50 protein-coding genes and 2 tRNA genes are annotated in these 48,329 nt (G+C 36.2%); 1 reads left to right on the top strand and 51 read right to left on the bottom strand.

Going from position 1 to position 48,329, the window contains the following annotated elements; all coding sequences use genetic code 11:
* Positions 1-317: 317 nt before the first annotated feature.
* The 42 genes from lysS to metG form a co-directional block, all read right to left on the bottom strand.
* The gene (gene lysS / locus COE49_RS15540; protein ID WP_088233048.1) at positions 318-1,817 is read right to left on the bottom strand and encodes a lysine--tRNA ligase; all 1,500 of its coding nucleotides are present in this window, start codon (positions 1,815-1,817) and stop codon (positions 318-320) included.
* A 159-nt stretch (positions 1,818-1,976) separates the two neighbouring features.
* Positions 1,977-2,975: a tRNA dihydrouridine synthase DusB gene (dusB, locus tag COE49_RS15535; protein WP_088233047.1), complete on the bottom strand. Its 999-nt coding sequence runs from the start codon at positions 2,973-2,975 to the stop codon at positions 1,977-1,979.
* 23 nt (positions 2,976-2,998) lie between these two features.
* The gene (locus COE49_RS15530; RefSeq protein WP_000387027.1) at positions 2,999-3,202 is read right to left on the bottom strand and encodes a helix-turn-helix domain-containing protein; all 204 of its coding nucleotides are present in this window, start codon (positions 3,200-3,202) and stop codon (positions 2,999-3,001) included.
* Positions 3,154-3,669 carry a 2-amino-4-hydroxy-6-hydroxymethyldihydropteridine diphosphokinase gene (folK, locus tag COE49_RS15525; protein WP_088233046.1) on the bottom strand — a complete coding sequence of 172 codons (516 nt, stop codon included), beginning with the start codon at positions 3,667-3,669 and terminating at the stop codon, positions 3,154-3,156. The genes COE49_RS15530 and folK overlap by 49 nt, the downstream gene beginning before the upstream one ends.
* Positions 3,666-4,028 carry a dihydroneopterin aldolase gene (gene folB / locus COE49_RS15520; RefSeq protein ID WP_088233045.1) on the bottom strand — a complete coding sequence of 121 codons (363 nt, stop codon included), beginning with the start codon at positions 4,026-4,028 and terminating at the stop codon, positions 3,666-3,668. The genes folK and folB overlap by 4 nt, the downstream gene beginning before the upstream one ends.
* Positions 4,029-4,889, bottom strand: a complete 861-nt coding sequence (gene folP, locus COE49_RS15515; protein WP_140417519.1) for a dihydropteroate synthase — start codon at positions 4,887-4,889, stop codon at positions 4,029-4,031. It abuts the gene before it with no gap.
* Positions 4,864-5,736 carry an aminodeoxychorismate lyase gene (gene pabC, locus COE49_RS15510; protein WP_088233043.1) on the bottom strand — a complete coding sequence of 291 codons (873 nt, stop codon included), beginning with the start codon at positions 5,734-5,736 and terminating at the stop codon, positions 4,864-4,866. Before pabC ends, folP begins: the two co-directional genes overlap by 26 nt.
* The gene (gene pabA / locus COE49_RS15505) at positions 5,730-6,317 is read right to left on the bottom strand and encodes an aminodeoxychorismate/anthranilate synthase component II (RefSeq protein ID WP_088233042.1); all 588 of its coding nucleotides are present in this window, start codon (positions 6,315-6,317) and stop codon (positions 5,730-5,732) included. Before pabA ends, pabC begins: the two co-directional genes overlap by 7 nt.
* 5 nt (positions 6,318-6,322) lie before the next feature.
* The gene (pabB, locus tag COE49_RS15500; protein ID WP_098356786.1) at positions 6,323-7,720 is read right to left on the bottom strand and encodes an aminodeoxychorismate synthase component I; all 1,398 of its coding nucleotides are present in this window, start codon (positions 7,718-7,720) and stop codon (positions 6,323-6,325) included.
* A 223-nt stretch (positions 7,721-7,943) separates the two neighbouring features.
* Positions 7,944-8,867, bottom strand: coding sequence for a cysteine synthase A (gene cysK, locus COE49_RS15495; RefSeq protein WP_098945955.1), 924 nt, complete (start codon positions 8,865-8,867; stop codon positions 7,944-7,946).
* 111 nt (positions 8,868-8,978) lie between these two features.
* On the bottom strand, positions 8,979-9,854 hold the full coding sequence (gene hslO, locus COE49_RS15490; protein WP_087931145.1) for a redox-regulated molecular chaperone HslO: 876 nt from the start codon (positions 9,852-9,854) through the stop codon (positions 8,979-8,981).
* 6 nt (positions 9,855-9,860) lie between these two features.
* Positions 9,861-10,649 carry a type III pantothenate kinase gene (locus tag COE49_RS15485; protein ID WP_088233038.1) on the bottom strand — a complete coding sequence of 263 codons (789 nt, stop codon included), beginning with the start codon at positions 10,647-10,649 and terminating at the stop codon, positions 9,861-9,863.
* A gap of 244 nt (positions 10,650-10,893) precedes the next feature.
* Positions 10,894-12,795: an ATP-dependent zinc metalloprotease FtsH gene (ftsH, locus tag COE49_RS15480; RefSeq protein ID WP_088233037.1), complete on the bottom strand. Its 1,902-nt coding sequence runs from the start codon at positions 12,793-12,795 to the stop codon at positions 10,894-10,896.
* 85 nt (positions 12,796-12,880) lie between these two features.
* Entirely contained in the window at positions 12,881-13,423 is a 543-nt protein-coding gene (gene hpt, locus COE49_RS15475; protein WP_000981842.1) for a hypoxanthine phosphoribosyltransferase, read from the bottom strand.
* Entirely contained in the window at positions 13,420-14,850 is a 1,431-nt protein-coding gene (tilS, locus tag COE49_RS15470; RefSeq protein ID WP_088233036.1) for a tRNA lysidine(34) synthetase TilS, read from the bottom strand. Before tilS ends, hpt begins: the two co-directional genes overlap by 4 nt.
* A 254-nt stretch (positions 14,851-15,104) precedes the next feature.
* Entirely contained in the window at positions 15,105-17,576 is a 2,472-nt protein-coding gene (spoIIE, locus tag COE49_RS15465) for a stage II sporulation protein E (protein WP_140417518.1), read from the bottom strand.
* Between the two features lie 259 nt (positions 17,577-17,835).
* Positions 17,836-17,907 (bottom strand) — tRNA-Glu (locus tag COE49_RS15460).
* A 13-nt stretch (positions 17,908-17,920) separates the two neighbouring features.
* Positions 17,921-17,994, bottom strand: a tRNA-Met gene (locus COE49_RS15455).
* Positions 17,995-18,154: 160 nt separating this feature from the next.
* Complete coding sequence (locus COE49_RS15450) at positions 18,155-18,640, bottom strand: S1 domain-containing RNA-binding protein (RefSeq protein WP_000021451.1); 486 nt, start codon at positions 18,638-18,640, stop codon at positions 18,155-18,157.
* A gap of 87 nt (positions 18,641-18,727) precedes the next feature.
* Positions 18,728-19,087 carry a cell division protein DivIC gene (gene divIC, locus COE49_RS15445; RefSeq protein WP_001208736.1) on the bottom strand — a complete coding sequence of 120 codons (360 nt, stop codon included), beginning with the start codon at positions 19,085-19,087 and terminating at the stop codon, positions 18,728-18,730.
* Complete coding sequence (gene yabQ / locus COE49_RS15440; RefSeq protein WP_088233035.1) at positions 19,084-19,737, bottom strand: spore cortex biosynthesis protein YabQ; 654 nt, start codon at positions 19,735-19,737, stop codon at positions 19,084-19,086. Before yabQ ends, divIC begins: the two co-directional genes overlap by 4 nt.
* A complete protein-coding gene (gene yabP / locus COE49_RS15435; protein WP_001059102.1) occupies positions 19,734-20,042 on the bottom strand; it encodes a sporulation protein YabP in 309 nt (102 codons plus the stop codon). The genes yabQ and yabP overlap by 4 nt, the downstream gene beginning before the upstream one ends.
* A 58-nt stretch (positions 20,043-20,100) precedes the next feature.
* Positions 20,101-20,376 carry an RNA-binding S4 domain-containing protein gene (locus tag COE49_RS15430; RefSeq protein WP_088233034.1) on the bottom strand — a complete coding sequence of 92 codons (276 nt, stop codon included), beginning with the start codon at positions 20,374-20,376 and terminating at the stop codon, positions 20,101-20,103.
* A 14-nt stretch (positions 20,377-20,390) separates the two neighbouring features.
* The gene (yabN, locus tag COE49_RS15425; protein ID WP_088233033.1) at positions 20,391-21,851 is read right to left on the bottom strand and encodes a bifunctional methyltransferase/pyrophosphohydrolase YabN; all 1,461 of its coding nucleotides are present in this window, start codon (positions 21,849-21,851) and stop codon (positions 20,391-20,393) included.
* Between the two features lie 12 nt (positions 21,852-21,863).
* Entirely contained in the window at positions 21,864-23,465 is a 1,602-nt protein-coding gene (locus tag COE49_RS15420) for a putative polysaccharide biosynthesis protein (protein WP_088233032.1), read from the bottom strand.
* Between the two features lie 231 nt (positions 23,466-23,696).
* Positions 23,697-24,233, bottom strand: a complete 537-nt coding sequence (spoVT, locus tag COE49_RS15415) for a stage V sporulation protein T (protein ID WP_000648302.1) — start codon at positions 24,231-24,233, stop codon at positions 23,697-23,699.
* 135 nt (positions 24,234-24,368) lie between these two features.
* Complete coding sequence (gene mfd, locus COE49_RS15410) at positions 24,369-27,899, bottom strand: transcription-repair coupling factor (protein ID WP_088233031.1); 3,531 nt, start codon at positions 27,897-27,899, stop codon at positions 24,369-24,371.
* 105 nt (positions 27,900-28,004) lie between these two features.
* Positions 28,005-28,229 (bottom strand): anti-sigma-F factor Fin family protein, encoded by a 225-nt coding sequence (locus COE49_RS15405; protein ID WP_000399441.1) that lies wholly within the window; start codon positions 28,227-28,229, stop codon positions 28,005-28,007.
* Positions 28,230-28,299: 70 nt separating this feature from the next.
* Complete coding sequence (gene pth, locus COE49_RS15400) at positions 28,300-28,860, bottom strand: aminoacyl-tRNA hydrolase (RefSeq protein WP_088233030.1); 561 nt, start codon at positions 28,858-28,860, stop codon at positions 28,300-28,302.
* Between the two features lie 73 nt (positions 28,861-28,933).
* Positions 28,934-29,887 carry a ribose-phosphate diphosphokinase gene (locus COE49_RS15395; protein ID WP_000107420.1) on the bottom strand — a complete coding sequence of 318 codons (954 nt, stop codon included), beginning with the start codon at positions 29,885-29,887 and terminating at the stop codon, positions 28,934-28,936.
* A gap of 18 nt (positions 29,888-29,905) precedes the next feature.
* Positions 29,906-31,285, bottom strand: a complete 1,380-nt coding sequence (gene glmU / locus COE49_RS15390) for a bifunctional UDP-N-acetylglucosamine diphosphorylase/glucosamine-1-phosphate N-acetyltransferase GlmU (protein ID WP_088233029.1) — start codon at positions 31,283-31,285, stop codon at positions 29,906-29,908.
* A 321-nt stretch (positions 31,286-31,606) separates the two neighbouring features.
* A complete protein-coding gene (gene spoVG, locus COE49_RS15385) occupies positions 31,607-31,900 on the bottom strand; it encodes a septation regulator SpoVG (RefSeq protein WP_000454042.1) in 294 nt (97 codons plus the stop codon).
* A 152-nt stretch (positions 31,901-32,052) separates the two neighbouring features.
* Positions 32,053-32,427 carry a RidA family protein gene (locus COE49_RS15380; protein ID WP_088233028.1) on the bottom strand — a complete coding sequence of 125 codons (375 nt, stop codon included), beginning with the start codon at positions 32,425-32,427 and terminating at the stop codon, positions 32,053-32,055.
* A gap of 123 nt (positions 32,428-32,550) precedes the next feature.
* Positions 32,551-33,399 carry a pur operon repressor gene (purR, locus tag COE49_RS15370; protein WP_088233027.1) on the bottom strand — a complete coding sequence of 283 codons (849 nt, stop codon included), beginning with the start codon at positions 33,397-33,399 and terminating at the stop codon, positions 32,551-32,553.
* Between the two features lie 54 nt (positions 33,400-33,453).
* Positions 33,454-34,323 carry a 4-(cytidine 5'-diphospho)-2-C-methyl-D-erythritol kinase gene (gene ispE, locus COE49_RS15365; RefSeq protein WP_140417517.1) on the bottom strand — a complete coding sequence of 290 codons (870 nt, stop codon included), beginning with the start codon at positions 34,321-34,323 and terminating at the stop codon, positions 33,454-33,456.
* A gap of 196 nt (positions 34,324-34,519) precedes the next feature.
* Positions 34,520-34,699: an acid-soluble spore protein SspF gene (gene sspF, locus COE49_RS15360; RefSeq protein WP_001985066.1), complete on the bottom strand. Its 180-nt coding sequence runs from the start codon at positions 34,697-34,699 to the stop codon at positions 34,520-34,522.
* A gap of 91 nt (positions 34,700-34,790) precedes the next feature.
* Positions 34,791-35,054, bottom strand: a complete 264-nt coding sequence (gene veg / locus COE49_RS15355) for a biofilm formation stimulator Veg (RefSeq protein ID WP_088233025.1) — start codon at positions 35,052-35,054, stop codon at positions 34,791-34,793.
* 236 nt (positions 35,055-35,290) lie between these two features.
* Entirely contained in the window at positions 35,291-36,154 is an 864-nt protein-coding gene (gene yabG / locus COE49_RS15350; protein ID WP_088233024.1) for a sporulation peptidase YabG, read from the bottom strand.
* A gap of 110 nt (positions 36,155-36,264) precedes the next feature.
* Positions 36,265-37,143, bottom strand: a complete 879-nt coding sequence (gene rsmA, locus COE49_RS15345; protein ID WP_088233023.1) for a 16S rRNA (adenine(1518)-N(6)/adenine(1519)-N(6))-dimethyltransferase RsmA — start codon at positions 37,141-37,143, stop codon at positions 36,265-36,267.
* Positions 37,140-37,697, bottom strand: a complete 558-nt coding sequence (gene rnmV, locus COE49_RS15340) for a ribonuclease M5 (protein ID WP_000692829.1) — start codon at positions 37,695-37,697, stop codon at positions 37,140-37,142. Before rnmV ends, rsmA begins: the two co-directional genes overlap by 4 nt.
* Before the next feature lie 209 nt (positions 37,698-37,906).
* Entirely contained in the window at positions 37,907-38,674 is a 768-nt protein-coding gene (locus COE49_RS15335) for a TatD family hydrolase (RefSeq protein WP_088233022.1), read from the bottom strand.
* A 166-nt stretch (positions 38,675-38,840) separates the two neighbouring features.
* Complete coding sequence (metG, locus tag COE49_RS15330) at positions 38,841-40,850, bottom strand: methionine--tRNA ligase (RefSeq protein WP_098356789.1); 2,010 nt, start codon at positions 40,848-40,850, stop codon at positions 38,841-38,843.
* A gap of 493 nt (positions 40,851-41,343) precedes the next feature.
* On the opposite strand from metG, the gene COE49_RS15325 reads away from it, so the two are divergent.
* Positions 41,344-41,628 (top strand): transition state genes transcriptional regulator AbrB, encoded by a 285-nt coding sequence (locus COE49_RS15325; RefSeq protein WP_000843036.1) that lies wholly within the window; start codon positions 41,344-41,346, stop codon positions 41,626-41,628.
* 20 nt (positions 41,629-41,648) lie between these two features.
* Here the strand turns inward: COE49_RS15325 and rsmI are convergent, their stop codons facing one another.
* From rsmI to COE49_RS15280, 9 genes are all read right to left on the bottom strand, one after another.
* Positions 41,649-42,524, bottom strand: a complete 876-nt coding sequence (rsmI, locus tag COE49_RS15320; protein WP_088233020.1) for a 16S rRNA (cytidine(1402)-2'-O)-methyltransferase — start codon at positions 42,522-42,524, stop codon at positions 41,649-41,651.
* Positions 42,493-42,783 (bottom strand): GIY-YIG nuclease family protein, encoded by a 291-nt coding sequence (locus tag COE49_RS15315; RefSeq protein ID WP_088233019.1) that lies wholly within the window; start codon positions 42,781-42,783, stop codon positions 42,493-42,495. The genes rsmI and COE49_RS15315 overlap by 32 nt, the downstream gene beginning before the upstream one ends.
* Positions 42,770-43,510, bottom strand: a complete 741-nt coding sequence (locus COE49_RS15310) for a tRNA1(Val) (adenine(37)-N6)-methyltransferase (RefSeq protein WP_088233018.1) — start codon at positions 43,508-43,510, stop codon at positions 42,770-42,772. Before COE49_RS15310 ends, COE49_RS15315 begins: the two co-directional genes overlap by 14 nt.
* Positions 43,511-43,630: 120 nt before the next feature.
* Positions 43,631-43,981 carry a DNA replication initiation control protein YabA gene (gene yabA / locus COE49_RS15305; protein WP_000412056.1) on the bottom strand — a complete coding sequence of 117 codons (351 nt, stop codon included), beginning with the start codon at positions 43,979-43,981 and terminating at the stop codon, positions 43,631-43,633.
* 14 nt (positions 43,982-43,995) lie between these two features.
* The gene (locus tag COE49_RS15300) at positions 43,996-44,823 is read right to left on the bottom strand and encodes a PSP1 domain-containing protein (protein ID WP_000272429.1); all 828 of its coding nucleotides are present in this window, start codon (positions 44,821-44,823) and stop codon (positions 43,996-43,998) included.
* A gap of 5 nt (positions 44,824-44,828) precedes the next feature.
* Positions 44,829-45,812 carry a DNA polymerase III subunit delta' gene (gene holB / locus COE49_RS15295; protein WP_088233017.1) on the bottom strand — a complete coding sequence of 328 codons (984 nt, stop codon included), beginning with the start codon at positions 45,810-45,812 and terminating at the stop codon, positions 44,829-44,831.
* A gap of 35 nt (positions 45,813-45,847) precedes the next feature.
* Positions 45,848-46,474, bottom strand: a complete 627-nt coding sequence (gene tmk, locus COE49_RS15290) for a dTMP kinase (protein ID WP_088233016.1) — start codon at positions 46,472-46,474, stop codon at positions 45,848-45,850.
* Position 46,475: 1 nt separating this feature from the next.
* The gene (locus COE49_RS15285) at positions 46,476-47,897 is read right to left on the bottom strand and encodes an aminotransferase class I/II-fold pyridoxal phosphate-dependent enzyme (protein ID WP_088233015.1); all 1,422 of its coding nucleotides are present in this window, start codon (positions 47,895-47,897) and stop codon (positions 46,476-46,478) included.
* 78 nt (positions 47,898-47,975) lie between these two features.
* The gene (locus COE49_RS15280) at positions 47,976-48,155 is read right to left on the bottom strand and encodes a sigma factor G inhibitor Gin (protein WP_088233014.1); all 180 of its coding nucleotides are present in this window, start codon (positions 48,153-48,155) and stop codon (positions 47,976-47,978) included.
* Positions 48,156-48,329 lie beyond the last annotated feature (174 nt).

Raw genomic sequence — 48,329 nt, 5'->3', positions numbered from 1 at the left:
GTTCAGTTTTCAAAGAACTTCTCCGTCGCTCAGAAGCGACTTTATTAATATAACATTTCGTTATATTTTCGTCAACAACTTTTTTCAATAAGTTGTTTTTCGTTTGTTTTGTTTGTTACCTTTCGTGGCAACGAATATAAATATACCAGTTTGATTATTAAAATGCAATAGTTTTTCTAATAAAATTTTTAACTTAGTAAAAAAGTATAAAAACAGTACATTTCTTCTATATAAATATAACTTTCTACACTATCAAGACCTACTATCTCAATTAACTCACACTCAAATAAAAAAAGCTTTGGAGAAATCTCCAAAGCTTAGTCTTGTTTATGGCGCATAGCCGGGAATAATAATACATCACGAATAGATGGTGCATTCGTTAATAGCATAACAAGACGATCAATACCAATTCCTAGTCCACCTGTAGGAGGCATACCATACTCAAGAGCTTCGATATAATCGTCATCCATCATATGAGCTTCATCATTACCTTGCTCGCGTTCTTTTAATTGAGCTTCAAAACGTTCTTTTTGATCAATCGGATCATTTAACTCAGTGAATGCATTTGCATGCTCACGTGCAACGATGAATAATTCGAAACGATCTGTGAATCGTGGATCTTCATCATTCTTTTTCGCAAGTGGCGAAATTTCTACCGGATGACCGTAAATAAATGTTGGTTGAATTAATTTATCTTCTACTTTTTGTTCGAAGAACTCATTAATAATATGACCAACTTCCATTGTATCTTTAATTTCTACATTATGTTCTTTTGCAAGTTCACGCGCTTCTTCTACACTCATTGGATTCCAGAAATCAGCTCCAGAGTATTGCTTGATCGCATCTACCATATGAAGACGTGTCCATTCTGGTTCTAGATTAATTTCATAATCACCGTATTGGATTGTTGTTGTGCCCAATACTTTTTTCGCGATATGAGCAACCATATCTTCTGTTAACTTCATAATATCTTTATAATCAGCATACGCTTCATATAATTCAATCATCGTAAACTCAGGGTTATGACGAGTTGATACACCCTCATTACGGAATACACGTCCGATTTCATAAACTTTTTCTAATCCACCCACAATAAGGCGTTTTAAATGAAGTTCAATCGCGATACGCATATATAATTCCATATCTAACGCATTATGGTGTGTAGTGAAAGGACGGGCAGATGCTCCACCTGCAATCGCGTGCATCATAGGTGTTTCTACTTCAAGATAACCATTGTCATCTAAATATCTTCTCATTTCACGAATGATCTTACTACGAGTAACGAACGTTTCACGACTTTCCATACTTGTAATTAAGTCTAAATAACGTTGACGATAGCGTTGTTCAACATCTTTTAATCCATGGTATTTATCCGGTAATGGACGAAGAGATTTTGTTAATAGTGTAAAACCTGTTGCTTTTACTGAAAGTTCTCCAACATTTGTTTTGAACACTTTACCTTCAATACCTACTAAATCACCTAAATCTGCTGTTTTAAATAATTCGTACTCTTCATCTCCAACAGCATCTTTACGAACATAAATTTGAACTTGTCCATGTAAATCTTGAATGTGTGCAAATCCAGCTTTCCCTTTACCGCGTTTTGTCATAATACGACCAGCGATAGAAACAGAGATTTCTTTCTCTTCTAGTTCTTCCTTAGAGAACTCTCCATATAAGCTTAATAAATCATTTGTTGCATTTGTGCGTTCAAATCGTTTACCGAACGGATCGATTCCTTGTTCACGTAAGTTATGTAACTTTTCACGACGAACAAGCAATTGATCGTTTAATTCTTCGTGGTTCATGTTATCCATGATATTGATATCACTCCAGCTCTATTTAATTTTATAATATATACAGTATAGCATTTTCTACCCAACTAGAAAAACTGCCAGCTACTAACTGGCAGTTCTTCTTTCTTTCACGTAATTATAGGAAGTGAATAGAAGAATGTCAATCTTCTCTATCTAGTATTAACCAACGTGAATTGTTTGTTGTTTTGCTTCAACTTCTTCTACAAATGCACCTAATACATTCGCAAGGTCTTCACGTGTATTACAAGCATTGATACCATTACGCACACTCGCATTACCACGAACACCTTTTAAATACCAAGCTGCATGCTTTCTCATCTCTCTTACAGCGACATTTTCATTCTTTAAGCCGATAAGACGATCTAGATGCAACATACATACATCAATTTTTTCGCGCACTGTAGGTTCTGGCATTAATTCACCGGTCTCCAAATACTTTACCGTACGATAAATCATCCACGGATCCCCAAGAGCAGCGCGACCAATCATAACGCCATCTACGCCAATTTCATCAAGCATACGCTTTGCATCTTGCGGTGTTTCGACATCACCATTTCCGATAACTGGAATATTTACAGCTTGCTTTACTTGTTTAATAATATCCCAGTCTGCTTTACCTTCATACATCTGCACTCGTGTACGTCCATGAACCGCTACTGCTTGTCCACCAGCACGCTCAACAGCTCTAGCATTTTCTATTGCGAAAATATGATCTTCATCCCAACCAATACGCATTTTAACTGTTACAGGTTTTTCAACAGCATCTACAACTGCTGCTACCATTTCATATATTTTATTTGGATCTAAAAGCCACTTCGCTCCCGCATCACATTTAGTGATTTTCGGCACTGGGCAACCCATATTAATATCAATAATGTCTGCTGTTGTATATTTATCTACGTATTTCGCAGCATCTACAAGAGTTTCTTTCTCACCACCAAAGATTTGTAAACTTAACGGCTTTTCTCTCTCATCGATATATAACATATCCAATGTTCTTTTATTATTAAGTAATATCGCCTTATCACTTACCATTTCAGCACAAACTAAACCTGCGCCAAATTCTTTTACTGTCAAACGGAATGCAGAGTTACACACTCCCGCCATCGGTGCTAATACAACCGGATTTTTCATCTCAATATTTGCAATCTTTAACAACCGACTTACTCCTTCCTTTACAGTTACTTCGGCATTAATTCATCTATTGAAACCTTTAATGCCTTCGCAACTTCTACTACAAAGTCTTGAGAAGGCGATCGATTTCCCCTCTCGACCTCTCCTAAAACAGATACAGATACCCCTAATTCTTTAGCAAAACCTTCTTGCGTATAACCTTTTAGCTTTCGAAAAGCACGAATGCGTCTTCCCCATTTTTCTGCTTCCATACCGTTACTCCCTCTCGCCTTTTCATTTCTTCTACTTGTGAACGTGAAATGTCTTGTTTAATATCTGGATTAATCTCTAACAACGGAACGATAACAAAAGCTCTTTCAAACATCCGAGGATGTGGAACAATAAGATTCTCTGCTTCAATATTTTCTTGATTATAGAGCAAAATGTCAAGGTCGATGGTTCTCGGCCCCCACCTTATTTCCCTTTTTCTTCCTAAATCATTTTCTACTTTTTGTGTTACTTTCAATAATTCTTGCGGTGATAAATTGGTAGAAATTTTTATAACTAAATTTAAAAAACAACTTTGATCAGTATAGCCAACCGGCTCAGTTTCATATATAGATGACATATCATCAACTTGGATATATGGGATTTTGTTTAGAAATCGAATCGCTTCGGTTAAATACGTATAACGCTCTCCAATATTTGACCCCAATGCAATGTACGCTATATTATTCATGATCGTTCTCTCGTAATTTCTACTGCCACAGCACGATAATGCCCCGGTATCGGTGGATCTGGTTTAATTACCTTAATTGTACACCGTGCAATACCCTCATATTGTTTCAATATATCTGCAGCAATATTTTCAGCGATACTCTCTACAAGCTTATATGTTCTATCCTCAACAACTTTTCTACATAGTTCAAAAAGCTCTCCATAATTGACCGAATGCTCTAAGTCGTCGCTTTCTCCCGCGCGTTTTAAATCCAATTCCACTGTTAAGTCGACTTTGAATCTCTGACCTAATTTATTTTCCTCTGGGAATACACCATGATAACCGTAAAACTCCATATCATGGATATAAATTTTATCCAATTACTTTGCCCCCTTACCAATCATCGCATCCATCATCTTAGCCATGCGCGCCATTTCTTTCACATCATGAACGCGAACAAACTCACAACCCTTTTCAATACCAAGACAAACAGTAGCTCCCGTTCCTTCAAGACGTTCCTCTACTGGTAAATCTAGTACATGCCCAATAAAGGATTTCCTTGAAGTGCCTAAGAGAACTGGATACCCTAGCACATTTAACTGCTCTAAATTACGCATCGCTTCTAAGTTTTGTTCAGGTGTTTTCGCAAAGCCGATGCCCGGGTCTAAAATAATATTTTTATCTCTCACACCAGCATCTTTCGCAATTTTAATGCTGTCATACAAATCAGCAATCATATCCGCCATTAGATTACGATAATTCATATTATCGCGGTTATGCATCAAAATGATAGGCACATCATAATGAGCTGCAACTTCAGCAATTTTCGGTTCCGCCTTCGCTCCCCAAATATCATTAATAATATGAGCACCAGCCTCTATTGCTTGCTTTGCAACTTCAGCTTTATATGTATCAATAGATATAGGCAATTTTACTTCTTTTGAAACTGCCTGAATCATCGGAACAACTCGCTTGATTTCTTCTTCTACTGATACTTTAGCAAAACCTGGGCGAGTAGATTCACCACCAATATCGATAATATGAGCACCTTCATCTCGCATTTCTTTTGCATGGCGCACTGCGGCCTCTACCTCATTGTAACTCCCACCATCCGAAAATGAATCTGGCGTTACATTTAAAATCCCCATAATTAATGTCTTTTCATTTAAATTCAATGTATATTCACCGCAGCGCAAATCATAATCCCACTTCAAACTACACATCTCCTCTTCGCAATTCATTTCTGCTCCACAATTTCTCTCTCTGCATTTCATAAAGATTCGTCAATCTTTTTGTAACCACTCCCACTTTACCCGGGAAATCTCGCCCTTCTATATGATAAAGTGGAACAACTTCTTGAATGGAGTTTGTTACGAAGACTTCATCTGCTGAAAGTAATTCACCTTTCGTAAAGAAACCTTCTTTCACCTCTACACTAAGTTCCTCTGCAACCTTTATAATAAACGCACGAGTGATACCATTTAAAATTCCTGTTTTTAGTGAAGGTGTATACAAAACATTATCTTTCACAAAAAAGAGATTCGAAACAATACCCTCTGCGACATAACCTGCTTCAGTAAGGAAAATACCTTCCTTATTCACAACATTTCCAATTTCGCGCTTCCCTAAAATGTTATTTAAATAGTGATGAGATTTCAAGCGCAACGTCCCTTCCGGCGTATTGCGCACTTGTTTTAAAATAACCCCTTCTTTTTCCACTATATCCCCTGGGGCTGCTAAAGGTTTTATAAAAACAATAACAGACGGTTCTTCATACATTTCGGTTTGCAATCCTATTTCATCTATACCCGCCGAAACATTAAAGCGTACATATGCATGCTCCAATTCATTCTTAGCGAGCAAATTTTTCAAAATAAACATTACATCCTCTTTTGTCATTGTCCATTTAATTTGCAATGTATCCAACGCATCTATTAAACGGTCATAATGGTCATCCAACAAAAAGGGATGACCATTATAAATACGAAACGTCTCAAAAACTCCAAGCCCATATAAATAACCATGGTCATAAGGAGAAATTTTCGCTTCACTCGTTTTTACGTACTCACCATTTACGTAAATTAACATGATGCCACACTTGGACTATATTTACGAATGAAATTCTGCAGTAACTCTTTTCCATGGGAAGTCATAATAGATTCTGGGTGGAACTGTACACCTTCAATCGGCAATGTCGTATGACGAAGCGCCATAATTTCCCCTTCCTCTGTCCAAGATGTTACCTCTAAACAATCCGGTAACGTCTCTTTCTTAACAATAAGGGAATGGTAACGCGTTGCAGTAAATGGATTAGGAATATCCGAAAAAATCGTCTTTCCGTCATGATGCATAGGCGACGTTTTCCCATGCATTAACCGCTCCGCACGAACAACCTCTCCACCAAACACCTGTGCAATAGATTGATGCCCAAGACAAACTCCAAAAATCGGAATCTTTCCAGCAAAGTATTGAATGGCTTCCATACTAATCCCTGCTTCATTCGGACTACACGGACCTGGCGAAATCATTAAAAAGTCTGGCTTCATATCCTCAATATCTGAAATAGTCACTTCATCATTACGCTTAACAACAAGATCTTGTCCAAGTTCTCCAAGAAACTGCACTAAATTAAATGTAAAAGAATCATAATTATCAATCATTAATATCATTTCTCTCACCTAACCGTTTCTTCGCTACGTTCTTTTGCACGCCATAAAGCAATCGCCTTTTTTAACGACTCTTTATATTCATTTTCTGGATTCGAATCAATTACAATTCCCGCTCCTGCTTGTACATGCGCTTTTCCATCTTTAGCAAGAAGTGTCCTAATTACAATATTCAATTCTGTATCTCCAGAATAACCAATCCAACCGATTGAACCTGTATAAATCCCTCGGCGAACAGGTTCTAATTCTTCAATAATTTCCATCGTACGTATTTTCGGGGCACCAGTAATTGTCCCCCCCGGGAATACAGCCTTCACTAAATCAAAAGCATCTTTATCTTCTTCCACCTCACCACGCACATTAGAAACAATATGCATAACATGTGAGTATTTCTCAATTACCATAAATTCATCTACTTCTACAGTGCCATATTTACAAACACGTCCTAAATCATTTCGTTCTAAATCCACAAGCATGACGTGCTCTGCTCTTTCTTTTTCGTTCTCAATTAATTCTCTCGCTAATTCTTCATCCTCTTGCTCGTTCGCCCCTCTAGATCTCGTTCCAGCAATTGGTCTTGTGCTTACTTCGGTTCCTTGTTTCTTAATTAGCAACTCTGGCGATCCACTAACAATTTGAAAATCTCCAAGCTCCAAGTAACCCATATATGGAGATGGATTAATTTCACGAAGACTCGTATAAATTTCTAGCGGGTGTGTTTGTAACGTTCTTTCTTGTCTTGTCGACAAGTTTACTTGGAACACATCACCAGCACCAATATATTCTTGAATACATTCAACCGCCTTCATAAAGCTTTCTTCAGTAAATGCAACTGCTTCACTTTTCTTTTCAGGGCACACAAACGGTATAGTCACTTCCGGCGCTTCTGTCGCCCAAAGAACCTTCCATTCATTTAATCGCTCTTTTGCCTCTTCATGCTTATCTACATAATGCGTAATAATCCATAATACTTTTTCTTCTTGATCATATACAAACACATCATCAAATAACAAAAAGAATATATCAGGTATATTAATGTCATCCTCCGCAAGAGAAGAAAGTTTTTCGATGTAACGGATACAATCATAACTAAAGTAACCAATCGCTCCACCTTGGAAAGGCGGGTACTCCGGATTATAGTCTGTTTTCCATTTCTCCATATATTCTTGCATTAAATCTAATGGATTCCCTCGCTTTATTGTTTCCTTACCACTTTCGCTTATATGTAACGTTTCATCCTTCCCTCGGATTACCGCTACCGGATTCAGCCCCACAATGTTATAACGGCCGCCACGTCCACTTTCTAACAAAATATGCTGCGGCTTATCCTGAGAAAGAAATTTATATTGTTTAAAAAAGTCTAACTGATATGGAATAGAAAGCGCTAAAGATTTTCTTCGTTGCATATCAACACCCCGTCTTCTTTTATCCCACCCTCTTAGATTAATCATTCCAAACTACATATGTTATGTATATGGAGAATAACTATACTCGAGGGCTAGTGAAAATAAATTAATTATACTACCTCTTATTTTACATGAAGTTTTCTAGTCATTCACTCTTTTCCTATTTCCAATCCAAAAAGAAAAAAGCATCCTTTTTCAAGGATGCTTTTTCAATCACATTTAATTAGGATTCAAATTGATAAAGTGGTGTACTTAAATACCGTTCACCATTACTCGGGATAATAACAAGTACCTTTTTCCCTTTACCTAACTTTTTGGCAACTTCTGTCGCTGCATAAATAACTGCCCCTGAAGAGATACCAACTAAAATACCTTCCTCTTTAGCCACTCTTCTCGCATATTCGAACGCTTGCTCTGCCTTTACTTGAATGATTTCATCATATATCTCTACATCCAATGTCTCCGGTACAAATCCCGCTCCAATTCCTTGGATTTTATGTGGACCCGGTTTTCCACCAGATAACACTGGCGAATCCGCAGGTTCTACTGCATAAATTTTAATATCTTTATACGCTTCCTTCAGCACTTCACCAGCACCAGTAATCGTCCCACCTGTACCAATACCCGCAATAAACGCATCTAGTTGATCACCCATTTGTTCAACAATTTCTGGACCCGTTGTTAAACGATGCATTTCTGGATTCGATTGATTTTTGAACTGTTGTGGTATAAAGTAACCATGCTCTTTCGCTAATTCAGTCGCTTGACGAATTGCTCCGCCCATTCCTTCAGGTCCTGGAGTCAATACTAATTCAGCACCGTAAGCACGTAATAAATTACGACGCTCCACACTCATTGTTTCTGGCATTACTAAAATTGCCTTATATCCTTTAGCAGCTGCTACCATCGCTAAGCCAATTCCTGTGTTACCACTTGTTGGCTCAATGATTGTATCGCCTTCTTTTAACAATCCTTTTTTTTCAGCATCTTCAATCATAGCTAATGCAATACGATCTTTAACACTGCTCCCCGGATTCATAAATTCTAATTTCAAATATATATCTGCGCTGTCTGATTCTACGATGCGGTTCAACTTAACGATCGGCGTTTTCCCGATTAATTCTGAAACTGATTGTGCCACTCGCATTCCTGTCACTCCTAACACCGAGTATTTTTATTGGTTTTATCTATATTTAGATTTTGTCAGAAAATTCCCTGTTTGTCAATCAATTTGAAAGAGCGCTCCCTTTAATCCTTATTACAGATTCTCAATTAGATTTGTAATATCTTCTTTAGAGAACTTGTATCGCTCATTACAGAAATGACAATGAACTTCTGTCTCTTCCTCTTCTTCACGAACTTGCTCTAACTCTGTTTTACCTAAACTAATTAACACACTCTCAATACGTTCGCGTGAGCATGTGCAATTAAATTGAACATCCATCGTTTCTAATACTTTTACTTTATCTTCCCCAAGAACTGCATATAGTAACTCCTCTGGAGAAAGACCTTGTTCGATCAACGTTGATACAGGAGGGATTTTTTGCAAACGATCTTCAATGAATGAAATTGTTTCTTCCTGTGCACCCGGCATAATTTGAAGAATAAATCCACCTGCAGCTAATATGCTGTCATCTCCATTTACAAGAACACCAACACCTACAGAAGAAGGCGTCTGTTCAGAAACTGCGAAATAATACGTGAAGTCTTCCCCTAATTCTCCGGAAACGATTGGGGATTGACCGATAAACGGCTCACGCATACCAATATCTTTGATTACTGTTACAAACCCTTCTGTACCTACCGCTTGATATACACGTAATTTCCCTTGTTCTGTTCCTTCAAAATCAACATGCGGATTTGTTACATAACCACGTACATCTCCATTTGCATGAGCATCCACTAAGATAGGGCCGATTGGACCGTTACCTTCCACCTTAATCGTTAACTTTTGGTCACCTTTTAACATTGCGCCCATCATTGTACCTGCAGTCAAAGAACGACCAAGCGCCGCTGAAGCTGTTCTCCATGTATCATGACGTCTTTGCGCCTCACTTACTGTGTTTGTTGTACGTACACTATACGCACGCACTTCCCCATCAAAAGCTAACGCTTTTACTAAATAATCTTTCATACGTATTTATTCACCTTTCTCATGTTGTAAATTTGCATTACGCTCATATAACATATATAAACCTTTTAACGTTAAAAATGGATCTACAACATCAATTACATTCGATTCTTCTGAAATTAATTTCGCCAATCCACCTGTTGCAATAACTTTCGGTTCTTGTTTAGCTTCCTCTTTCATACGCTTAACAATACCTTCCACTTGTCCAACGTATCCATAAAGGATTCCGGATTGCATTGCACTTACTGTATTCTTTCCAACAACACTACTTGGTTTTGTAATTTCAATTCGAGGAAGTTTTGCAGCCCTACTATATAAAGCCTCTGCTGAAATCATAATTCCTGGCGTAATAACTCCACCCATATAATGCTTTTCTTCGTTAATATAACAATATGTAGTAGCCGTACCAAAATCAACAATGATAAGCGGACTTCCATACAAATGGATTCCTGCTACTGCATTTACAATTCGGTCTGCACCTACTTCACGTGGATTTTCATATTTAATATTTAGTCCCGTTTTTATTCCAGGCCCTACTACAAGCGGTTTAATTTTAAAATATTTTTCACACATGCGTTCTAAAGCGAACATAATTGGCGGTACAACTGAAGACACAATAATACCTTTCACATCTCCAAACGAAAGACCCTCATGCTCAAGTAACTGTTTCACAAGCATCCCATACTCATCTTCTGTTTTATGACGATCTGTTTCCATGCGCCAATGCTGACGAAGTTCCCCCTCTTCAAACACACCTAACACCGCATTTGTGTTCCCTACATCCAATACAAAAATCATATTCTCACCACTTATCTTATTTAATCTATATTTGTGCAGTATGTATAAAACTTATAAAAACATCATATCACACATACTTATATAATCAGTTTTTCTATACTCATCATTTTACAAAAAGATTGCTCTCTATTTCAATTTTTAATACTAGTTTTACTAAAATTACTTTATTCCATAAACTCTCAATAGTAATCAGAAAAAAATTTAACAAACAAAAAAGGAGTGACTATCGTCACTCCTTCAGCTCTTACTTATCTTCTTTATCTTCATCGTCTTTCTTCATGTTGATGTTTACTTTCACATCAGCTGAAGATGTTGGACGTTCTGGCAATCTGCCATAGTCACATAAATGATTGATTTGCTCTGCATCTAATGTTTCTACTTCAAGTAACGTTTTCGCAATAAGATCTAGTTTATCACGATTTTCAGTAAGAATTTGTTTTGCACGAGCATAACATTCTTTCATAATCGTTTGCATTTCCACATCGATTTCATGCGCAATCGCATCACTATAGTTTTGTTCTGAATGGAAGTCTCTTCCTAAGAACACTTGACCACCTTGTGAGCTACCAAATTGCATCGGTCCAAGCTTATCACTCATACCAAATTCTGTAACCATGCGTCTTGCAATACCAGTCGCACGTTGGAAGTCATTATGAGCACCTGTACTTACTTCACCAAATACAATCTCTTCAGCTACTCGACCACCAAGTAAACCAGTGATTTTATCAAGTAACTCTGGTTTTGTCATGAAGTAACGATCTTCTTTCGGAAGCATTACTGCATATCCACCAGCTTGACCACGAGGGACAATTGTTACTTTATGAACGACATCAGCTTCATCAAGAACAACACCAATTACAGTGTGGCCCGCTTCATGGAAAGCAACGATATTACGTTCTTTTTCAGAGATAACACGACTTTTCTTAGCTGGACCTGCAATAACGCGATCCGTAGCTTCATCAATGTCACTCATGTCAATTTTTTTCTTATCTTGACGCGCAGCTACTAAAGCAGCTTCGTTTAATAAGTTTTCAAGATCGGCACCAGAGAATCCTGGTGTACGAGTTGCAATTGCTCTTAAATTGATATTCTCATCAAGCGGTTTATTACGAGCATGTACTTTAAGTACAGCTTCACGGCCATTTACATCTGGACGATCTACTGTAATTTGACGGTCAAAACGACCTGGACGTAATAACGCTGGATCAAGAATATCAGGACGGTTTGTCGCAGCGATGATAATAATACCTTCGTTTGCACCGAACCCATCCATTTCAACAAGTAATTGGTTCAACGTTTGCTCACGCTCATCATGGCCACCACCAAGACCTGCGCCACGTTGACGTCCTACTGCATCAATTTCATCAATGAAAATGATACAAGGAGCATTTTTCTTTGCATTTTCGAATAAATCACGTACACGGGATGCACCGACACCGACGAACATCTCTACGAAGTCAGAACCACTGATAGAGAAGAACGGAACGCCTGCTTCACCTGCAACAGCACGTGCTAGTAAAGTTTTACCTGTACCTGGAGGTCCTACTAATAGAACACCCTTCGGAATACGGGCACCAACTTCAGCGAACTTACGAGGATCTTTCAAGAATTCAACTACCTCAACAAGTTCTTGTTTCTCCTCATCCGCTCCAGCAACATCTCTGAAACGAACTTTTTTCTTTTCGTCATTATATAGCTTCGCCTTACTTTTCCCGAAGTTCATAACACGGCTACCGCCACCCTGAGCTTGGTTTAATAAGAAGAAGAATAAAATGAAGATAATGACAAACGGAATAATCGAAGTAAAGAATGTTACCCAAGCACTTGTTTCTTCTGCTGGTTGATACTTAACTTCAGCACCTTGCGCTTTATCATTAATTTTCTTTTGTAATTCCTCAGTATTTGGTGCATAAGTAACAAATTGTTCTCCCTGGCTAGAGTTATTAAATTGTCCTTTTACTTCAAACACACCATTTTTCGGTTGAAGTTGCACATTGCGCACTTCACCTTTTTCTAGTTTAGTAATGAATTTATCGTAGCTAACTGGTGTCGTTTTTTGCGTCGAACCATTAAAATAGCTCACGATTCCAATTACTACTAGGAATATCAGTAAATAAAAGATGGTATTACGGAAGATACGATTCATTCCTAACCTCCTCTCACGGCATAAACACTATAGTAAATCGTAACATAGAAAAACTTTCCTATACAATTGTGACGCCTGTATTTAATTAATTTGAGTAAACGCTTGGTTTTAATACTCCCACATAAGGAAGATTACGGTACTGCTCTTTATAATCTAACCCATATCCTACAACGAATTCATGCGGAACAGTAAATCCAACGTAATCCGCTTTCAGATCAACCTTACGGCCTGTAGGCTTATCTAATAACGTAACAATTTTTACAGACTTCGCTTTACGATATTTGAACAGGTCCACTAAGTAGCTTAGCGTAAGACCGCTATCAATAATATCTTCAACGATTAAAATGTCGCGACCTTCTACAGAAGTATCAAGGTCTTTTAAAATTTTCACTTCACCTGTTGAAACTGTAGAGTGACCGTAACTAGATACAGCCATAAAATCCATTTCAAGATATGTATCTGTTCTCTTTAATAAATCTGCCATAAATGGCATTGCACCCTTTAATACACCAATTGCAAGAGGTACTGTGTTTTTGTAATCCTCTGCAATAATTGCACCTAATTCGCGCACCTTTTCTTGTATTTGTTCTTCAGAAATTAATACTTTTTCGATATCTTGATTCATCATTTCATTATCCTCCCGGAAGACTCCTTGCTTTTGTAGTGAATAATCATATATTTATCCTTCTTTGCTATTTCTTTCGAAATAGCAAATGCAGATCGCTTCAACAAGGGTACCCAAATAATATTTCCACTTGCATCACAAACGACCGGCCATTCTTCCCTTTTTTCTTTTGGTACTTTCGCTTCGATAAAAATAGCTTTTATCTTTTTTGTGCCATCCATACCTTGTATTGACATGCGATCTCCATTTTCTCTAGACCGAATACGAAGTGGATATGATATATCATTATACTTAGCAACAAATACTGTTTCATTCATGTTACTTGGTATATCTTCGCTCACCTCTGTTACAAGTTTATCACCGTTCGATAATGTAATTGTCCCGGGTACTGATAAATCTTGCGAAAAAGGAGAAACAATTTCTTGTTTAAATCTAAAGCTACACTCCTCGTATGTGCGGACAATTTTTAAATCACCTGGGAAATCAAGTGAACCCGAAGGTTGTATCCGCTTAAAAAACTCAATCACTTTGTCAATATGTATAGAAGAAAGAGAAGACGGAATCTTATATTCATAAAGATAGTTTAATATTAGTTGAATCCCTCTCCTTTGTAAAGGCAAAGACATGGATTCGAAGGCAGGAATTGATAAGCTAATTTGTTTATCACTTTTTTTTGTAATTACTTTATTCATTTTCTCAAAAGCTAATTCCTGCAAATACGCCTCATCCTCTTGCATCTGCACGCTAAATTTTTGAAATTTCTCATGCACTTGTGGGTTTTCTTCTTTCAAATGAGGAAGAACATATTTACGTAATCGATTCCTTGTATATACTTCCTTTTTATTACTCGGATCTATACGGGGAATTACATTTAGCTTATTACAGTAATCAATAATTTCTTCCTTCGTTACTCCAAGTAAAGGCCTAATTAAATATCCATTATGAAAAGGACGCTTCACTGCAATTCCTGCATACCCTTTTGGAGTACTCCCTCGTACAAGACGCATTAAAATTGTCTCTACTTGATCATCTCCATGATGCCCAAGAGCTACATATCTCGCATCATATTCCTTCATTATTCTTTCCAAAAATGCATATCTGCATTCTCTAGCAGCAACCTGCGCATTCATCCCGTATTGCTGTTGATATTGCGACACGTTAATTCTTATCGTTTCACAAATAACTCCCAGCCCTTTACAAAGACTCTGCACAAACTGTAGGTCCTCATGAGATTCATCGCCTCTAAACATATGGTCTACATGCGCTACTACAATTTTCAACTGTTTTGCCTCTCTTTTTTCTAACAAATAATATAAAAGAGCCAAAGAGTCAGGACCACCAGAAACTCCTACAACAATTGTTGAACGTTCCTTTAATACATCATGCTGCTTTACAAAGTCATCTACCTTTTCAACAAATGTATCTTTCAACTTCGTAATCACCTTTCATTAAACAAGAACAGCAACGTTAGTTACCTTGTCTATAATGGTACAACTTTTACAAACATTGTGCAAAAAAAAGATATACAAAAATTACATTTTTATCTTACATCCTTCATGTATATTCACAAAAATAATAACATTATCTTTTAAAGCAAAAAACCTAGGCATCCACCTAGGTTTTTTTGTAAATAGACTATATTAATCAGTAGTGGCCAAACACCCCCATTGAATAAAGCAATTCTTTATTGCGCCTGCATCCCTACAATTGGAATCGTAGCCCACTTCGGCATATTTTTCTTTACTTTCGCCACAACAATAGTCATATCGTCGTTTATATAACCATCACCAGATCGAATTACTTCCTCCATAATAATATCTGCAATTTCTTGCGGATCTTCGGTTTGCAATTCTTTAATTTTTCGTTTCATCCATAGTTCATGATTTTCCACATGTTGCGCTCCCTCAAAAATCCCATCGCTCATCATAATAAGGATATCGCCTGTTTTTAATTGCTCACCCACCACATCAACTTCAACATCTTCAATAATTCCCATTGGCAAATTACTTGCCTCAATTTTCAAAATATTATTTGCGCGCTTAACAAAGCTCGGCGTTGATCCAATCTTTAAAAACTTTGCACTCGCATCCCGTAAATCTACCATAGCTAAGTCCAACGTCGTAAACATCTCTTCTGTCGTTCTTAAAGAAAGAATTGAATTAATAGATTTAATTGCTATTTCCTCATCAATACCTGATTGAAGTATTTTTTGTAATAATTTTACCGTTTCCTTACTCTCCATATGAGCTCTTTGCCCATTTCCCATACCATCACTAATCGCAAGCGCATACTTACCGACACTTAAATCCATCATCGCATAAGAATCACCCGAAACGAACCCACCACCTTTTGCAGCTGTGGCCAACCCTGTATCAAGAGAGTACGTCTTTGCTGAACCAAATGATATTAAACTGTGCCCATTTGGATAAGAAGATTTTTCTTCATGCTTCACAACGATATTTTCTTTTAGAATATCAGAAAGCATCGGCGCAACTAATTTTTCACATTCTCCATGTTCATTAGATGCAGCCGGAATCAACATTTCAATATCAATGCTCCCTCTATCCAAACAATAAATATCAACATGCTCCACTTCTACACCGAAATCACGAAACGCTTGCAAAATCTGTTCTTCCTGTACTTGATGATTTTCTCGTTCTTTTTGTATTTCCTTAGCGAAATCCTCCATAACTTTCGATACACCTAATAATTGTTCCGCTACTATTCTACGATTTTCTTTCATTTGTTTTCGTAATTTCTGTCCTTCATAGAAGTGATCTAATTCGCCCGCTACTAAATCTGTCACTTTTTTTCCTCGCACACAATGCTTGTCCCATTCACGAACTAACTTCCGATTATGTTGTAACGTCCCTTCTTCTGTTTCATTCATGATTTGTTTCATATAATCGTATGTTTTATCGAAATTAACTACCCAGCATTGATCCTTTTTAAAACATGTTTGACATGTTTTTGCAGTAATTGTACTTAAGAACAAATCCGCCTCTGTCTCCTTATCTTCCTCCTCCACGTACCCATATACAGAAAAGCTATTAGATAAAGCGGCAAACACATTTGCAAATTGATTAATTTTGTTCGCTGTAACATCACGCATTCTTCTTAGATATTGTTGTTGATCTTGCGAATGTTCCTGTGTACCTGGCATAAATTTAGCAATACGATCCACAACAAGTTTCGGCGTTAATAAGAAGAACATAATCGCCACACCAGATTCAATTAAAGTTGTTACGATATTTGTTTGCTTGTCTACATATAGCGTAATCAAGCTTGTCCCAATTAATAAACCTAAACTAACACCTAGACGCTTCCCTTCTTTTAACAACCCACCAAGTAATCCAGAAAAGGCAAGTAAACTAAGCTGAGACAAGCTAGACACATTCGCTAAACTTAATATTAATCCAGTAACAACCCCCACTGTAGACCCGGTGGCAGCGCCAGCAATAAATGCAAACACTAGTACTAAATACCTAGTGAAAATATGTTGAATCGAAGCATCATATACAAACCAATCTGTTGTACCCGTTAATACAGATGCTAGTAATATAATTAAACAAACTATTTCTTCTGTCTCTAATGCTTGTTGTTTTCCTTTCCTTTCTACTAAAAGCGGAACACTTTGTAAAAATATCATAGTTAATACAAAGCTAAGCCCCGCCTCAATCGTACTAACAAGTAAATCGTACATGGTGACAGTCTGTTGTGCAAAATAGACAACAACTAAGTGTGCGGTTAATGCGGAGATAAATACTTGGAATGGAACAAGTCCGACCGTTTTACGTGTAAATCGACTAAAGAAGATATTATAAATGAAGAAAGTAAAAATAGATGCAAAAGTAAAAAATAAATTATCTATCGAAACGGAAAGCGCTCCTCCCATTAGAGCTAAGAACGCGAGCGGCATTTTATCCCGCTTCATAACATAAACAGCAGCAAAAAATGGCAGTGCAAACGGTAAAATGTTTGTTAATATATATGCTCGTCCCAAAAGAAAACCAATAACAACAATAATAAATCCCCATCTAAAGAAAACCTGTTCAAACTTCATTCGCAACTTACTCGTCCACTTTATTGTTCCAAGCTGACTCTCATCCATTGCCAATGCACTTGTATTCATAGTATTCCTTCCTGCTTTAGGCATATTTTTAACACCACCTGCATAGTTTAATTACTGTCATTATAAAAGATGATTATTGGGATTTTTGTCAAAACAACAGTTTTCACTTTTATAATCGTTCGACTTTTTATTTGAAATAACTCTACATATATACATAGTATGTAATTTATCCCTAATATTTTGATTGAACATTCAGAAAATATAGGATAATTTTGTAGAAGTATTGTATATCTTAATTTATTTAACAAAAAAAGATCATGCACATTTGCATGATCTTTTTAGATGACCCGTACGGGATTCGAACCCGTGTTACCGCCGTGAAAGGGCGGTGTCTTAACCACTTGACCAACGGGCCGTTAAAATAAATATAGCGGCGGAGGGGATCGAACCCCCGACCTCACGGGTATGAACCGTACGCTCTAGCCAGCTGAGCTACACCGCCATGTCGTCTTATTTAACGGACAATTAGTATCTTACATCAGATACAATTTAAAGTCAACACATCTTGAAAACTTTTTTAAAAATATATTTTCCCATATAAAAAAGCACCCCGAGCAATCGCTCTGGGTACCTCTCTATATGTCAAGAATTAAACGGTCGTATTATCCGCGACGTGCGCCACGGCCACCACGTTTAGATTCTGTGTTACGCTTTAAAGAAGTTAAACGATCTTCACTATCTTTTAAAAAGCGCGCCATCTTTTGCTCAAATGTTTCTTTTGGAGCTCGGTCGTTACCGCCACCGCGATTATCTCTATTGAAAGAACGATTATTACGTTGTGGACGTCCAGAACGTTGTTGATCACCACCGCGTTGATATTCACCACGTGGACGATCTCCTTCTGTTTTTTCGCGCTCTTTCGCTTTCTTAATAGATAGACCAATCTTGCCATCTTTTTCAACGTTAATAACTTTTACTTCTACTTGGTCGCCCACTTTTAAGTGATCGTTAATATCTTTCACATAATTATCAGCAACTTCACTAATATGAACAAGACCTGTTAAGCCTTCTGGCAGCTCCACAAAAGCCCCAAAATTTGTAATACCTGTTACTTTACCCTGTAACTTGCTGCCTACCTCGATTGACATAAAAAAAATGCTCCTCCTTAGTGGTTAAAAAGTCAAATTTTACTTTATTATATATAATCCTAAAATATAGTGTCAATAAGACATACTCTACTTAGAAACAGGAAAAATTATCTCCCCTTTTCCAGAGAAGAAATAATCCCTTCTAGCAATCTTTAATACGTACTCTTCATCATTTAACTTTTGAACTTCGTCTTTTAGACTCTTTTCTTTATTCGTTAATGAATCCAGTTCTTTTTTCATGTCCTTAACTTTTGCTTCTTTTGCTTTAATGGAACTGTTTTGTTGATAAAACGTTACACTAATACTCGCAATAATTGTAAAAGCAAAGACAAGAAAAACCGCTAAACGGCGATAAAGTCGCTTCCTGTTCTCATCCGTTTGTATTATATGCTCTTTAACAGGATTTGGACTCTGTTTTTCGATTGTTCTTTGTCTCAGTTCCCTCATTTCCGAGGTCCCCCTAACTTCTTTTTTATACGCTCCCATAATTGGAAGATATGTCCCTTCAATTTTGCTATATATTGCAGGAACCCTACATGTTTCATTATAAAAAGTTTAACACGATTAGGGAGAAGTTTCCATATGAGCGAAGCAATAAATCGAACAGGCCAGAAAAAAACTTTCCATATGAAAAGTAATATCCAAATCACCATTTTCCATAACACATGTCCAATTGAAAGCAGTATACGAAATAAGAATAATATAAATGCAATAAATAGCTGCGCTATAATAATAACAGGTTTTATCACGAGTAGCTGTATAATTCGAACAAAAAAGTGTGTTGTTTGTACAAAAATATAGATGAGAAAATTTAACATCTTCATGTATAATGCTTTCAACATGCTTTGATATGCTGCAAAACCACATAATAATGCCAAAAACACATATATACGTAGTTCAGCCTCATTTACAAGAAGCAATACATAGAAAACGAATAATGCTTGGACAATCCAAAATAGTATATCATGTATAAATACAAGCCAACGTTTACGTTCTGAACGCTTTAAAAACCGTTGATATGTATCTAAAGACGCTCCAATCCAAGCACCCATTCCAATCATTGAAAGCATTGTATACAACTGAATTGTTAGACTCATTTAAACAACTTACTAAAGAAACCTTTAGTTTTCTCCCCTTGATTCTCATCAATATACAGCATTTCATGAACTTTACCTTTAATCGATACAACACCTTTTTCTACATCTAAATTTTTCATTTGTAAATTTTGACCACGAATTGTTAAAAAACCCATTACAGTCTCGAGTAAAAACTCTTCGCTATCAAAACTCTCTACCTGCTTTACACCAGTAATATCGATTACACGCCTGCCACGCATAACAATATCATGCTCTACAGAAACGTTTTGTTGATTAGAAGACATAGGTGAGTAACCATTATTCACGTAAATCCCCCCATAGATTTATACTAGCTAATAGTAATGTATGGAAGGATAACCAATTTTAGAACAAGCCTTCTTCCGCTTTTACTTTTTCTTCGCGAATTAAGCTATACATATTTGCTGCATCTTCTTTTTTAGTCGTTTCTTTCAATTCATTTATTTTTACAGTTACTATTTTTTGACCAAAACGAATTGTTAATTCATCAGCCACTTTCACATCTGAACTTGCTTTTGCCACTTGACCATTAATTGATATTCTTCCTTGGTCAGCTACTTCTTTCGCTAATGTTCTTCTTTTAATTAAACGTGATACTTTTAAAAACTTATCTAGACGCATATAAAATCCCCCTATTAACGCTCTGTTTGTTTTGCCTCTTCCCATAAAACATCTAACTGTTCTAGTGATAAATCTTGCATTTCTTTATTCATTTCAGCTACTTTTGCTTCCATGTATAAAAAACGACCGATAAATTTCTCATTAGTTGAACGTAACGCCTCTTCTGGGTCTATTTTATAATGGCGGGCTATATTAACAAACGCAAATAATAAATCACCAAATTCACCTAACATCTTTTCCTCATCCATGTTCACAACTTCTTGTTGGAACTCTTGCCATTCTTCTATGGCTTTTTCAATCATCGGTTGCACATCTGCCCAATCAAATCCTACCTTGCCGGCTTCCTTCTGAATTTCATAAGCACGTAGTAGCTGCGGCAAACTTTTTGGAACTCCATTTAAAACAGATTCTTTCACAGATCCTTTTTCTTGTTTCTTAATTTCTTCCCAATTAGCAATCACTTCATCGGCATTATTTACATCCGTATTTCCAAATACATGTGGATGGCGACGAACCATTTTCTCAGATAGAGTTCGAATAATATCATCTATAGAGAACCAACCTTCATCCTCCCCAATTTGGGCATGAAGCATAACTTGTAATAATACATCGCCTAGTTCCTCTACTAAATGATCATCGTCCTCTTCATCAATTGCTTCTAATACTTCATAAGCTTCCTCAATTAAATACTTCTTTAAAGATTGATGTGTTTGCTTTTTATCCCACGGACAACCATTTGGCCCACGAAGGTCTGCAATAATTTCTCTAAGCACATCAAACTGTTGATACAAGGACGCACGTTCCTGAACTGGTGGTACATATACACTCGTTAAATTATTCAATTCTGTTTCATGATCTAACATGTACAATGGTACCTTTTTAACTTGTTCGAACGAAGTTCCTGCAGCTGTTACGATATACACTTCATAATCATCCGGTAACATTTCCATTAATGTTAACTTCACATCTGAAGCAACGAACGCATCATACACTTGGCAAAAGATTAAATGTTGACGTAATTCTAATTGCCCTCTTTCAAATGATGTAGCGTCAATTAGTTGGAACCCTTCAATCGGATCGATTTTCAGACTTGCGAACATCGGATCAAGGAAGCTTTGTCCACCTTCAATCCGCACTTCAACATTTGCTATTTCTCCTTTTTCCAACAGTAGCTGAACTGTTCTTTCCGCTACTAGCGGGTGCCCTGGAACAGCGTAGATGATTTCTGTACCTTTAGCTTGTTCTAGCAATGTATTCGCAATTGTTTCATATACAATTTCAAATGTATCATGCGCTTCATATACATTGTCAAAAGCCGTATATTGTATACCTTCGCTCTCTAATTCTTCTATAACGGGATGTTCCTTCGTTCTAACAAACATATGATCCGCTTCTTTTATTTTTCGATATACACCCATCGTTAACTGATCTAACTCACCAGCACCTAGGCCCAAAATAGTAATGATTCCACTCACAATCTGCCACCTCTATCCACTCTTCTTCAATGAACCTTCTTTTTTCTCTTGTTTCATAACAGTTCCTAGCTCTTTTTTTGTAAATACACGTAATTTTAAAATGAAAAACAAATATGTTGATCCGCCGATGGCTACACCTAATAACGCTTCAAGTGTTGCAATTCCTCTATGCCCTGCATCAATTACTAATCCAGACATTTGCAACACACGGATAAACATTATTAATACAAATCCCATACCAATACCACTAATAACTACACCTAGCATATTCCGCTTATCGATAAGCGATTCCGATACTGCTCGCATAAGTAGTACACTATTTAGCATTGAAATGACAATTAGCGCAACTAAGGTTGCAATTGCAGCTCCCTTCACACCAAAATGCGGCATTAGTATGTAGTTTAAGGCTAACTTTAAACTACCCCCAAATACAACAAATATTGCTGGTTTTAACGTTTGTCCCAAACCTTGTAAAATAGAAGCGGTTGTAATTGACAATGAACTAAATAAAATAGATAAAGATAAAATGGATAAAACATCTGATCCATCACTATTTTCAAACAACATAATATTCGTAGGTTGAATAATACAAGTTAATCCAATGGCAGCTGCAAATCCAATTACGAACGTTATTTTCATTGCTAACTTTACCTTTTCTTGAATAAAGGAAAGATCTCCTCTTTCCTTAGCTGCTGTAATAATCGGAATAAGTGACAACGAGAAAGAAGTTGTCACGACAGTGCCTAGCTGCATGAGAGGGATACTTCTGTCATAGACACCTTTTAATACCTTTGCACTTTCAGCTTGTTCTCCCGCCCCAATAAGTAAAGAATAAAAGGAAACAGAATCAGCCATTTGTATAAAAATAAGCACCAAGTTACTAACACAAATTGCTAATCCTTGCCAAAAAAGGATTTTAATTATCCTTCCTTTCCCCCTAATATTCTTCAAACTTTTGAAGAATATAGAACGAAAATCACGACGCATATAAAGTAAAAGTACAATAATCCCAATCAGTCCACCCGCAATTGAACCTAACATAGCACCTGCACCAACTGTATATAAATCAAATCCGTGAGCAATTAGAAATAGGGATAAAAATACAATAATAGAAACCCGAATGGTTTGTTCTATCACTTGCGAAACAGCCGTTGGCATCATATTATTAAACCCCTGAAAATATCCTCTTGCTACAGATAAAAATGGCATCAATATGAATGAAAACGAAATAACACGTAATAACTTATCTAAGTGTATATCGCCCATAGCTGTTGCAATTGTTTCAGCGCCAAAGAACAATGTAAAAAAGCCTATGAAACCAATTCCTAATAAAAACCAAAAAGATACACAAATAATTTCTTCTGCTTCTTTTTGCTTCCCTCGCTCTAATCGTTCCGCGACCATTTTTGAAATTATAATAGGGAACCCATAAGTAGCTAAAATTAAACAAAATCCATAAAAAGGATAAATTTGTTGGTAAATATAAAATCCAATATCACCCGCTATATTTTGATATGGAATACGGTAAAAAGCGCTTAATACTTTCGTAATAAAACTTGCGATTGTTAATATAATAGCCCCACGCCAAAAGGCTTGATACTTCTTCGCTTCCATACAAGAAAACTCCTTTTTCTATTCTCACCCCTCGTATTATATCATAAAGAAAAGAACAAGCTCCCTTACCCCAACGAGTGATAATAAGTTCATGCAACACTAGAAAATGTTCAACGAAAAAAGGTAGCAAAGCGCTACCTTTTTTCAATATACATATATCTCCAAATAATTGATTTCTCAAAAAGAAATATCATAATTAGGAAAGATTGCTACTTCTAAAATTATATATTCTTACTGTTCCATTTGTTTCGCTAAGAAACTGGCCGCAGTATTGACCGCTTTATGCTCTATTTCACTTATAATAGCTTCTTTTGAAAAAATGATGACAGCTCCAATTGGGTCTCCATTTGCAACAATCGGTCCAACTGTATAAGAATGAACCTTTTCTGTTACACCATCGATAATGGAAATATCACTTTCGTCCGTCATAATAACAGACTTTCGTTCTTCCATCGTTTTTTCAATTAGATCCCCTACACTTTTATTTAAGTATTCTTTTTTGGATACACCTGATACTGCGATAATAGAATCTCGATCGCACACAAGCACATTATGTCCTAAACTATCGTATAAAGCATCTGCATATTCTTTTGCAAAATCACCTAATTCACTAATTGGAGAATATTTCTTCAAAATTACTTCCCCATCGCGATCAACAAATATTTCTAGTGGGTCTCCTTCTCGAATACGTAAAGTTCTACGAATTTCCTTCGGGATTACTACCCTGCCTAAATCATCAATTCGACGTACGATTCCAGTTGCTTTCATTCTAATGCTGCCTCACTTTCTACTGATGATCAAAGTGGTGAATTTACCTGTTCATGTAAAAATCACCAACTGTTAGACATAGTATTTTACACATTAGTTCTTCTATGCACGTCGAATTGTATTTTTTATCTTATATTAGGCATTTATTACTTCTTTTTTTACATCTGGTAAGCCTTTTAATAAATTTTCAGCAATTGTTAACCACTTTGATGTCTCTAATCCATTCGTTTTCATAACGATTTTCAATTGTGATCCTTCCATTCCAAGACCAATCATACGACCAAAACTATTTCCAAGCATGAATAATTTTCCACCATCAATATTTTGGCTCGCTTGTTCTGAGAACAGGATTGTTACTTCAAATTTATTTTGCTTAATCAACTCGATTTGTTCTTTCATTGCCAATACTTTAATATTTGCAATTTGTAATAAATAACCAACTTCTTGCGGGTAATCACCAAATCTATCGATCATTTCTTCCTGTAATTCTTCAATATCCTCGATTGTAGAAACACCTCTAAATTGTTTGTACATCATAATTTTTTGCTTACTATCTGAAATATAAGCATCTGGTAAATATGCATCTACTTCCAAGTCAATTTCAACATTAACTGTATTCTCAACTCCGTCTGTCCCTCTGCGCTGTTCAATTGCATCTTTTAACATTTGAGAATACAGGTCAAATCCGACAGAATCAATAAATCCATGTTGTTCTGCCCCTAATAAGTTACCAGCACCACGAATAGATAAGTCTCTCATCGCAATTTTGAAACCAGATCCCAGCTCTGTAAACTCTTTAATTGCTTGCAGACGCTTCTCTGCAACTTCTGATAACACTTTATCTCGTTTGTATGCAAAATATGCATATGCGACACGATTAGAACGCCCAACACGCCCACGAAGCTGATACAACTGCGATAATCCCATACGATCTGCATCGAATACAATTAATGTATTTACATTTGGAATATCTACACCCGTCTCAATAATTGTTGTACTTACAAGAACATCATGCTGCCCCTCTAAAAACGATAGCATGACAGACTCTAATTCGCTTTCGTTCATTTTTCCATGTGCGTATGTTACACGAGCATCTGGAACTAACATCGAAATTTCATCTGCTTTTCTTTCGATATCCTCCACACGGTTATACAGGAAGTAAATTTGCCCACCTCTTGCAAGTTCTCGCTCTATCGCTTCTCGCATTAATGCCGGATTATACTCTACTACATACGTTTGGACCGGGAAACGATTTTCTGGCGGTGTCTCAATAACAGACAAATCACGCACACCAAGCATAGACATATGGAGTGTACGCGGAATCGGAGTTGCCGTTAATGTTAATACGTCAACATTTGCTTTCAATTGTTTGATCTTTTCTTTATGCGTCACACCAAATCTTTGTTCTTCATCAATAATAAGGAGACCTAAATCTTTATACGTAACATCTTTAGATAAAATACGATGCGTTCCGATTACAATATCTACCGTACCATCTTTTAAGCCCTTAATCGTTTCATTTTGCTGTTTTCTCGTGCGGAATCTACTTAATAACCCTATATTAATTGGATAATCTTGAAAACGCTCTCGAATTGTTTCATAGTGTTGTTGTGCAAGGATCGTTGTCGGTACTAAAATCGCAACTTGCTTTTCATCCATAATTGCTTTAAATGCCGCACGAATAGCTACTTCCGTCTTTCCGTATCCTACGTCACCGCACAGAAGCCTATCCATCGGACGTCCGCGTTCCATATCTTTCTTAATTTCTTCAATAGAACGTAATTGATCCTCTGTCTCTTGATACGGGAAAGAAGATTCAAATTCTTGCTGTTCTGCCGTATCTGGTGTATATGCATAACCTTTTGAAGCCTCGCGCTCAGCATATAATTTAATTAAGTCATCCGCTATGTCTTGTACAGACTTTTCAACTTTTGTTTTGACTTTCTTCCAATCATTTCCGCCCAATTTATAAACTTTTGGGTCCTTACCTTCAGATCCTACATATTTTTGCACTTGGTCAATTTGTTCAATCGGAACGTATAACTTATCGTTCCCTTGATATTTGATATTCAGATAATCTTTATGAACACCATTAATCTCTAAAGTCTCAATACCTAAAAATTTACCTATACCGTGATTTACATGAACTACATAGTCTCCAACTTTTAATTCCGAATAACTTTTAATACGTTCAGCGTTAGATAACTTTTGCTTGCGTTGTGATTTTTTAACTTTCTTATGAAAAAGCTCTTTTTCAGTAATGACAACGAACTTTTGCATCGGCATTTCAAACCCTGCATGTAAATCACCTACCGCAATTTGTAACCTTCCAGGCAATAAAATATCTGTGCCTTCTACAATATCCGCTTCAATATCATAATCACTTAAAATGTGTTGTAGTTTTTTTACACGCTCATCATCTGTTCCGAGCACAACGGTCGTAAAGTGCCCTTCATTCCATCTATCAATTTCCGTTTTTAACAACTGCATCTGTCCATGGAAATCTTGCATTGTTTTACATGTCACATTCACAATGTTTTGCGGATGTGTATGTGCTATATGGCGTAAGAATAACGTTAAATATACAAAACTTCTTTTTTTATGATGAAGAAACCCCTCAAATGAGTGTGAGAAAGATAAATCTTGAATAATTGTTCCTTCGCCCAGAAGTGATATATACCATTCCGCCTCTTCTGTTTCAAGATGTGATGCTGTTTCTTGAATGCGGGAAATCTCATCTAAAATGACAACACCGTCTTCTGGTAAATAATCTATCAGACTAGCAGGTTCTTTATAGAAAATAGATAAATATTTAAACATTTGTTCTATACTTTGCCCGTTTTTCAACATTTCAATTTCATGGCTTACCGTCTCAAGGACTGTAGTCTTTAATTTATCATCGGAAAGTTTTTGCATCGTCTTAGTTAAACCTTCTTCAAGATGCTTAATTCCCGCTTTCAATTCTTCCTGTGAAAATAAAAACTCTGTTGCTGGTCCGAATCTAATACTTTCCTTTTTATCTTGAGAGCGCTGTTCATCCACATCAAATAATCGAATAGAATCGACTTCTGTGTCGAAAAATTCAATACGAAATGGTAATTCTTCAGTTAATGGATAAATATCTAATATGCCCCCACGCAAACTGAACTCCCCTGGAGCTTCTACCATTGACTTACGCTCATACCCAATATGATGTAAAGTATGCAAGAATGCATCTAAATCAATCTCTTGCCCTAGATTGATTTCAATTTGCCTTTGCTTCCACAATTCTTTTATTGGTAAAAATCTACGCAGCCCTGCAACTGGCGCTACAATAATCCCATTCTCTCCCGCAGCTAAGCGATTTAACACTTCAATGCGCTGTGCCTTCAATTCTGGACTTGCAACCCCAACTTCTGATGCTATCAATTCATTTACTGGATATAGCCACACATCTTTTTCACCAAGTAATGCCACTAAATCCTCATGTACTTTTTGTGCTTGGTATAAATTGTGCGTCACAATCAGTTGTGATTTTTTTGTTTTTTTATATAAGGCTGCCATTAATAATGAACGAGAAGATGTTGCCATACCTGATACAAGTTGCTCTTTTAAACCATCTTCTAACCCATTAATAACCGATTGTATCTCTTCATTTTTATAAAACTGCTCTAATAAGCCTATCATTTTCAAAACTCCTCTCAACATAAAGAGCAAGTTACTATATTTTATGCAAATATTTTGGAAAAAGGAAACAGAAAAATGCTTTGGACATGCCAAAGCGACAACATTTTATTGTAGAAATTTTTCATATTCATAATACTCGGGATAAGATGCGAGCGTTTCTTGACACGATTCACAAATCGTTTTTATATATATATTTCCATTCTCATGAAAATGAATCATCTCTACTACTTCTTGCTCTGTTAGTTGAAATAAAACGTCGCTATATACTTTTTCTGCGGTAACGGAGCCTACATTGCTCCCACAATGTCTGCAATAATAATACCCTTCCATACTAGCCTCCTAAATATCCAATTTCTACTAGTATGGGTGAAAATAAAATAAAATATTCCCAATCATGCCCTTAACTATTGAAAGTATTCATAATTTGAAGGAAAGGTTTTTTTAACCATTCTTCACATGCATCCGCCGCTTTTTCAATAGAATGATTGACATCAGGAATTTCTTCCGATGTAAAACGTCCTAATACGTAATCTACTACCTTCATTCCATTTTTCGGACGATCAATTCCCATACGGATACGTTGGAACTCTTGTGTTCCTAAATGCGAAATTGTTGATTTTACACCATTATGTCCACCAGCACTCCCTTTCATACGAAGGCGCAATTTACCTACAGGGATATCTAAATCATCGTACAGAACAACGAAGTCCTCAACGTCGATCTTATAGTAATCCATGAGTGGTCGAATGCTTTCCCCAGATAAATTCATATATGTAAGCGGCTTTAATAATATTACTTTTTCTCCATTAACAAATCCTGCACCGAATACTCCTTTAAATTTTTGTTCATTTAAAGAAATGTTCCAACGCTTTGCAAGTTCATCAATCGCCATAAATCCAATATTATGCCTTGTTAATTCATATTCTCTACCCGGGTTCCCAAGTCCTACTATCAATTTCATTCTTGTACCAACTACTTTCTTTTTTCGATACGAAAAGACGTAACCAAGCTTGGTTACGTCTCATTCTATCCAATTAATTGAATAATACACTTACAGATTCTTCTTCGTATACACGAATGATTGCTTCTCCGATTAATGGAGCAACTGAAAGTTCATGTACTTTGTCGATCTTCTTCTCTTCTGGTAATACGATAGAGTTTGTTACAACTAACTCTTTAATATTTGAATTTTGAATACGTTCAATTGCTGGACCAGATAATACTGGGTGCGTACAGCAAGCATATACTTCAGAAGCACCGTTCTCTACAAGAGCGTTTGCTGCTAATGTAATTGTACCAGCTGTATCAATGATGTCATCAATTAAAATTGCTGTTTTACCTTCAATATTACCAATAATGTTCATTACCTCTGATACGTTCGGACGAGGACGACGCTTATCAATAATAGCAATTGGTGCTTTTAGGCGATCTGCCATTTTTCGAGCACGAGTTACACCACCGTGGTCAGGAGACACGATTACGATATCTTTAAGACCTTTTGTTTCAAAGTAATCTGAAAGAATCGGTACACCCATTAAGTGGTCGATTGGGATATCAAAGAACCCTTGAATTTGTGGAGCATGTAAATCTAGAGTGATTACACGAGTTGCACCTGCTGTTTCAAGCAAGTTTGCTACAAGTTTCGATGTAATTGGTTCACGAGAACGCGCTTTACGGTCTTGACGCGCATAACCATAGTAAGGAATAACAATATTAATTGTTTTTGCAGATGCACGTTTTAATGCATCGATCATAATAAGTAATTCCATGATATGTTCGTTTACTGGGAAGCTTGTAGATTGAATAATGAATACATCGCAACCACGGATACTTTCTTCAATGTTAATTTGAACTTCTCCATCACTAAAACGATCAACAGAACATTTTCCTAGTCCTACCCCAATATGCTTTGCAATTTGCTCGGCAAGTTCCTTATTAGAGTTTAAAGAGAATACTTTCAAATTAGAATTTAGATATTGAGTCGACATCTAGATTAACCCTCCACATTATGATTTTTTCTTATTCAGCAATTGATCAACATAGTCTTCTTTGTTAACTTGACGTGCACGTGCTACTGATAATGCCTTTGATGGAACATCCTCTGTGATTGTAGAGCCTGCTGCTACATAAGCACCATCTTCAACTGTTACTGGCGCAACAAGATTTGAATTGCATCCAATAAATACCCCGTTACCAATCACAGTTTTGAATTTATTCTTGCCATCATAGTTCACCGTAATTGAACCACAACCAAGATTCACGTCTTCTCCAACTTGTGCATCCCCGATATAACTTAAGTGTGAAGCTTTACTTCTATTACCAAAAACAGTTTTTTTGATTTCCACGAAGTTTCCAACGCGTACTTCATCTCCAATAACTGAATCTGGGCGAATATGTGCAAATGGACCAACCGCTACTTCTGTACCAAGTTTACTATCATGTACAGTCGATTGACGAATTGTCGTACGATCTCCAATTTCACTATCGCGAATTACTGTATGTGGCCCAATTTCACAATCAGAACCAATTACAGTATTACCCTCAATAACTGTTCCTGGATGAAGAACTGTATCACTACCGATAATTGCATCGGCAGAAATATATGTGTTACTTGGATCGATAATTGTAACACCATTTACCATGTTCTTTCGATTGATACGGTTTTTCATAATAACTTCCGCTTGCGATAGAGCGACTCTGTCGTTAACACCTAACGTTTCATCGAAGTGCTCCGTTTGATAAGCTGATACAATATGACCTTCATTTTTTAAAATCTCAATAACATCTGGCAGGTAGTATTCACCTTGTACGTTATCATTTGAAACTTTAGAAAGTGAAGCGAATAAAGCTTTATTATCAAAACAATACGTACCCGTATTGATTTCTTTAATAGCTAATTCTTTCTCATTTGCATCCTTATGCTCAACAATCTTTTCAACATGACCATTCTCATTACGAACGATACGACCATATCCAGCAGGTTCTTCTATGTAAGCTGTTAGCACCGTTGCCATTGCCCCTGCTTCTTTATGTTGCTGAAGTAATGCTTCCATCGTTTCAGCAGTTATTAGCGGCGTATCGCCACAAATAACTAAAGTTGTTCCTTCTTCATTTGCAAGTACACTCGCAGCTTGATCTACAGCATGCGCTGTACCAAGTTGTTCTGCTTGTAATGCAAACTCACTTACGTTTCCTAGCTGTTCTTGTACCATTTCAGCACCATGTCCCACGACTGTTACAAGTTTCTGCAATCCTAATTGAGATACTTGATCGACAACATGTTGTACCATAGGTTTTCCACATACAGGATGAAGCACTTTGTATAGCTTAGACTTCATACGTGTGCCTTTACCTGCAGCTAGAATCACTGCAAATCTGTTTGACATATAGACCCTCCATCGCAACCTATTTATCCATTAACGATATTATCCTAAATCATCATATATTTCAAGAAACACATTTTAACTATTAAATTTTACCATAATTCTTATAAGATGTTTTACTCTTTAGTATCTTTTTTAAGAAATAAGCTATACTATTTAAAATGATTTTGAAAAAATTAGAAGTTTCTCTTCTTCACCTTAATAAATTTCGAATTTTCTGGATTTCGAATGTATAAAAACAAAAAAACAAACCCCTGTAAATACTTACAGGGGTTTGCTACAAAATTATAAGACTTTCTTTCAAAAGCCCTTTTCATTCGAATTTTACGAAGCACCTGCTTCTTCAAACTCAACCTCTTCTAACTCGCCTAAACGGTGATACTCTGTTAAAACCGCATCTTGAATTTTAGAGCGTGTATTAGAATTAATTGGATGTGCAATGTCACGGAATTCTCCATCTGGAGTACGTTTACTTGGCATTGCTACAAATAATCCATTATTACCATCAATTACACGAATATCATGAACAACAAATTCATGGTCTAGGGTAATAGAGGCAATTGCTCTCATGCGGCCTTCTGTGTTTACGCGGCGTAATCTTACGTCAGTTACTTCCATCTTGTGTTCACCACCCTTTTCTAAATAAGCGATATATTTGTATAAATTCCACAAAATTTCTATTTTCCCTTTAATTTTTTAAAAATTTTTAAGATAAAAATTTTTAACACAGTTGAATATAAAGATTAATAGAGGTTATCGCTTACAAAGACTTACTTAACTAGGGCAATTACTTCGATTTCAACTGAAACATCTTTCGGTAATTTTGCTACTTGTACACAAGAACGCGCTGGTTTATGAGTAGAGAAATAAGAACCGTATACTTCATTAACAGCATTAAAGTCATCCATATCTTTTAAGAATACTGTTGTTTTTACTACTGTATCAAATGAAGCGCCCGCTTCTTCTAATACGGCTTGTAAATTTTCAAATACTTGCTCTGTTTGTACTGTCACATCTCCTGCTACAAGCTCTCCGCCTGCAGTTAATGGAATTTGTCCTGAACTGTAAAACATATTATTTACAATAATCCCTTGTGAATAAGGTCCAATCGCTTGTGGTGCCTTGCTTGTTTGAACAACTTTCATATTTTTCACCCTTTTATTATTTATTTTTACTCTTTAAAAATAGTGCACGAAAAGCAGTTTGTCCATCTATTTTATAATTTATAAATAGAATAAAAAAAGATAAAGCTATACGCTTTACCTTTTTTACTCAGCCTCTACAATTCCTTCATCAAATGGTGCCAGTGAATAATTTCCCTTTTCCACCTGAATTGCTTTTTCTTTCACATCAACTTCTGACAGACGAATTAATGATACAAAATTACTAATCAATCGCTCTTCGATGTCCGTAGATTCTACTAATACTCCAATACCGACAACATTAGCCTTAAACTCTTCTAACATACTCATCATACCTTGAATTGTTCCGCCAGCTTTCATGAAGTCATCAATAATTAAAACATTTGATCCCTCTGGAAGGCTACGCTTTGCTAATGTCATTGTTTGAATTCTCTTAGAAGAACCTGATACATAGTTAATACTAACAGTAGGTCCTTCTGTTACCTTATTGTCTTTTCTCGCAATTACTACCGGTACATCTAAGTAGTTTGCCACTGCATAAGCAAGTGGAATTCCTTTTGTCGCTACCGTCATAACCGCGTCAACTGGTTGCCTAGCAAAAACAGAAGCAAACAAGCGACCTGCTCCATTAATGTAGCGAGGATTGCTTAAAAGATCTGTCATATATAAGTAACCGCCAGGCAAAATACGACCTGGATTTTCAAATAAGCTACAAAGCTCACCAATAATTAGGTCTGCCTCTTCTTCACTTATATATGGTATATATTTCACTCCTCCTGCTGCTCCTGGTATCGTTTGCAATGTGCCGACCCCTTGTTGTTCAAACGTTTGCTTAATAATAACTAAATCTTCACTAATGGAAGACTTAGCTGATTGATACCTTTCAGCAAAAAAAGTGAGAGAAACTAGCTGACGAGGGTTTTGTAACAAGTAATACGTCATATCGACCAGCCTTGTACTTCGTCTAATTTTCATACTCTCACCTCAAATCACGAATATTCTAAACAAATCATAACGTATTATACGTCTTTATTCAAGCGTTTCTCGCTCTCCTAATAAACGTACTGCATATACTTGTTCACAAAATCCTTTTAATCCGTTATAAATCCGATGCATTCGCGAATCATGGTGTACAAGGCCGAATACAGTTGGACCACTTCCACTCATTAATACAGCATCTGCTCCAAATCGCTTCATCTGTGCTTTAATACGAGCAACTTCAGGATGCATCTTAAATGTTACATCTTCTAAAACGTTACCAACAGTATTACAAATCCCTTTGTAATCTCCAGCGTTTATAACATCAACCATTTTATCTACATTTGGATGTGTAACTCGATTTAATTTTAAATTTCCATACACATCAGCAGTAGATACACCAATATGTGGTTTCGCCAAAATAACCCAACAAGAAGGTGGAGTCTTTATATGCTCAATTTTCTCTCCTCTTCCAGTGGCAATTGCGGTCCCTCCGTATACACAGAACGATACATCTGATCCAATTTCTGATCCAAGCTTTGCTAATTCGTCAATTGTAAGTCCTAAATTCCATAATTTATTAAGACCACGTAATGTCGCTGCTGCATCACTACTTCCACCTGCTAATCCAGCTGCTACTGGAATCGTTTTTTCAATCGTAATAGATACACCTTTTTTTACATTAAACTTCTCTTTTAATAATTTCGCTGCTTGATAAGCTAAATTTCGTTGGTCGTCTGGGACATACCGATTATGGGATAAAATTTCAATACGGTCTTCTGCTAATTCCGTTAGTTCTAAACGATCCGCTAAATCAATTGTTGTCATAATCATTTTCACTTCATGATATCCGTCTTGTCTTTTTCCCAGTACATCTAACGACAGATTAATCTTTGCTGGTGCTTTCACTAGTAGCTTCAATCTATTCACCCACTCTATGTACTCAATCTTTTATCGTTTATTTTACCATAAATTTATAGTAAGACGATGACACTTCCCTAATTATAACGAAAAGCATTCAGAATGAAACTACTTATGTCAAATGATGGCACCTTTTAGCGTGCAAAAAGCCGAGGAATCTCTCCTCGGCTACCGTAGCATAGAAAGTATCTTACAACTACTGGTTTTGTTTCATTAATTGCTGTTCAGCAATTTCTATAGCACGTTTCACCATATTACCAGCATCTTTCGCACGAATTCCGCCCCATCCTTCTTTCTGAACAACATCATAAAAGCCAAGCTCTTTTGCAAGCTCTTCTTTAAATTGATTTGACATGACTCCTCTTCGTCTACTCAATGCAGAGTCCCTCCTTATTTTGCTACGGTATAATTAGTATGCAAAATAATATAGCCTTTCATTTATGGGAATATATGTAACAAATAACACATCAATTATAAAATGCTTCATTCTGGGGTTCATCATAAAATGTTAACTCTACTGTCTCTGTTAAAACATCTGCATAACTATACGATACACGTTGCAATGCGTCTTCTTGCTGATCTAATTGTACAACAAAGACAGAACGATACGTTTCTGCAAGTACACCCGATTGCTCCACAGTTTTTCTTCTTCCACTATTCGCCTTTAACATAAGTCGCTGTCCAAGATGGTGATCTAATTCGTTTTTAATATCATCTAAACGTTTTGACATATCCCTTGCTACACCTCGCTGTAATTTAGATTGAACACTTAAAACACGATATCTATCCCAATGATTAACCGCAATTCACAGCTAATATCATTATAAAAGCATTCTGCGTTTGAATAGATAGAAGAAATACTATATTGTAAAAGTATCATTACGTAGTCTGTACGTTCTTGCCTCTTTTTATCCAAGTTCATTCAAATCCTTTCCATACAAAAAAGCAAGATACGTATGTATCCTGCTTATTCTTCATAATGTTGAAAGGGTAACCCAGTTCGTAAAATCCCTCTCGTTTCAATTCCGCCTAGTCCCTTTTCACCAGTAATCGTATTACGTACAACATCCCATACGTTTACTCTCTCCATAAATGAAGTAAAACTAATTTTACCAACCACATATACAGGATCTAATGCATGAATATTAATCCTGGATGGAGAACTAGCGAAGTTAGCACCTGCTCGAATTAACGCCTCAAAATGCGATTGACACGCCCCTGCAAAAATAACGAGTTGATCCAATGATGGATATTTTTTTCGCACTTCTCTAACAGCCTGTACAAAATGCCTCGAGTGCCTATATGCTGCTAAATCTCCCTTTACCCCTTTTGACTTTGTATACGCATCATGGCCTGTAATAACTAAAATGTCTGGACGAAAATGATCGATTAAATCTACTACCTTTTCATGCATCTCTGTTTCCTTACAATGAATACCTTGTACAGGAACACCAATTTTATTATATAAATCTAAGCACTTGCGCAAGTATAACGGATCTCCATCTATATGCAATACACGCCCTGGCATTTGAAAATAATTCACTTCACTTGTGTATCCACCAGTTGAAGTGTGTTCATGCCTTTGTTTCATCAATACATAATCTTGTTGAAATAAACGGTACGTACGCTCCATCGTTTCTTTTTCACGCTTTACTCTATTTTTATGTTCTCGTTGATCTATACTAACTAAATCTTCAAGTGGTGCATCTGCTACAAGTCTAATTTCTTCTCCAAACAATATTGCTGTTTCACCTTTTATTTCTATAATACGAAAAAGGATATCCCTATTATGAGAATATCGTTCCACTAATTCTCCAACATGTAAAGCCATTCTCCTACCCCCAAACTCATTAGGCCATCTTACCTGTTTTTAAAGTATGAATTTAGGAGCATAAAGGTGACAAAAGGGACAGCTCGACTTGAGCTGTCCCTTTTATATTCTTATGATAATTTATGAAGAACTAATGCATTACTTAATGTTGCAAATTCTTCGATAGATAGCGTTTCGCCTCTGCGCTTTGGATCAATTCCTACATCTGTTAAAATTCGATCCAACAGCTCTTTATCTTTTGGGAAACCATTTAAATTATTTGATAAATTATTCATTAAAGTTTTACGACGCTGTGCGAAACTTGCTCGTACTACTTCAAAGAAGAACGTCTCATCTGTCACTTCTACAACTGGCTTCGGGCGCTTTAGAAGACGAATAATCGCGGAATCCACATTTGGTTGTGGTACAAACACTGTACGCGGTACAGTCATAACGGTTTCTACCTCTGTATAATACTGAATCGCAATTGATAAAGAACCATATTCTTTCGTTCCAGGTTTAGCTGCTAAACGATCTCCAACTTCTTTTTGCATCATAACAACAAATCCACGAACCGGTAATTTTTCTTCAAGCAATTTAAATAAAATTGGCGTTGTAATATAGTATGGTAAGTTAGCTACTACCATTACATCTTGTCCTTCTTCAAATTGCTCACTAAACACTTCATGTACATCTGCCTTTAGTACATCTTTATTTATAACAGTAACATTGCTATACGGAGCTAACGTCTCATCTAAAATTGGTAATAATCTCTGATCAATTTCAAAGGCCACTACCTTTTTAGCACGCTTCGCTAATTGTTCTGTTAACGCACCGATACCTGGTCCAATTTCAATTGCACCACTTTCTGACCCGATTTCTGCGTGATCAACGATACGATTTAATACATTTGTATCAATTAAAAAATTTTGCCCTAAACTTTTTTTGAATGAAAATCCATACTTTTCAACAATGTCTTTTGTACGATTTGGCGTTGCGATATCCTTCATTTCTTTTCCTCCTGTATTACTTGCTTATAAGCTTCTGCAAATGATTCCTTTGAAACTTGAAACATTTGTAAACGTTTATGTAACTGTTTTGCGTTTGTGTAACCAATCTTTAATAGCTTACCCATTCTTTCTCTGCGACTCTTTGCCATTTCTCCGCCCACTAAGCCTGCATCGACTAGATCACTCCAACTAATTTCACTTGTATAAGCTTCCATTTCTTCATGTATATTCTCTAAAGCACGGCGAATGGATTCATTAGAAGCATGTTCGATTCCAACACCTTTTTTCCTCTTAGCAAGTGCCTCTTCCTTCGGTAAAAAAGCATGCTTACATCCAGGAACCTTGTCAGAAATAATTTTTCTAATACGCTCTCCAGGATAATCCGGATCTGTGAAAATAATAACGCCTCGTTTTTGCAGCGCTAATTTAACTTGTTCAATAACATGATCACCGATTGCTGAACCGTTCGTTTCAATTGTATCCGCATCAACAGCGCGTTTAATTGCAACTGTATCATCTTTACCTTCTACAACGATAATCTCTTTAATTTTCATGCTTGCCTCCACACTCGTTTCGTCTCTACTTAGTAAAACAAAAAAATGACGACTTTTCCATTATTATTTTCCCCATTCTTAGATTTTAAAAAATAGAATGGCAAAAACTTTGTTCTCTCTCTTTATTGTAACACTTCCTCATTCGCCCTTGTTTTCTCTACTATTTCGTTCCTCAAAAAATAAAAAAGAATGGGCTTCCCCATTCTTTTTTATTCAACACCAAATAAGGCTTTTGCATTCTTTGTTGTTGTTTCTGCTACCTCTTCATAAGAAATTCCTTTTAAATCCGCAATTTCTTCTGCTACGAGTTTTACATAGCTCGGTTCATTTCGTTTCCCGCGAAATGGATGTGGCGTTAAATATGGACAGTCAGTCTCAATTAACAATTTCTCTAGTGGGATCTCCACAGCAACTTCTTTCGGTTTCTTAGCATTTTTAAATGTAACTGGCCCACCCAAAGAAATTAAAAAGTTCATATCAACGCATCGCTGCGCTACTTCAACACTACCGCTAAAGCAATGCATAATGCCTCCTACTTCAGCTGCATTCTCTTCCTCTAGAATATCAACAATATCTTGAGTTGCATCGCGGTTATGTATAATAATTGGTAATTTCACCTTTTTGGCTAATGCAATTTGTTTACGGAATACTTCTTTCTGTATTTCCTTTGGTGACTTATCCCAGTGATAATCTAGGCCCATTTCTCCAATAGCAACGACTTTAGGATGGGAAGCAAGTTCTTCTAACCAAGCTAAATGTTCTTCTGTCATGTCGATTGCATCCACAGGATGCCATCCAACCGCAGCGTAAATAAAATCATAGGCTTCCGCTAATTCAATTGCTTTTTTTATCGTTACTTCATCAAATCCAACAACAACTGTATATGTAACTCCCGCTTCTTTCATTCGTGCAATAACTTCTTGTAAATCTTCTTCAAATTGCTCTGCGTTCAAATGTGAATGTGTATCAAACAACATAATACATAACTCCTTTTATATTGAAATCAAGTTTATTCTACAAAAATAAGCTCTTTAATAGCTTAACGATAACAATACTACAATTTAAATGCAAAAATAGAGTGTGTAAAAAGAAAAAAGACGCTTCACACATGTTACACGTGAAACATCTCTTTTCTTGTCTTAATTACTTGATTTTCGTACCATTCGGTAGGTTTTGGTCGATTGATGCTAACGACAATACGCCATTCTCTTCACCTGCTAAAATCATACCTTGTGATAATTCACCGCGTAATTTTACAGGCTTTAAGTTCGTTACACAAATAACCTTTTTACCTTTTAGTTCGTCTGGAGAATAGAATTTTGCAATCCCTGAAACAACTTGACGCTTTTCTGTACCTAAATCAAGCTGAATTTTTAATAACTTATCTGCTTTTTTCACAGGTTCGGCCGATATTACTTCCGCTACTCGTAATTCTACTTTGAAGAAATCATCAATTGTAATTTCTTCTGCTTTCGGTTCTTCTTCTTTTTTCTCCTCAACTTTAGGAGCAGAACCTTTCATTTGTTCTTTAATATACTCTACTTCTACTTCCATTTCTAGACGCGGGAAGATTGGTTGTCCTTTTTCTACTTTTGTTCCAGCTGGAATACAGCCAATTGCAGATAGACTTTCCCAAGATTTATGTGCTTCATCCGTAAGGCCCAGTTGAGCAAACATTTTGCTCGGTGCCACTGTTAAGAATGGCATAAGCATAATACCCGTTTGACGAAGTACTTCAGCTAAATGAGCCATTACAGAAGCTAATTTCTCACGATCATTCTCATCTTTCGCTAGTACCCATGGTTGCGTTTCATCAATATATTTATTCGTACGGCTAACCAATTGCCAAATTGAGCTTAGCGCCACAGAGAATTCCATATTCTCCATTGCTTCTTCTACTTTTTTCAATGTATCTTGTGCAAATGTTACTAATGTTTCATCAAACTCCGTTACGTTTGCTTTATATGCAGGAATTTCTCCATTAAAGTATTTATCAATCATAGCTACTGTACGGTTTAATAAGTTACCTAAGTCATTTGCTAAATCGAAGTTAATACGTTCAACAAATCCTTCTGGTGTGAACACCCCGTCAGATCCAAATGGGACTTCGCGAAGTAGGTAGTAACGTAATGCATCTAATCCGTAACGATCAATTAATGTAACTGGATCTACTACGTTTCCTTTTGATTTACTCATTTTTCCATCCTTCATTAAAATCCAACCATGAGCAAATACTTTTTTCGGAAGAGGTAAATCTAATGCCATTAAAATGATTGGCCAATAAATTGTATGGAAACGAACAATTTCTTTTCCAACTAAATGCACATCTGCTGGCCAGAATTTCTTATACTTCTCTTCATTCGCTGTTCCATATCCTAATGCGGTAATATAGTTAGATAATGCATCTACCCATACGTAAATAACGTGTTTTGGGTTACCTGGAACACGAACTCCCCAGTCAAATGACGTACGAGAAACTGCTAAATCTTCTAATCCTGGTTTAATGAAGTTATTAATCATTTCATTTTTACGAGACTCTGGTTGAATGAAATGTGGGTTATCTTCATAGAACTTTAATAGTCTGTCGACATATTTACCCATTCTAAAGAAATATGATTCTTCACGAACAAGTTCTACGTCATGCCCACTATCTGGACTTTTTCCTCCAACTACTTTATCACCTTCCATAATTGGATCTACTAATTGATGCTCCGTATAGAATGTCTCATCTTGTACTGAATACCAACCTTCATATTCATCCAGGTAAATATCACCTTGATCTACTAGTTGCTTGAAGATTTTTTCAACAACATCTTTATGACGATCTTCAGTTGTACGAATAAAATCATCATAAGAAATGTCCATTTTTTCCCAAAGTTCTTTAATTCCTGAAACAATGTTATCCACATACGCTTGTGGTGTAACATTTAATTCTTCTGCTTTCTTTTGGATTTTCTGTCCATGCTCATCAGTTCCTGTTAAATAATGGACATTGTATCCTTGCATACGCTTATATCGCGCCATCGCATCTCCTGCTACTGTCGTATAAGCATGTCCAATGTGTAATTTTCCACTTGGATAATAAATTGGGGTAGTAATATAAAAGGACTTATTTTCCTCTGTCATTGTTTTGGACCTCCCGAATAACCTCATATGTATTTATAAACAGTATATCAAAAACTCATATATAAAGTGAAACTTTAATCAGTAAGGGGTTTGTTCATCTCCGGCTGATCATTTCCTTTCACCAATTAGGCTTTTACTAACAGCAAAGCACTCACTTAACTTCTTTGCTCCAGCCTACTTTTAAGGTGCAAGTCTTACTATTCGAAAATAATGGCATAGTAACGAGCTGATGCTCAATATATGTATCATCTATTACTCATATTTCAAAAAAATATACACTCTTCACATATAATGTATAAACTTTTCGGAAAATAAAGTGAAATAATTGTAGAAATTACTCCCATTCTATTATATATAAGAAGTAAGAAATCTATAAATCTTTTTAAAAAATATAGAATTTAAGAATTGACGGAAATGTAAATGATTGGTATCATATGTCCATAGGGTATTTTGTCGAAAAATGACGAATCTAAAAATAGACTCGAAACTTATAAACTATTTCTTTAGGAGGAAAAGAATTATGAAATCTACTGGTATCGTTCGTAAAGTTGATGAATTAGGTCGTGTAGTAATTCCAATCGAATTACGCCGTACTTTAGGTATTGCAGAAAAGGATGCACTTGAAATCTACGTTGATGATGAGAAAATCATCTTAAAAAAATATAAGCCAAACATGACTTGCCAAGTAACTGGTGAAGTATCTGATGGTAACCTATCTTTAGCTGAAGGTAAAATTATCTTAAGCAAAGAAGGCGCTGAGCAAATCTTAAACGAGCTTCAAGATTATATCGAAACAGCAAAATAAGCTTCTCAATTATGAGAAGCTTATTTTTTATCGACATGATAGATTTGATATACATCGCGTTTCGACAAATCTCGATCTTTAGCGACTGTTTTAATCGCCTCTTTTGAATTCATATCTTTTTCATTTATATAATGTTCAATATGATCGTATACTGAAATAGATTCCCACCACTGTTCTTCTGCCACAGGTTCTTCCGTTGAACCAGCTACTAAAATACAAAACTCACCACGAACTTCATTTTGTTTCGTCCACTCAATTGCTTCTTCGACTGTTCCTCGGATAAATTCCTCGAATTTCTTCGTTAACTCTCGACATAATACAATTTCTCTATTCCCCAATACTTCTTGCATGGAGATTAAAGTATCATCCAGGCGGTGAGGAGCCTCATAAAACATCATTGTAGTTTGTACATATCGAAGCTTTTCTAACTCCAGTTTTCTTTCCTTTTTGTTTCTTTGTAAAAAACCATAGAAATAAAACTGTTTTGTTTCTAGGCCTGATGCAATTAATGCTGTAAGAGCTGCATTTGCCCCAGGAAGCGGAATTACGTGATATTGCTCAGCTACTGCCTCGACAACAATATCATAGCCTGGATCGGAAATACACGGCATACCAGCATCACTTACGATAGCTACAGTCTTGCCCTCTTCCAATTTATCTAAAATTTTACGTCCACTTACTTCCTTATTATGCTCATGATAGCTCATAACCGGTGTTTCAATTTCAAAGTAATTGCAAAGCTTCTTCGTTTGCCTTGTATCTTCCGCTGCAATAACATCTGCCTCTTTTAAAATGCGGATTGCACGAAATGTCATATCTTCTAAATTTCCAATTGGAGTCGGTACTAGATATAACATTCCTTTTTCATTTTGCTGAAAGCTTTTTTGTTGCCACATAACGTTCTCCTTTTTGCATATATTCTTCTTTTTGTTTTCTATTTAATTGCTTAAAATAATACTCCGCTTGCATAGCCGTGCGCTTATCTTCGTGGTCCTCTACATATTTTAAAACAACAGGAAGTCTAGCTCGTGTATACCTAGCCCCTTTTCCGCTATTATGAGTCTGAATTCGCTTCTCTATATGATTTGTATATCCGGCATAATAACTTCCATCAGAGCACTCCACCACATAAAAACAATGCTTATTCTTCTCCATATAAAATTGAACGCATCTCCTTTGTATATTCATTATTTTCTTCATATACAAAAAGAGGTGGTAAGATTTTTAAATCTGCATTTCCATCCTTAATTCCTTCAATTAACAATGTGTTTGCTTCTTTCCCTGCCTTAGGATACACGAATCGTACACGTTTTGGTTCAATTTTGTATTTGCGCATTAATGTAACAATATCTAGTAAACGACCTGGGCGATGTACAAACGCTACTTTCCCGCCTTGTTTTACTAACTGACTACTTGCAGATACAACATCCTCTAATGTACACATAATTTCATGACGAGCTATCGCTAAATGTTCATTTATATTTTTCTCGGAAGTTTGAGGTGTTTTGAAATAAGGAGGATTACATGTAACAACATCATATTGATGACGTTCAAGTTTCTCCGGCATATCTTTTAAATCTCCATGTATTAAATGAATTCTTTCTTCTAACTTATTGTACTGAACACTTCTTATTCCCATATCGTATAAACGTTCTTGAATTTCCACGCCTGTAATATTCCCTTTTGTTCTTGTACTTAATAAAAGGGGGACAACTGCGTTACCTGTACACAAATCAAGTAAATTACCCTTTTGAATTGGCACCCAAGCAAAATCCGCCAGCAAAACAGCATCCAAAGAAAAATTAAATACTGATGGACTTTGTACAATCTTCATATCTTGCGCTAATAAATAATCTAAACGTTCATCTTCATATAAATTCATATATTACTCCTTCTCTTACCCTTAACCTACCCTATTGGATCTTCTACTAATATAAAATAAATTTCATTTTATTCTCATGTATAAAAAATTACCTTTCCAATTATAATTGGAAAGGTAATTTCACTTTTTATTTAAAAATGACAGACAGAATAAACAATCTCCCTCTTTACGTACACTTCCATAATGTAGATTGCAAATATGAAAACCTTCTTGATACAGTCTTGCTAAATTATCGTAGCCTTCACCAATATCTGTCTTCGGCTTCACTTCTTTACGTTTTTGAGTTTTTTGTTTTTCTTTAATCTGCACTTCTTCAAAACGGTGTCGCAAATTTTCATTTTCCATTTTTATATGTTGGTTTTCTTCCAATAACTCTGCAAGATGTTGTTTTAGCTCTCCCAACTGTTTGTATAAATGTCCAATTTGCTCTTCCATACTAGAAACCGATGCAAAAATATCCTTTTTCTCCACAAGCACCCACCTCATTAATCTGTGGTTTGACTCGAAACGACCCCTTTATTCACTAACTCATCTAACGTATATTCTACTATCCGTTCCTTGTCTACTAGTTCCACTTGAATTAATCTTTCTAAAATATTTAATCCGATAACACGGCCAGTACCATGCGGGGTTTGTATACGTTGATCTAAATCAGGAAGTTGTTCCTTTGCTGCCTCATATTCGTCATTCTCATATTTTAAGCAACACATTAAGCGACCACATAAACCAGAGATTTTTGCAGGATTTAATGATAAATTTTGATCCTTAGCCATTTTAATGGATACAGGTTCAAAATCTCCTAAAAAAGTAGAACAACAAAGCATACGACCACATGGACCAATACCACCAAGCATCTTCGCTTCATCACGAACACCAATTTGTCTTAGTTCAATTCTTGTCCTAAAAATTGCTGCTAAGTCCTTCACTAGTTCGCGGAAATCAATCCGACCATCCGCAGTAAAGTAGAAAATAATCTTATTACGATCGAACGTATACTCTACATCTACAAGTTTCATATCGAGATTATGCTCTACTACCTTTTGTTGACAAACTTGATATGCTTCTTTTGCAGCATGTTTGTTCTCTTCAACAATGGTACGATCATTTTCATTTGCAATACGAATAACCTTTTTCAGCGGTAATACAACGTCATTTTCATCAACTTGCTTTTTGGTAATAACTACTTTTCCGTATTCAATACCTCTTACCGTTTCTACAATTACGAACTCATTTTCAGAGATATCGAACTGATTCGGATCAAAGTAATATACCTTTCCGGCCTTCTTAAAGCGAACACCTACTACATCATACAAAACGGTCATCCCTCCTGCAACCGCAACACTAACTGTTCGAACACAAGCTGCGCATTTACATTAGCGTTGATTCTATTTTTTGCCTCTAATATATTAAAGAGAGCTGATACAATGCGCTTCTGAGCATAAGAGAAAGATTCAAACATCTCTTTCTGCTCATGAAAAACAAGACGATCTTCTTCTCCAAGTTGAACATATAATAAATCCTTATAAATAAGGAGTAACATATCTAAACCTTGCTGTAATTGCTCTTTCTCTCCAAAGTGTTTTCCCCATTTTTCTTGTACAAAAAAAATAGAGGCTTTATCTTTTTCGAGCGCTTCACATAATTTTATCACTAAAGTTCGTCCTTGTGCAAACCATTCATCGTTACACAAAGCTAAAGCTTCTTCAAAACTATTCGTGAGTTGCGCAGCAAGGGTCGCTAAAGATGCTGTAATCCCTTCATCCTGTAATCTTCTAATTAAAGATTCTGTAGGTAACGGTCTAAATGTAACAACTTGACAACGAGATAAAATCGTATTTAAAATTTGATGACTTTGTTCAGTAAGTAAAATAGCTGTTGTATCGCTACTTGGTTCTTCTAAAAATTTTAAAAGTGTATTCGCCGCATTTGCCGTCATACGATCTGCATGCTCAATAATATATACTTTTTTATTTGCCTCTAATCCTGTTTTTGAAAACTCTTCTTGTAAATCATGAATTTGCTGCTTCTTAATAGATAATCCGTCTGGTTTTACAATATGTAAGTTCGGGTGGTTACCTGAATCAATTCGCTTGCAATTTGTACATACATGACAGGGTTCTACCCCATTCCTTTGAGAACAGAGAAAACTCTTGGCCATTTGAATTGCTGTTGCAAATTTTCCTGTCCCTTTCCCTCCCTCTAACAAGTAAGCGTGGGATATACGCTCTTTTGCAATGCTATTCATCAACATTTTTACACCGATGGGTTGTATAGCAGAAAGCTGCTCCCACGTCTTCGTCATAATGCATACCTCACTTATTTCATTCTTTCCCTCTATTATAACAATTTCTTTTCTATAATCTGAACAACTTCTTCTATAAGTTTTTCCATCGGTTGATCGGCATTTACTAATACAATACGATCAGAGAAACGCTCTACAACTTGTAAATATCCTTCACGCACACGTTTATGGAAAGAGATATCTTCCATATCTAATCGGTTTACTTCGCGACCTGCATCTTTTTCAATACGTGCTAAACCAACCTCTGGTTCAATATCTAAGTAAATTGTTAAACTAGGCATACAGTCTTCTGTTGCGAAACGATTGATTTCAAATACTTTATCCATGCCTAATCCTCTTGCATAGCCTTGATAAGCTAAAGAACTATCTATAAAACGATCACATAACACAAGATAATTCTCATTAAGTGCGGGCATAACTTTTTCCACTAAATGCTGTCTGCGTGCAGCAGCATACAGCAGCGCCTCTGTACGTGCTTCCATCATCGTATATTCTTTTTTATGTAAAATCGTTCTAATATCTTCAGAAATTGCAATACCACCTGGTTCTCTCGTCGCCATTACCTTTTGCTCTTTTTGCTCAAAGTACGGTAATAATCTTTTAATTAACGTTGTTTTACCCGAACCTTCTGGCCCCTCAATTGTTACAAATAATCCCTTCATCCTAAAACCTACTTTCTATATCATACACTTTCATATCTTTCGTGCTCCCCTGAAAACGAGCTCCTGTGTTCTCTAAATATATAATTTTCTCTTTATGTTCTGAAGTAATTCTTTCACCATACATAATCAATGGAATTCCAGGTGGATACGGAATTACCATTTCTGCTGCTATCATCCCAACCGCTTCTTCTATAGGCACTACTTTTGTTTTGTATCCTTCTAGTTGCTTATACGTATACGGTAAAGGAGAAAATTCTCTTTTATAAGTATAACGAATTGATTCGCTCTTGTCTTTCATCTCATAATATTCCAATGCTATTCGGATTATCTCTATAGCCTTTATGTACTCCTCATTTACTTGCAGAGGTAAAATAAATAGGACATTATATGGATCAGCCATTTCTGTATATATTCCTGCCTTTTCGAATAAAGACTGTAATTCATATCCCGATAACTGACAACGAGTTTGTACAGTAACCTTTAAATCATCTTGCAACGGATATTGTAAAACAGCTATTTGCGGAATCGAGCCCAATCCCTTTTTAAATCTCCATAAAAACTCGACAATTTCATCGTGACCTTTTTCTTTTATATTCGCTAGTGTAAAGCGCGCTATATCGAGAGAAGCCATAATTGGATATGACGGACTACTAGATTGTAGCATACTCAAATAAGTAGAAATTCTTTCTTCATTCACTAAATGACTATTTACATGTAAATAGGAGCCCATTGTCATCGCAGGTAATGTTTTATGTGCAGAATGAACTACAATATCTGCACCATATTCTAACGCTGACTTTGGAAATGGTTCTCCTAGGCAAAAGTGTGCTCCATGAGCTTCGTCTACTAAAACAGGGATTTTATGTGCATGTGCATAAGCGATACTTACCTCTAAATCTATCCCCATACCATAATAATTAGGATGCGTTAAAATAAGGGCTTTAGCATTGGGATATTGTTTGATTGCTTCCTTAATAATTTCATCATGAATTCCTACTGGTACGTTATACGCCTCATCAATCCACGGATCTAGAAAAATCGGATTCGCGCCGGCTAGTTTTAACCCATTAATGATTGATTTATGACAATTTCTTTGTACAAGAACAATATCATGCTCACCGCAACAAGAAAAAATCATTGCTAGATTTCCCACTGTTGAACCATTAATTAAAAAATAACTTTTTTTTGCACCATATACAGCAGTTAACAATTGTTGCGCTTCCTCTATACATTCAAACGGACTATGTAAATCATCTAACCCTGTTAGTTCGGTTACATCAATGGATAGTATATCTTTAAACTCCCTAGCGGCTTCCTGAGGGAAGTTTACGCCATTCTTATGACCTGGAACATGAAAGGATAGTGGTCCTCTTTCTTTAAACTCTATTAACGCCTCATATAAAGGCATACGATTTTGGTTCATATATATCTCTTCCTTATTATTCATTCTGTATCTATTATACAGATATTAAGACAAAAAAAATAATAGGCATATGCCTATTTAAAAATATGATACTTCTAATTTTCGAAGTTGTTTTAAATAATGTATATATTTCGGATCATCCGTCTCGGTATTCACCATATCCTTTTCACATTCATGACATATCAAATTATTATACACATATATACCTTCTGTTCTTTTTGTCTCACAAACAATGCATATTTCACTTTGTAATTTCATATCCCTTCCTCCTCTACGTAAATGGACATATTTTATACTTCTATTCCTTAACAATTTACAGAAAAATATACATCAATCTCTTATATAATATGATTTACTCTTGGGCAACGTGTTTGTATTACCTTCACTTCTTTCACATACTGTTTAACAGCACAAAAAAACACGAGTCAAATG

This window comes from Bacillus sp. AFS029637, from assembly GCF_002584985.1.
Classification (GTDB): domain Bacteria; phylum Bacillota; class Bacilli; order Bacillales; family Bacillaceae_G; genus Bacillus_A.
The sequence above is the reverse complement of the archived record's forward strand: the minus strand, read 5'-3'. Positions and strand labels throughout refer to the sequence as shown.

Bases quoted from the DNA above. Each gene is read 5' to 3' on its own strand.
- rsmI (WP_088233020.1), bottom strand. From the start codon at position 42,524: ATGTGGCAACAAAAAAGCTTTCAGCAAAATGAAAAAGGAATGTTATAT.
- divIC (WP_001208736.1), bottom strand. From the start codon at position 19,087: ATGAGGGAACTGAGACAAAGAACAATCGAAAAACAGAGTCCAAATCCT.
- holB (WP_088233017.1), bottom strand. From the start codon at position 45,812: ATGACGAAGACGTGGGAGCAGCTTTCTGCTATACAACCCATCGGTGTA.
- COE49_RS15325 (WP_000843036.1), top strand. From the start codon at position 41,344: ATGAAATCTACTGGTATCGTTCGTAAAGTTGATGAATTAGGTCGTGTA.
- ftsH (WP_088233037.1), bottom strand. From the start codon at position 12,795: ATGAATCGTATCTTCCGTAATACCATCTTTTATTTACTGATATTCCTA.
- pth (WP_088233030.1), bottom strand. From the start codon at position 28,860: ATGAAATTGATAGTAGGACTTGGGAACCCGGGTAGAGAATATGAATTA.
- COE49_RS15485 (WP_088233038.1), bottom strand. From the start codon at position 10,649: ATGATTTTTGTATTGGATGTAGGGAACACAAATGCGGTGTTAGGTGTG.
- COE49_RS15395 (WP_000107420.1), bottom strand. From the start codon at position 29,887: ATGTCGACTCAATATCTAAATTCTAATTTGAAAGTATTCTCTTTAAAC.
- tmk (WP_088233016.1), bottom strand. From the start codon at position 46,474: ATGAAGGGATTATTTGTAACAATTGAGGGGCCAGAAGGTTCGGGTAAA.
- veg (WP_088233025.1), bottom strand. From the start codon at position 35,054: ATGTCAAAACGTTTAGATGATATTAAAAACGAATTAGATCACCATCTT.
- purR (WP_088233027.1), bottom strand. From the start codon at position 33,399: ATGAAAATTAGACGAAGTACAAGGCTGGTCGATATGACGTATTACTTG.
- COE49_RS15315 (WP_088233019.1), bottom strand. From the start codon at position 42,783: ATGGAGAAGAATAAGCATTGTTTTTATGTGGTGGAGTGCTCTGATGGA.
- hpt (WP_000981842.1), bottom strand. From the start codon at position 13,423: ATGATGAATCAAGATATCGAAAAAGTATTAATTTCTGAAGAACAAATA.
- cysK (WP_098945955.1), bottom strand. From the start codon at position 8,867: ATGCGAGTGGCACAATCAGTTTCAGAATTAATCGGGAAAACGCCGATC.
- COE49_RS15450 (WP_000021451.1), bottom strand. From the start codon at position 18,640: ATGTCAATCGAGGTAGGCAGCAAGTTACAGGGTAAAGTAACAGGTATT.
- lysS (WP_088233048.1), bottom strand. From the start codon at position 1,817: ATGGATAACATGAACCACGAAGAATTAAACGATCAATTGCTTGTTCGT.
- pabB (WP_098356786.1), bottom strand. From the start codon at position 7,720: ATGCAACGAAGAAAATCTTTAGCGCTTTCTATTCCATATCAGTTAGAC.
- pabA (WP_088233042.1), bottom strand. From the start codon at position 6,317: ATGATATTAATGATTGATAATTATGATTCTTTTACATTTAATTTAGTG.
- COE49_RS15285 (WP_088233015.1), bottom strand. From the start codon at position 47,897: ATGAACCAAAATCGTATGCCTTTATATGAGGCGTTAATAGAGTTTAAA.
- yabQ (WP_088233035.1), bottom strand. From the start codon at position 19,737: ATGAGTCTAACAATTCAGTTGTATACAATGCTTTCAATGATTGGAATG.
- metG (WP_098356789.1), bottom strand. From the start codon at position 40,850: ATGAGGTTATTCGGGAGGTCCAAAACAATGACAGAGGAAAATAAGTCC.
- spoIIE (WP_140417518.1), bottom strand. From the start codon at position 17,576: ATGCCTAAAGCAGGAAGGAATACTATGAATACAAGTGCATTGGCAATG.
- COE49_RS15310 (WP_088233018.1), bottom strand. From the start codon at position 43,510: ATGAATTTATATGAAGATGAACGTTTAGATTATTTATTAGCGCAAGAT.
- spoVG (WP_000454042.1), bottom strand. From the start codon at position 31,900: ATGGAAGTAACTGACGTAAGATTACGCCGCGTAAACACAGAAGGCCGC.
- rnmV (WP_000692829.1), bottom strand. From the start codon at position 37,697: ATGAAAATTAAAGAGATTATCGTTGTAGAAGGTAAAGATGATACAGTT.
- folK (WP_088233046.1), bottom strand. From the start codon at position 3,669: ATGAATAATATAGCGTACATTGCATTGGGGTCAAATATTGGAGAGCGT.
- yabG (WP_088233024.1), bottom strand. From the start codon at position 36,154: ATGGCTTTACATGTTGGAGAATTAGTGGAACGATATTCTCATAATAGG.
- COE49_RS15420 (WP_088233032.1), bottom strand. From the start codon at position 23,465: ATGGAAGCGAAGAAGTATCAAGCCTTTTGGCGTGGGGCTATTATATTA.
- COE49_RS15430 (WP_088233034.1), bottom strand. From the start codon at position 20,376: ATGCGTCTAGATAAGTTTTTAAAAGTATCACGTTTAATTAAAAGAAGA.
- hslO (WP_087931145.1), bottom strand. From the start codon at position 9,854: ATGAAAGATTATTTAGTAAAAGCGTTAGCTTTTGATGGGGAAGTGCGT.
- COE49_RS15380 (WP_088233028.1), bottom strand. From the start codon at position 32,427: ATGAAAGTTGTTCAAACAAGCAAGGCACCACAAGCGATTGGACCTTAT.
- COE49_RS15405 (WP_000399441.1), bottom strand. From the start codon at position 28,229: ATGGAAGGGTATTATTATTGCAGACATTGTGGGAGCAATGTAGGCTCC.
- folP (WP_140417519.1), bottom strand. From the start codon at position 4,889: ATGAATTGCGAAGAGGAGATGTGTAGTTTGAAGTGGGATTATGATTTG.
- spoVT (WP_000648302.1), bottom strand. From the start codon at position 24,233: ATGAAAGCAACTGGAATCGTACGTCGAATTGATGATTTAGGCAGGGTA.
- rsmA (WP_088233023.1), bottom strand. From the start codon at position 37,143: ATGAAGGATATCGCAACGCCAAATCGTACAAAAGACATTGTTGAAAAG.
- COE49_RS15530 (WP_000387027.1), bottom strand. From the start codon at position 3,202: ATGGAAGCAGAAAAATGGGGAAGACGCATTCGTGCTTTTCGAAAGCTA.
- mfd (WP_088233031.1), bottom strand. From the start codon at position 27,899: ATGATAGGCTTATTAGAGCAGTTTTATAAAAATGAAGAGATACAATCG.
- pabC (WP_088233043.1), bottom strand. From the start codon at position 5,736: ATGTTAATTTACGTAAATGGTGAGTACGTAAAAACGAGTGAAGCGAAA.
- COE49_RS15335 (WP_088233022.1), bottom strand. From the start codon at position 38,674: ATGTTGTTTGATACACATTCACATTTGAACGCAGAGCAATTTGAAGAA.
- COE49_RS15280 (WP_088233014.1), bottom strand. From the start codon at position 48,155: ATGAAATTACAAAGTGAAATATGCATTGTTTGTGAGACAAAAAGAACA.
- glmU (WP_088233029.1), bottom strand. From the start codon at position 31,285: ATGTCAAACAGATTTGCAGTGATTCTAGCTGCAGGTAAAGGCACACGT.